The organism is Nioella aestuarii (assembly GCF_050896395.1).
Taxonomy (GTDB): domain Bacteria; phylum Pseudomonadota; class Alphaproteobacteria; order Rhodobacterales; family Rhodobacteraceae; genus Nioella; species Nioella aestuarii.
The window spans coordinates 1-41657 of sequence record NZ_JBPBBA010000037.1; the positions used below are offsets into that span (position 1 = coordinate 1).

Annotated in this window: 28 protein-coding genes, 2 tRNA genes and 4 pseudogenes; 12 read left to right on the forward strand and 22 right to left on the reverse strand. The window is 59.6% G+C overall.

The window, feature by feature from the left end; genetic code table 11:
* Window positions 1-205: 205 nt before the first annotated feature.
* Window positions 206-1303, forward strand: coding sequence for a tetratricopeptide repeat protein (locus ACROHD_RS17020; protein WP_432679572.1), 1098 nt, complete (start codon window positions 206-208; stop codon window positions 1301-1303).
* Between the two features lie 132 nt (window positions 1304-1435).
* The gene (locus ACROHD_RS17025; RefSeq protein ID WP_432679573.1) at window positions 1436-1783 is read left to right on the forward strand and encodes a hypothetical protein; all 348 of its coding nucleotides are present in this window, start codon (window positions 1436-1438) and stop codon (window positions 1781-1783) included.
* Here the strand turns inward: ACROHD_RS17025 and ACROHD_RS17030 are convergent.
* Window positions 1776-2909: pseudogene (locus ACROHD_RS17030) on the reverse strand (acetoin utilization protein AcuC). The gene ACROHD_RS17025 and the pseudogene ACROHD_RS17030 overlap by 8 nt on opposite strands.
* A gap of 204 nt (window positions 2910-3113) precedes the next feature.
* Between ACROHD_RS17030 and ACROHD_RS17035 the strand changes: the two are divergent.
* Genes ACROHD_RS17035 through ACROHD_RS17045 form a run of 3 tightly spaced genes read left to right on the forward strand, consistent with a single transcriptional unit; the run spans window position 3114 to window position 4678 of the window.
* Window positions 3114-3524, forward strand: a complete 411-nt coding sequence (locus ACROHD_RS17035) for an NUDIX hydrolase (protein ID WP_432679574.1) — start codon at window positions 3114-3116, stop codon at window positions 3522-3524.
* Window positions 3525-3583: 59 nt separating this feature from the next.
* Window positions 3584-4018, forward strand: a complete 435-nt coding sequence (locus ACROHD_RS17040) for a DUF1178 family protein (protein ID WP_432679575.1) — start codon at window positions 3584-3586, stop codon at window positions 4016-4018.
* A gap of 3 nt (window positions 4019-4021) precedes the next feature.
* The gene (locus ACROHD_RS17045; RefSeq protein WP_432679576.1) at window positions 4022-4678 is read left to right on the forward strand and encodes an SDR family oxidoreductase; all 657 of its coding nucleotides are present in this window, start codon (window positions 4022-4024) and stop codon (window positions 4676-4678) included.
* On the opposite strand, the gene ACROHD_RS17050 is transcribed toward ACROHD_RS17045, so the two are convergent.
* Window positions 4672-7086: a glycosyltransferase family 2 protein gene (locus tag ACROHD_RS17050; protein WP_432679577.1), complete on the reverse strand. Its 2415-nt coding sequence runs from the start codon at window positions 7084-7086 to the stop codon at window positions 4672-4674. The genes ACROHD_RS17045 and ACROHD_RS17050 overlap by 7 nt on opposite strands.
* A 354-nt stretch (window positions 7087-7440) precedes the next feature.
* Here ACROHD_RS17050 and ACROHD_RS17055 point away from each other — a divergent pair, with 354 nt between their 5' ends.
* The gene (locus tag ACROHD_RS17055) at window positions 7441-7812 is read left to right on the forward strand and encodes a hypothetical protein (protein WP_432679579.1); all 372 of its coding nucleotides are present in this window, start codon (window positions 7441-7443) and stop codon (window positions 7810-7812) included.
* 166 nt (window positions 7813-7978) lie between these two features.
* On the opposite strand, the gene ACROHD_RS17060 is transcribed toward ACROHD_RS17055, so the two are convergent.
* From ACROHD_RS17060 to ACROHD_RS17105, 10 genes are all read right to left on the reverse strand, one after another.
* Window positions 7979-8962, reverse strand: a complete 984-nt coding sequence (locus ACROHD_RS17060) for a DUF2927 domain-containing protein (protein ID WP_432679581.1) — start codon at window positions 8960-8962, stop codon at window positions 7979-7981.
* Window positions 8963-9151: 189 nt separating this feature from the next.
* Complete coding sequence (locus tag ACROHD_RS17065; protein WP_432679583.1) at window positions 9152-10897, reverse strand: ABC transporter ATP-binding protein; 1746 nt, start codon at window positions 10895-10897, stop codon at window positions 9152-9154.
* Window positions 10890-11624, reverse strand: a complete 735-nt coding sequence (locus tag ACROHD_RS17070) for a fused DSP-PTPase phosphatase/NAD kinase-like protein (RefSeq protein WP_432679584.1) — start codon at window positions 11622-11624, stop codon at window positions 10890-10892. Before ACROHD_RS17070 ends, ACROHD_RS17065 begins: the two co-directional genes overlap by 8 nt.
* A gap of 68 nt (window positions 11625-11692) precedes the next feature.
* The gene (locus tag ACROHD_RS17075) at window positions 11693-12625 is read right to left on the reverse strand and encodes an AEC family transporter (protein WP_432679586.1); all 933 of its coding nucleotides are present in this window, start codon (window positions 12623-12625) and stop codon (window positions 11693-11695) included.
* A complete protein-coding gene (locus ACROHD_RS17080) occupies window positions 12626-13423 on the reverse strand; it encodes an MBL fold metallo-hydrolase (protein WP_432679608.1) in 798 nt (265 codons plus the stop codon).
* Complete coding sequence (locus tag ACROHD_RS17085) at window positions 13423-14229, reverse strand: TatD family hydrolase (RefSeq protein WP_432679588.1); 807 nt, start codon at window positions 14227-14229, stop codon at window positions 13423-13425. The genes ACROHD_RS17080 and ACROHD_RS17085 overlap by 1 nt, the downstream gene beginning before the upstream one ends.
* A 33-nt stretch (window positions 14230-14262) precedes the next feature.
* Complete coding sequence (locus ACROHD_RS17090; protein WP_432679590.1) at window positions 14263-15399, reverse strand: DNA polymerase III subunit delta'; 1137 nt, start codon at window positions 15397-15399, stop codon at window positions 14263-14265.
* A complete protein-coding gene (gene tmk, locus ACROHD_RS17095; RefSeq protein ID WP_432679591.1) occupies window positions 15396-16007 on the reverse strand; it encodes a dTMP kinase in 612 nt (203 codons plus the stop codon). The genes ACROHD_RS17090 and tmk overlap by 4 nt, the downstream gene beginning before the upstream one ends.
* Window positions 16007-17173, reverse strand: coding sequence for a D-alanyl-D-alanine carboxypeptidase family protein (locus ACROHD_RS17100; protein ID WP_432679593.1), 1167 nt, complete (start codon window positions 17171-17173; stop codon window positions 16007-16009). Before ACROHD_RS17100 ends, tmk begins: the two co-directional genes overlap by 1 nt.
* A gap of 18 nt (window positions 17174-17191) precedes the next feature.
* The gene (locus ACROHD_RS17105) at window positions 17192-18037 is read right to left on the reverse strand and encodes an SPOR domain-containing protein (protein ID WP_432679609.1); all 846 of its coding nucleotides are present in this window, start codon (window positions 18035-18037) and stop codon (window positions 17192-17194) included.
* Window positions 18038-18264: 227 nt separating this feature from the next.
* Here ACROHD_RS17105 and ACROHD_RS17110 point away from each other — a divergent pair.
* Window positions 18265-18354: transfer RNA gene (locus ACROHD_RS17110), tRNA-Ser, on the forward strand.
* A 378-nt stretch (window positions 18355-18732) separates the two neighbouring features.
* On the opposite strand, the gene ACROHD_RS17115 is transcribed toward ACROHD_RS17110, so the two are convergent.
* From ACROHD_RS17115 to ACROHD_RS17125, 3 genes are read right to left on the reverse strand one after another with little or no spacing between them, the layout of a single operon-like run.
* The gene (locus tag ACROHD_RS17115) at window positions 18733-20403 is read right to left on the reverse strand and encodes a recombinase family protein (protein ID WP_432679594.1); all 1671 of its coding nucleotides are present in this window, start codon (window positions 20401-20403) and stop codon (window positions 18733-18735) included.
* Window positions 20400-20816: a DUF2924 domain-containing protein gene (locus tag ACROHD_RS17120; protein ID WP_432679595.1), complete on the reverse strand. Its 417-nt coding sequence runs from the start codon at window positions 20814-20816 to the stop codon at window positions 20400-20402. The genes ACROHD_RS17115 and ACROHD_RS17120 overlap by 4 nt, the downstream gene beginning before the upstream one ends.
* Window positions 20813-21055 (reverse strand): DUF3489 domain-containing protein, encoded by a 243-nt coding sequence (locus tag ACROHD_RS17125; RefSeq protein ID WP_432679597.1) that lies wholly within the window; start codon window positions 21053-21055, stop codon window positions 20813-20815. The genes ACROHD_RS17120 and ACROHD_RS17125 overlap by 4 nt, the downstream gene beginning before the upstream one ends.
* A gap of 362 nt (window positions 21056-21417) precedes the next feature.
* Between ACROHD_RS17125 and ACROHD_RS17130 the strand changes: the two genes are divergently transcribed.
* From ACROHD_RS17130 to ACROHD_RS17150, 5 genes and pseudogenes are all read left to right on the forward strand, one after another.
* On the forward strand, window positions 21418-22920 hold the full coding sequence (locus ACROHD_RS17130) for a DNA methyltransferase (RefSeq protein ID WP_432679599.1): 1503 nt from the start codon (window positions 21418-21420) through the stop codon (window positions 22918-22920).
* The gene (locus tag ACROHD_RS17135; RefSeq protein ID WP_432679600.1) at window positions 22920-23372 is read left to right on the forward strand and encodes a DUF5681 domain-containing protein; all 453 of its coding nucleotides are present in this window, start codon (window positions 22920-22922) and stop codon (window positions 23370-23372) included. The genes ACROHD_RS17130 and ACROHD_RS17135 overlap by 1 nt, the downstream gene beginning before the upstream one ends.
* Entirely contained in the window at window positions 23365-24837 is a 1473-nt protein-coding gene (gene terL, locus ACROHD_RS17140) for a phage terminase large subunit (protein WP_432679601.1), read from the forward strand. Before ACROHD_RS17135 ends, terL begins: the two co-directional genes overlap by 8 nt.
* A tRNA-Met gene (locus ACROHD_RS17145) sits at window positions 24824-24925 on the forward strand. Before terL ends, ACROHD_RS17145 begins: the two co-directional genes overlap by 14 nt.
* Window positions 24926-25318: 393 nt before the next feature.
* Window positions 25319-26449, forward strand: a pseudogene (locus ACROHD_RS17150) (IS256 family transposase); the annotation flags it as partial.
* Here ACROHD_RS17150 and ACROHD_RS17155 read toward each other — a convergent pair.
* From ACROHD_RS17155 to ACROHD_RS17185, 7 genes and pseudogenes are all read right to left on the reverse strand, one after another.
* Window positions 26444-26728 (reverse strand): annotated as a pseudogene (locus tag ACROHD_RS17155) (transposase); the annotation flags it as partial. The pseudogenes ACROHD_RS17150 and ACROHD_RS17155 sit on opposite strands and share 6 nt — an antisense overlap.
* 51 nt (window positions 26729-26779) lie before the next feature.
* Window positions 26780-27100, reverse strand: a complete 321-nt coding sequence (locus ACROHD_RS17160) for a hypothetical protein (protein ID WP_432679602.1) — start codon at window positions 27098-27100, stop codon at window positions 26780-26782.
* Between the two features lie 462 nt (window positions 27101-27562).
* Window positions 27563-29167, reverse strand: a complete 1605-nt coding sequence (locus ACROHD_RS17165) for a hypothetical protein (protein ID WP_432679604.1) — start codon at window positions 29165-29167, stop codon at window positions 27563-27565.
* 289 nt (window positions 29168-29456) lie between these two features.
* On the reverse strand, window positions 29457-35513 hold the full coding sequence (locus tag ACROHD_RS17170; protein WP_432679605.1) for a DEAD/DEAH box helicase: 6057 nt from the start codon (window positions 35511-35513) through the stop codon (window positions 29457-29459).
* A complete protein-coding gene (locus ACROHD_RS17175; protein ID WP_432679606.1) occupies window positions 35510-38716 on the reverse strand; it encodes an STY4851/ECs_5259 family protein in 3207 nt (1068 codons plus the stop codon). Before ACROHD_RS17175 ends, ACROHD_RS17170 begins: the two co-directional genes overlap by 4 nt.
* Entirely contained in the window at window positions 38703-40289 is a 1587-nt protein-coding gene (locus ACROHD_RS17180) for a DEAD/DEAH box helicase (RefSeq protein WP_432679611.1), read from the reverse strand. Before ACROHD_RS17180 ends, ACROHD_RS17175 begins: the two co-directional genes overlap by 14 nt.
* A 420-nt stretch (window positions 40290-40709) precedes the next feature.
* Window positions 40710-41564: pseudogene (locus ACROHD_RS17185) on the reverse strand (TM0106 family RecB-like putative nuclease); the annotation flags it as partial.
* Window positions 41565-41657: the final 93 nt, after the last annotated feature.

The following is a 41657-nucleotide window of genomic DNA, read 5'->3' on the forward strand; positions in this document are numbered from 1 at the left end:
GAGAACCCGCTGTTCTACAAAGAGAACACCCGCATGTTCTACGGCGACGCAAAGGCCAGCATCGACAGCCTGCTGCCAAAAGTGGGCTGAGGCCCCCCAAAGAACGAGAATGGACGAAGCCCCGGATTTCCGGGGCTTTTTCTTGAACCGATGGCGTGGCGATCATAGCATGTCTGGACCATTCACGAACCAGGGGACCAGCGTCATGACCCGCTTGCTCGCTTTGATCGTTCTTGTTGCAGCTTTTTCAGCCCAATCTGCCTCGGCCCAATGGAATGACCCAAGATGGGCTGCGGAACGCCAGTATTACATGGGCCTCAGCGCGCGCGCCTGCGAGGGGGATGCGACTGCGCGCCAGATCCTTGAGAACGATGCGTGGGACAGCGGTCATCCGATTGCCATGAATTCCTGGGCGTCTGTGCTTAACCCAAACCGAGGCTGCGTGGGGGTTGCAACGGGCGGAGGAGCGATGACGCTGCACTTCTGGGAATTGGCTGCGAACGGCGGTTACCCGCCCGCAATGTACAACTGGGGGTTCGCCCGCCTTGATGGTGACTTTGGGTTGGATGTGGATATTGGCGAAGGGCTGCACTGGATGGAAAACGCCGTTGGTGTTGGCTATCCGCTTGCCGCTGCGACGCTGGCTGAGGTGTATTCCCAGGGCCTCTACGGTCAGCGCCGGGATCAGCAGGCGGCACAGGCCTATTTTCAGCGGGCGCAGCAACTTGGACTTCCGCAGGACAGGCTTGCTGAGCTTGCCGGCCTGATCGGGGTCTCCGCGGGTGCAGGCGACAGCTCGCGGCTGGTTCAGCCTGATGTCCAGCCACAACCCCAGCCCGGACCAGGTGGTGGTGCCGGGTATTTTCAGGTGACTATCGGCGGCGCGTCCAGCTATGGCGGTGTTCCGCGTCTTGGCGATCGGCAGAACATGGGGAACTGGGTCGACCAGATTGTGTATGTCGGGCAGCTATTTGGGCGAGAGGGCGGTTGCTGGACCACCGACGGCCTTTACATCGTGGGTCGTACCCGTGTGGATATGACGGAATATGCGACCGCAACTCTGGAGCAACTGATCGAAAATTCGGACCGGGAACGGCAAGCCGGACGCGGAGCGCGGTATGTTCAGGACTTCCGCGACTTGAATGCAGGCATCGCTTTTATCGAGCAAAATCAGGACCGCGTGGACAATACCGGGCAACCCTTCATGATGACACTGGCCGAGGCCCAGGCCTATGGACCCCGATGCCAGAGCAACTCGGGCGATATCCAGTATCCGACACCAGTGCGGACCGCTGGATTCTAGGAAGGCAAGGTCGCAATCGGATGGGTGTTGCGATGGATTTCGCAGGCGTTTGGGGGATTGACCCCATGCCGATCGTGGTCGTTTGAATGTAGGCTTGGGTTAGTTTCGAATTATGTTCAAGGAAAGCCAGCCATGACACGCCTTTTTGCCACCGCTCTTACCGCTCTGACACTGTCCACTGTTGCAGCCCATGCCGAATGCCGGGTGATTGAATTCGCCCCCGGCACGAATTCTGCGCAGGTTCATGCTACGTCCTACCATGCGTTGACCGAGTGTTTCTTCCTGCGGGTGCGGCCCGGACAGGCTGCGCATGTGCGCATCATTGGCGGCACGGACACGACCTTTGACACGCCCGAGACGGGCCCCGATCAGATCGACACGTCCTTCCTGCTGAATTCCAATTGGCTGGAGGTCTACATTCAAAAGGGATCTGCGAACCCGGATCGGGAAAACGTGATCGTCGAGTTCACCATTAACTGAGCCGCGCCGCGAGACGCCCCACATCTTGGCGGATCTGGTCCCGGATCGGCCCATGCCTGGGGATGTCACGAAGCGTTGTAAACCAGTGGTCCGGCGGGGATTTGCCCCGGCGGGCCTTGTCCCATCTCAGCGCCCTCAGCACGGCTTCGGCTTCAGGTGGCAAACGCGCGGGGATGTCATGGCCGTTCAGCGTGGCCCAGACCCCGGTCCACAACCTGCCGACCGACCACGGGTTGTAACCGCCGCCCCCCAAAACCAGCAAGCGTGGGGCGTTCAGGTCCATCAGCGCGCGGACAACAGCCCAATGCGCATTGTTGGACAGGGTCAGGCGAGAGAGCGGATCTTCCTCCACCGCATCCGCCCCGCATTGCAACACAATGGCATCTGGTCGAAAGGCGTGCAGGGCAGGCAGGATCAGGTCGTCGCGGATGAGGTCCATCTCGCTGTCATTCAGCCCGCGCGGCACCGGCAGGTTGAAGCAGTTGCCGCCACCGTCATCGGACAGCGCCCCGGTGAAGGGCCAGCGGCGGTCTTCATGCACAGACAAGAGCAGCGCATCAGGGTCGCCCGCGAGGCCGTATTCCACGCCATCGCAATGATGGGCGTCGATATCGACATAGGCAATGCGTTGCGCACCGGCACGGCGCAACGACAGCATCGCCAATACCGGATCGTTGAGATAGCAAAAGCCCCCCGCGCGGTCGGGGAAGGCGTGATGGGTGCCGCCGCCGGGGTGGTAGATGACGCCGCCATGGGCCAGCATCTCGCCCGCCTAGAGCGAGGCACCAGCCGCGGTGGCCGGGCGACGGAACATCTCGGCGTAGACCGGGTTCGACACGGTGCCGATCCCGTGCCGATCGCGGATCTCTGGGCTAACCTGTTGCCGGGTTTCGGCGTCTTGCAGGGCGGCCAGATAATCGGGGGTGTGCCATATCGTCAGTGCGGCGGGTTTGGCGCGGGGGCTGTTGCGGTATTGCGCAGGCGGCAGCCAGCCCATGGCGCGCGACAGGTCCATGACGGTCGACACACGGGGCACGCGCAGCGGGTGGTGCGGCCCATAGGAAGAATGGCGATAGATCTCGGAGCCGAAGAAAAGCGGGCCTTCCAGGCCCAGTTGGTCGGTCATGCGTGATTTCCCTGCCATTGTCTGAAGAGAGTTCGCGCCAAAGGTGCAATTTTCAACCCCGTCTCTTTGCGGTCGCGGATTTTCCGACTAGATTGGTCGGGAGCAGCACGGTCACAAAGAAGAGGCACCCAAGCGCAGATGGGAAGCTTTCGAACATATCAGTCTCCCATACGCCTTGAAGGCGCTGGCAAGCGCGAGCCGCGGATGCAATTCGCAGCGCTTCCTTTCCGGCGCAAGAAGTCAGAGGTTGAAATCCTCTTGATGACCAGCCGCGACACCGGGCGGTGGATCATCCCAAAGGGCTGGCCCATGGATGGCAAGACACCCGCCGAAGCCGCCGCACAGGAAGCCTGGGAAGAGGGCGGCGTGCGCGGGGTTGTCAGCGAAACCTGCGCGGGCTTTTATTCCTACACTAAGTCGCTGCCGGACGAGGATGGCCGCACGCCTTGCATCGTAGCCGTGTTCCCGCTTGAGGTGCGTAAGCTGGACAGCGAATTCCCAGAGGAGGGAATGCGCAAGCTGAAATGGTTCACGCAACGCAAGGCGGCGGTGCGCGTGGATGAGCCAGAGCTGAAAAAGATCATTCGCAACTTTTCTCCCGGCAAGTATATGTGACGTCCCCGCGACATACCGGGGCTTGATTCTGCACCCGCGAAGACTACTGTTTTGCAATCATGATCCGCTACACGCTCAAATGTGCCGATGGCCACAGCTTTGACAGCTGGTTCAAGTCCGCCGAAGCCTTCGAGGCACTCGAAGGACGTGGACTGCTGTCCTGCTCGGTCTGTGGAAGCAGCGATGTGCAAAAGGCGATGATGGCGCCAAGAGTGGCGAAGTCTGCCTCGAAACCTGAGGAAAACGCGCCTGTCAGCTTGTCAAAACCGGCCAACCCGATGGAAGAAGCCTTGAGCGCCCTGCGCAAACATGTAGAGGAAAACTCCACTTATGTGGGCGGCAATTTCGCCCGGGAGGCGCGCAAGATTCATCTGGGCGAGGCACCCGACCGGCTGATCCACGGAGAAGCGAACCCCGAGGAGGCAAAGGCGCTGATCGAGGATGGAATTCCCGTTGCACCCTTGCCCATCATACCCAAAAACCGGAGCACCTGAGATATGCACGCTGTTGTGACCGGAGCCTCCCGCGGGATTGGACTGGAACTGGTCAGACAGCTTTGTGCACGTGGCGATGCGGTTCTTGGAACCTGCCGTGATGGGGAAACCCGCGATGTGGGTGCGTGGCAGGCGCTGGACGTGACCGACCCCGCCTCGGTCGCGGCTCTTTCGGCGGCGCATTCTGGACCCGTGGACCTGCTGGTCTGTAACGCGGGCGTGTATCTCGATAAGCTGCACCAGATCGATGATGGTTTCCCGCCCGAGATGTGGGCGCACACTTTCGCGGTCAATGTGACGGGTGTTTTCCTGACCGTCCAGGCACTGTTGCCGCAGCTTCGCGCGGCTGGGGGCGCAAAAATCGCAATCATAGGCTCTCAGATGGGCAGTGATACGAAGGCACCGGGGGGGTCTTTCATCTACCGGGCGTCCAAGGCGGCCGCGCTGAATCTGGGGCGCAACCTGGCGGCGGAACTACTGCCAGAGGGGATTGCCGTGGGTGTCTATCATCCCGGCTGGGTCCAGACCGACATGGGGGGCACGGCGGCCGATATCACGGTGCGGGACTCTGCCGAGGGGCTGTTGGCGCGGTTTGACGCGTTATCGCTGGCCTCTACGGGCTGTTTCCTGACATGGGACGGGCGTGAGCACCCTTACTGAGCAGCAACCTCTGACGGGCCGTCATCCTCGACAAACGCGCGTAATTCAGGGTCTTCGAGCTGCATTTCGATGGTGCGCAGTGCACTGTCCAGCGCAGCGCGTTGAAGCGCTGCAAGATCGCCATCGCGTAACATCTCGTCCATACGGCCCTGCAGGTCGCCCGAGCGGATCGACGCATCTTCGCAGGAATTGAGATCAAACTTGTCCCAGTAGTCCATGTCGATGCGACTTTTGTCCTTGGAATTGGCCGTGCCGCGCAAGCGCTTGAGCAGAAATTCCTCACGGCTTTTGATCGCGTAGTGGTTCATCTGTGCGAAGTCATAGGCGACGATATCCTTGTTCGACCGCCAGCCACTGCGCAGATATTTCTCACCCATGGGTTCGCCGCGCGCGTTCACCCAGTTCACCTGGTCCGGGTGGATGTCGACCTTCTTTTCGAAGCGGGGCCGATGAACGCCGAAATAGTCGAAGCTGGCGGGGCGGAAGAGTGTCTTGAAGCCCCAGACCAGCCCGTTTTCCGGGTTTTCGATGCGGCAGGCGCGGGTAAAGCGCTGTGTCACCGGTTCGGGCATCATGTGGCGCTGTCCGCCGGATCCGAAGAGGCGCCAGTTTGCCGAGATGGCTTCGGTTGTGTCGGGGCAGGCCCCGATCAGCGCGTCAACGGTGCCGTCGCCCACATGGATGTTGAGGAACTCATCCGCATCCGCAATCAGCACCCAGGACGCCTCACGCACCACCGACATCTGGTTGGCCCTGCTATAGGCGCGGCGTTGCGGATCCATGCGGTGGCCGATCGGGTTGTCGAAGTGATGGACGACCCCCATGGAGTCCAGCCGGTTTAGCAGCAGGTTCGTACCGTCAGTGCAGTCGTTGGAGAAGAGAACGAAATCATCGAATCCCAGATTGCGGTAATGGGCGATCCATTCCAGCAGATAGGGCCCCTCGTTCTTCATGGTGGACAGCACCACCTTGCGCCCATTGCCGGGGTAGGGCAGCGAAAGCTTTGGCCGCAAGGCGGGGGCGGCAGGTTTATCTTCAGGCATTGCAGCAGACTCCGGTTCGGGAACGGCAGCCCCGGTTTCGTCGATCACCTCGCCTGTCTTGCGGGCCTTCTGAATCAGCGCGATCAGCCGGGAGCGGGTTTCTGGTGCCAGATTTGGGGCGGGCTGTTCGGGTTCCGGCTTCTTGTCGGTTCTTTCGCCGGTTTCGAGATCAACCCCGGTTATCTTCGCCAGTTCCTCTGCGTCCATTGCATCCTGCCGCTTCTCGGCATTTCGGATGCCGGTGGACCGCGCAATCATCTTGGCGATGGTCTTGTTGGGCACTCCTTCGGCCTGCATCTTGCGCACCAGTTCCTGGGTGTCCTTGGGCAGATGCTGAGTGAACAGCACCTCATCGAGCTGGTCGATGCGTACCGCGCCGGCCTCTCGCAGGCTGGCGACCCATTCGTCGTATTCGCCGGTATGGCGCAGCTGTTCGACGCGGGCGGCGTGGTAGGCGAGCGCGTCGTCCTGCAACTTGGCGAGCGTCTTGTCCTTCAGCATCTCCTCCATCAGCGCCTTGACCTTGGGTGCATGGCGCGCGGCGCTGACATTGGGTTCCTGCTCGTTCCGGTCGAAGATCGAGAAATAGGAGGCGTTATATTTGTCCTCCTTGTTGTTCACGTTGCCGCGCAGCCGGCGCAGCAGGTAGGCTTCGTAGCTTTTGACGGCGTAGTGGTTCATCTCAACGAAGTCGTAAGACAGCGTTGGTCCGGTCGAGCGCCAGCCGCTTTTCTTGAAGCTTTCGGTCATCGGCTTGCCGCCGCCGTTGACCCATTTCAGCGCCAGCAGTTTTTCAACCTGCCCTTCCTTCGACGCCTTGTGCTTGATCGACGGGCGATGGATGCCGAATTTCATGTCGGGGAAGGGCCGCACCATGGACTTGACGCCCCAGCCCTTGCGGAACCGATCGGGCGCGCCGTGGGTGTAGCTTTCAGTCACCAGACCGGGCCGCCAGTCGAGCACATTGTTGGATCCGTAGAAACGCCAGGTGATCATGACGCCCTCGGTCTCGTCCGGCATGGCATCGACCAGTTCCTGAACGGTGCCCTCGCCAAGCTTGATGTTGACGAATTCATCGGCGTCCATGGTCAAGACCCATTCGGACTCGCAAATCTCGGGGTTTTTACCTGCCAGCCACAGCGCATGGGGCTGCGGTTTCTTGCCCTTTGGCACTTCGTTGCGGAAATGCTGGCAATAGCCCATCTCCTGCAACCGGATCAGCATGTCATCCGTGCCGTCCTGACAGTTGTTGGTATAGACACAGATGTTATCGAAACCGATCAGGTGATGATAGGCGACCCACTCCAGCAGGCAGTGGCCCTCATCCTTCATCATCGACAGGATTGTGTACCTGTGCTTCGGCATGAACTGCCCCCTGGGCGCGCGCCCGTTGCTCGTATCCTCGTGCCAATCCGTCCGATGGGACCGGTCATTCGTATTGAGACGGATTAAAGCGCATATCCCTCTCAATTGCGAGGGGCCGCGTGGGGATGGATTCAATTGGAGGCATTTTTTTGAGTTCAAGAGTGTCTTTGATCACTCTCTCGTGATGCGCAACAAATTTCCGTCGCGAAAAGTTGTGTGCATTTACGCGCAGAAACATCTGCTGAGTTTGCCGTTTTGATCGGCAATTTCCGGGCCTATCTGCTTCCTCACAAGGCGGGTCGCACCGCCACCACAACACCGCAAACACATATTCGACTCTCGAAAGGAAAGACCATGAAAACCCTCGCAATCACCGCTTCGCTTGTTGCTGCCCTGTCCGCTCCGGCCTTCGCAAATGACACCCTTGCCGCCTCCGTTGGCGTGGAAGCAGGTCAATATACTCTTGCTGAACTGATCCAGCTGCGCGACGCCCTGGAAGGCAACGACCAGGCAACGGCCGCCTTCATCCTGAACGGCAACGAAAACCCCGTTGACGGCTCGGTCGCCTTTGAGGCCCGTCTGCGTCAGGCCGAAGAAGACGGTGACTATGCCATCGCATCTTACCTGCGCAACAGCGGTTCGGAAGTGATTTCGACCCAGAGCTTCGGCGTGAACGAAACCGCCGCCCGTATCTTTGCGGAACTGGCAGAAGCTGACGACAGCTAAGATCAGGGCGGGCCAGCTCGGCTCGCTCTAACCGCGCCATCCCAGATTGTCCCCCCTGTTCCTGATCCGACCCCTCCCCAAGCGGATCACTCCTGGATGCGGTGCGGTGAACCGGTCCTGATGCGAAAGTGTCGGGGCCGGTTAACGTTTGGGGGTTGAGGCGCGGTTATCCGGTAGACAGAACCGCGCGGGCCAGCGTCTCGACATAATCGTCAACGGTGCCTGCGGACATGCCGCAGCGCAGGCTGTCATGATAGAGCATCCGAAGCAGCAGTTCGTCATGATGGGTCAGGACGCCGAATTCTTCGTCATCATTGAAGATCGACGGCCACGCCTCGGGGCTGTCATTGGTCAGGCCCATTCCCTGCGCCAGCTCTTCCTCGATGCAGGATCGGCGCATAAGCGGCGGGTGTTCAGCGCGGACGATTGCAATGGCCTGCTGATAGCCGTCGGCGGGATTTACGCCAGGTACGGCAACGACCATACAAAAAGTGTTGGGGCGCATCCGTAAAATAGCGCCCTGGGCCGCCCGGCTGAGACCTGGTGCAATCTGTTGCAGGATAGATCGCGCATTGGCGCGTTCATCGTCGTTCAGGATCAGAACGTGAAAGTTGGGCGCAGAATTGACCACGCTGATCGGATGACCGCTTGCCCGTTGCAGCCGCTGCGCCACGCTTTGAACGGTGGACAGATCCCGACGCTGTTGTGGTCCGCTGACCGAAGCGCCGAAATGCACGCCAAGCCGAATGGGCTGTTCCCACCTGCGCAGAGGGGACGCACCGCCGCCCTGGGCTGCCCCACCTCCACGCAAGGAATATTCGGACCGCATGGCAATGGCCATGAAGTTGCGCGCCAGTGTCGTGGCGTCGAGACTGGTACTGCGCCGTTCCTGCCGCAGGCGGCCTTCAGATACCAGCTGCTGTTCCATCTGCTGATAGTAGCTGGCCAGTTGAACAACAGGTTCGTGCTGTGCAACGGCCCGCGTCGCGCCAAGCGCACAGGCCGCGCAGGCGACAAGCGAAAGGATCAGTCGGGCAATCGCGCCTTTGGTGGGCGTGTTGCGGGTAAAGATCATGTCTAGCTCCGGCACTGGTGTCGGGAGTGGCCCGGCGAGTGATCCGGGCACGTCGCGATCAGTGTTCGAGGGCATCGGGAGACTGTCAACCGCTGCGAGGAAATTGTGAACGGAGATAGCTGTGATGGGGGCATTGCGCTTTCGGCTAAGCGCCTGCCACGTATTGCGAATTCACCTGGAAATACGGCTTTCCGCTTTTGATCACTTTTTCAGGGTGTGTTGAGGTGCGCCGCTCCTGCCGCGGCGGGAATCGCCCTGCTTGGGTCAAAGTGAGGTTGTCACACCGGCGCTTTGCAACTGGTGCAGGCGGGCATAGGCCCCGTCCGCCTGCATCAGATCGGAATGCGTGCCTTGTTCAACGACTTGGCCTTTGTCCATCACCACGATCAGATCAGCGTTGCGGATGGTGGACAGGCGATGCGCGATGACCAGTGTCGTGCGCCCTTCGGACAGGCGTGCCAGCGCCTCTCCCACCAGTTTTTCGGATTGCGCATCTAGGGCGGAGGTGGGTTCATCCAGCAGCAGGATCGGTGCATCGCGCAGCATGGCGCGAGCGATTGTGACCCGCTGACGCTGGCCGCCTGACAGGCCCGAGCCGCGCGGACCGACCGGAGTTTCGAGTCCGAGGGGAAGCGCGTTGGCGAATTCCAGGACCGAGGCAGCCTCGGCCGCGGCGCGAACCTCTTCGTCGGTGGCGTCGAGGCGACCGAGACGGATATTCTGGGCAATCGTTTCGTCAAAGAGCGCCTCGGCCTGACCGACAAGCGCAATGGAATCGCGCAGGCGTTCGATATCGGCGTCCGTTGTCGAGGTGCCACCAAGTGTAATGCGACCAGCGGAGGGATCGACCAACCGCGACAGAAGCGAAAACACCGTGCTTTTGCCTGCGCCGGACGGGCCCACAAGGGCTGTGGTCTTGCCCTGTGCGGCGGTGAAGCTGAGACCTTTCAGCACTGGCATATCGCCATAGGCGAAATCGACCCCGTCAAAAACCAGATCGCCGGGGGTCAGCGGTTTGGGCTGGGCCGGAGGCATGATTGTCGGGCGCGCCTCGAGCACTTCATAGAGCCGTTCGAGCGAGGCCATGGCTGCCTGAACATTTCCAACCAGCGCCGACAGCCGTCGCATCGGATCAAAGACCAGCGCCAATGCGGTGAAAAAGGACATGAACTGCCCCACGGTTTTTTCACCCGCCATAATCTGATGCCCGCCATAGATCAGCACCGCCAGAAATCCGACCGCCGCGATAATGTCGATCATCGCCGGATTTGCCGCCTTGCCCCGTTCAGAGCGCAGCTGTGCCGCGAGGAAACCGTTCACCTCTCGGTTAAAGCGGTCGGTTTCGTGTTTTTCCAACCGGTTGACCTTGATGGAAACGATGCCGTGAAAGATTTCATCCAGCTGAGTAGACAGGCGAGAGGCCGCTTCGCGCGCAACACCGGTGGTTTTGCGGATCAACCTTTGCAGCAAAGCCAGTGGGAGGATCAGCAGCGGCACACCAGCCAGCGCCAGAAGCGCCCATTGCCAGTCAGACCAGATCATCACAGTCAGCAGCGATATGACCGCAATCGCGTCTCGTCCAAGGGTCATCAGTGTGGCGCTGGCCATGCTTTGCAACGCCAGCGTGTCGCCGCGCACCCGTTCAATTAGCGCGCCCGGGGCGTTGTCCTGAAAATACCGTGAATCAAGGCCCAGCAAATGCGCCAGCAGCCGGGATTGCAGATTCGTCGTGACGCGCAGACCAATCGTGACAATCAGCACCCTTTGACCGAAGCCCGACATGGCTCGAAGGATGAAGACGCCCGAGATGGCCATCGCAACCCACATCACCGAATCCGAGTCGCCTGCAACGAAGAACTCGTCGAAAAGCGGTTGGATAAGATAAGAGATGGCCCCAAGCGAGCTGCCTTCCAACACCATCAGCACGGAGGCCACGATCAACAGCGGCCAGAACTGCACCACATGGTCTTGCCACAAGCGGATCAGCAGGTGTTTATGAGGTTCACTCACGACGCAGTATCCAGTCCAACATTCGGTTTCCGCCGCGAGCTTCGGTAAACCGGGCTGTCAGCGCTTCGGGATCATAGACCGTATCGACCCAGTCCAGAAAGCTGATACCGGTCTTTTGGCGATCTTCCGCGTAAGCATCGACAAAGGCGTCAAGAATGCCCGTGCGTGATACCCGCAGATGCGCGTATTTCCAGGACAGTTGCCGTGCCGCGATCTCTGGTTCGGTACCCCGTGCCAAAAGGTACAGAACCGAGGCCAGGCCGGCCCGGTCCGCGCCGGATTTGCAGTGCATCAGCATCGGTTTCTCAGCGGCGTCCATCAGCATCAGAGCCGTGTGAATATCCTGCTTTGTCGGGGCAGCGCTGGAATACAGCCGCCCATTGACCAGCGTGATCCCAGAAGCGGCGCAAGCTTCGGTTTCCAGCAGGTAGCTGCCCCAATGGCTGACGCCGCGAAAGTTCAGGATGGTGCGGATGCCCATCTGCGCCAGATCGGCGATTTGCTCGGGCGAAGGCTGGTTGGATCGCCAAACGCCCGGGGCAATTTCGAAGCGGTTGGTCCAGAGCTTTCGAATGATGCCATGATCGAGAATGTTCATGTCATAGCGCGCTGCCTTTCGCGCACCGGGTGCGTCCAGATCCGCCGACCAGCCTGCGCGCCATTCGGCCAATGCCGCATGGCGGCGGTCACGGCGGTTGCGCAGGGCTGTCTTCAGGGCGGTGATCACGGGGCGGCGGGCCTTGGTCTGTTTCGGGTATGGCTGATTACGCTGGACAGGTTCGTTTCACAAGCCGATCAGGGCAGCAGCAGGAGCCATCCAGAGGCGGTCAAAACCGTGGCTGCAGTGCCGATTAACACGGCAGAGGCCGCAACCCGCTTTGCCGCGCCATACATATTGGCGAAGAGATAGGCGTTGACGCCAGGGGCCATGGCCGCCGTCAGCACAGCGCCGCGCAATTGATCGGTTGTCAGATCGGTCACAACGCGGCCCATGCCATAGGCAATCGCCGGGTGGACCAGCAGCGACAGCACACAGACATAAGCGATGACCTTGGCGTCTCCTTCGGGCCGGTAGCGATAGAGAACTCCACCAAGGCCGAACAGGGCGGCGGGCAGAGCGGCGCGGATCATCAACGACAAGGCTTCGTCCACGATGCCTGGCAGGGGCAGGGCTGTCAGGTTGACGATGAACCCCAGAATGATGCCGATCATCAAAGCGTTGGAAAAAATCGCCCTGCCCACGGTTTTCAGCAGCCGAATGGGCGCGCGGGTTTGGGTGATGGCAATCTCCATCGTGGTGATGCCAAGCAGGTAGCAAAACGGCGCGTGGATCGAGATGATGGCATAGTTTGGCACCAGCGCCTCAGCGCCATACGCGCGTTCCATGATCGGCAGGCCAAGCAGCACGGAATTGGCAAAGAGCGCCACGAAGCCGATGGCGATGCTGTCAGGCAGGCTGCGCCCGAAGACATAATACGCGCCGAGGATGCCAAGAACGAAACAGGCAGTTGAGCCGGTGAAGTAGGACAGCAGTAAGCGCCAGTCGAAGCTTTGTCCCAGATCGAGCGAGGATATGGCTGCAAACAGCAGGCAAGGCACCGCGAATTTCTGAGTGAAGACCATCAGCCCATCGACACCGCTGTCGGAAAACAGCCCGCGCCAAACGGCTAGGTACCCGGCCCCAAGCACCAGGAAGACGGGCAATACAACGTCAAGCAGGGCGGTCATTCAGACCTCGTACCGGATCACCAGCCCGTCATAAGCGGGCGTGATGTGGTCGGGTGTTTCATCTGTGACGGTCTGGTAATCCAGATCAATGTGCATGTTGGTCAGCACCGCGCGGCGGGGTGCTGCGCGCTCGATCCAGCCAAGGGTCTTGTCCAGATGCGCGTGGGACGGGTGTGGCATACGGCGCAGGGCGTCCACGATCCAACAATCGAGATCAGCCAATGCGGGCCAAGTGGTCTCCGGGATGTCGGACGCGTCAGGCAGATAGGCCAGATCGCCGATGCGAAAGCCCAGACTGTCGATATTGCCGTGCTCGACCTCGAAAGGGGTCAGTCGGATCACGCCGCCGGGTCCGTCAATCTCGATATCGCCATCAATGGAGCAGAGATTCAGGATCGGCGGATAGGCAGACCCTTCGGGTTGCACGAAGGCATAGCCGAACCGGTTGAGCAGGTCGTTCTGCGTCGCGCCATCGGCGTAAACCCGGATCCGCTCGCGCATGTTGAAGACGATCATGCGCAGGTCGTCGATGCCATGTACGTGGTCCGCGTGACCGTGGGAATAGACCACGCCATGCAGCTCGCCCACCCCAGCATCCAGCAGTTGCGACCGCAGGTCGGGCGAGGTGTCTATCAGTACGCGGGTAGTGCCCCCCGTATCTTCGCGTTCGATCAGCATCGAACAGCGGCGGCGGCGGTTCTTGGGATTGGTCGGGTCGCAATCGCCCCAATGTCCCCCGAGCCGGGGCACCCCCCCAGACGATCCGCAGCCCAGAATGGTGAAACGCAGCTCGGCCATCAGGCGGCGTGCCTCCATTCCTTGGCCTTCCAGAACAGGCGGTCGAAATTGGCGGTGGTCTGGGCGAAAAACGCGGCTTCGGACATGCCGAACGTCTCGGCTGCACGTTTGGCCGTGTGGAAGGTATATGCCGGTTCATTGCGTTTGCCGCGATAGGGGGGCGGCGCAAGATAAGGCGCGTCGGTTTCCACAAGGATGCGGTCCACGGGCGCGGCGGCGAAGATGTCGCGCAGATCGGATGAGCGCGGGAAGGCCGTGATCCCTGACATCGACAAGTAAAACCCAAGGCCAAGTGCGCATTCCGCCAGCGCGGGCGACGAGGTGAAGCAATGCATCACACAAGTGAACGCGCCACGGCCATGCTCTTCCGTCAGGATGCGGGCCATATCGTCATCGGCATCGCGCGAATGAATGATCAGCGGCAGGCCGGTCCGGCGCGCGGCCTCGATATGCAGGCGCAGGCTGTCCTGCTGCATATCGGCGCTGTCGGCGGTGTAGTGATAGTCGAGGCCGGTTTCCCCAATGCCCACGAATTTCGGATGTTTCGCCAGCGCCACCAGTTCCTCGACCGTGGCCATGGGTTCGTCTGCGGCACTCATTGGATGGGTGCCTGCGGCCCAGAAAACCGGGGCATGGGCGTCGGCGATGGCCTGAACCTGCGGCACATTGCGAAGCTTGGTGCAGATCGTCACCATGCGTGTCACGCCTTGATCAACGGCGCGGCTGATCACCTGCGGCAGTTCCTCAGCAAAATCGGGGAAGTCGAGGTGGCAATGGCTGTCGACAATATCCGGCAGGTCACTCATCAAGCGTCGTCCTTTGCGCCTTCCGTGAATGGGTCAGAGGGGCAGGCGCTGGGCAGTGCTGCCAATCCTGAGACACATATCAAGGAGAAGCGCGGCAGGGTCAAGGTTGACCGCCTTGCCCCGCCGGGCGCGCGACGTCAGATCCGCAGACAGATCGGCCCAAGCGCGGCCTGCATACATATTGGGCGCAAGGCGGGTCAGCAGATCGGCCTCGCCCGGCAGGATTTCCTGCGGCGGCTGGCCGATGGCCCCAGTGCGCGCCAGTCGCGACATCATCCGGTCCATCAGGTCGAGCGTCAGCTCGAACCGCGCTTCGGCCCCACGCGCGCCGCCGTTGTCGGCCAGTTTTGTCGCGCGCGTGCGGTCCATGCGGGGCAGGGTGGCGAACAGCTCCATGATCTCGGCGTAGAGGGTCAGGCCCTCATGCTGGATCAGCGCCACAGCCTCGCCTGCCGATCCCGCGGCAAGCTCCGCCAGCGCGGTGCTGTCTGCGGCCTCGATCCCGGCTTGCTGCAGGGCGCGCCCCATATCCTCGGGACCAAGCGTTCCGAGTGTCAGCGTGCGGCAGCGAGACCGGATGGTGGGCAACAGGCGTGAGGGTTGATGCGAGACGAGCAGCAGCGTGGCGTTCTTTGGCGGCTCCTCCAGCATCTTCAAAAGCGCGTTGGCGGCGTTCTGGTTCATCTCTTCGGCAGCGTCCACGATCACCACGCGACGGCCATTTCCCCCTGCGGAGAGCCCGAAGAAATCCTTCATCTTGCGGACTTCATCAACCGTGATCATGGTCTTCAGTCGCTTCTTTTCACGGTCCCATGGTCGGCGGATCAGACATAGACCCGGTTCAGACAGCGCATGAATGCGATGCGCGACAGGGTTCTCTGGCGAAATGTCCAGCCGGTCAGGTGGCGGAGGAGCGCCGAAAAGCGCGTCGCCTTCGTCCATCGGTGTGGCCAGCAGAAACCGCGCGATGCGCCAGGCGAGCGTCGCCTTGCCGATGCCCTTGGGGCCGGTGATCAGCCAGGCATGGTGCATTCGGCCCGAATTGTAGGCGTCGAGAAAGGCGGCCTCTGCGGTGTCATGGCCAAATAGGTCATGGGCCTCACGCGGATGCGGCGCCCCTTCGGCGCGGTCGGCCTCTGGCAGCTCTTCGGCTTCGCCAAGGGTCTTCATGACAGCTCCGCCTGAACGATGGCCAGAACATCCGCAGCCACAACGTCCTGGGGCCGGTCGCCGTCGATCACTCGGAATCGCGCGGCGAATTCCTGCGCAAGACCGAGAAACCCCGCGCGCATCTGTTCCTGAAGCTCCAACCCGAAATCCTCAAACCGTTCCTCGGTGCCATTGCGGCCCTTGGCGCGGGCCAGCCCCTTGGCCGGGTCCATGTCGATCAGTAGCGTTAGGTCAGGTTCACGCCCGATCATCAGGGAATGCAACGCATCGACCTGAGCGCGCAGGTCGCCGCGTGACAGACCCTGGTACATGCGGGTGCTGTCGGCGAAGCGATCGCAGAGCACTATCTTTCCGGCGTCCAGAGCGGGCAGGATCGTGCGTTCCAGATGATCCCGGCGTGCGGCAGTAAAAAGCAGGATCTCGGTTTCTGCCGACCAGCGGTCGGGGTCGCCTTCCAGCACCAATGCACGGATTTCCTCGGCCCCGGGCGAGCCGCCCGGTTCGCGGGTCAGAACAACCTCGTGGCCCACGGCGCGCAAGGTTTCTGCCAGCACGCGCGCCTGGGTGCTTTTACCCGAGCCATCAATGCCTTCAAACGAGATGAACATCAGCCGGCCAGCGGGTCGCTGCCGCCGAACACCATCTGCATAACCTGTTCAAAAGCGGTGCGCAGGCGCAGGCCGATCCCGGCGGTGCCGACGTCCTGCGTGGCCAAGAGTGGGACGCGGCGTTCTTCCATATCGGGCACGCGGATCACCAGTTCGCCCAGTTCCTGACCGGCGACAATGGGGGCCTGAATTGGGCCGGAATAGATCACCTCGGCTTCCATCTCGCTGTCCAACAGGGCGGGCAGCAACATCGTGACACTTTCCGCAGCGGCCATCCCGACGCTTGCCGCGTCACCCAGGAAAACCTCGGCCTGCGCCACTTCCGTGCCCTCTGTCACGACCTCGCGTTCGGCGAACTGCCTGAAGGCCCAGTTGACAATGCGTTCGCTTTCGCGCGCCCGCGCCTCGGCACTATCCAGTCCCGTGATCACGAAGGTCACCCGGCGGTTTCCCTGTGTGGCAGAGCCGACCAGGCCATAGCCTGCTTCCTGCGTATGGCCGGTTTTCAGGCCATCCGCACCGATCCCCAGCCCAAGCAAGGGATTGCGGTTGAAGCGGTTGTCGGGTGCGCGACCGTCAAATTCGAACTCGCGGATATTGAAGTAGTGATAGTATTGCGGAAATTCCGTGATCAACCGCTCTGCCAGGATGCCCAGATCACGCATCGACATAACATGCCCCGGCACTGGCCAGCCATTGGAGTTGCGGAAGGTAGAATTCATCATCCCCAGCTGCCGCGCCCGTTGTGTCATGAGGTCTGCAAAGCCCTCCTCGGTTCCGTCGGGCGACAGAGCTTCGGCCAGAACGGCGGTCGCATCATTGCCGGACAGAACGATAACGCCGAGGATCAGGTCCTCAACGCTGACCCGATCACGGGTGTTGAGGAACATGGTCGAGCCGCCGTAATCCATCGCATGTTGACTGACCGGCAAAAGCGTATCCAGCGACAACCGCCCATCTTCCAGTGCCTCGAAAACCATATTCAGTGTCATGAGCTTGGACATCGAGGCCGGGGGCAGCGGCACATCGGCGTTGATGTCGAGCAGCACCTGCCCGGTGTTGTGGTCGATCACGTAAGCGGCACTCGCCTCGGTCTCAAACGCGGCAGCGGGCAGGGCCAATAGCCCGAGGATAAAAGCTAGAACGAAGTGAAGCCGGGCTAACATGGGTCCTCTATTTGTAGATCAGTTGGTGACGAAATAGGCGTCGGCAAAGCCGAGCCCGCGCACGGTTTCCCGCATACGATTGCGTTCGGCGGTGGTTTGGGCCGGCCCGATGACCACGCGCCAGAAGTCGCGGCCGCTGCTGGTCTGTTCATGGACTATGGGCGTCAAGCCCGCGTCACGCATAGTTTGGGCGGTGCGTTCGGCATTGGCCTCTACGCTGAAAATCCCGATCTGGATATAGGGCCGATCAAGGCTGCTGGTCTGTGGCGCCGGGGCGGATGTCTCGGCCTCGGCTTCTGCCGCGTCGATGGCAGCTGCCGCGGCACTGATCGGGTCAATTGTGGTGGTCTCGATTTCACCGGTCGGTGCGGCGGATGCAGCGGCGGGGGTCGGTTCCGGATCTGTAACCTCTTCGCGACGCAGGGCGGTGACGTTCAACTCGGTCGGTGCACCGGCCACCATGTTCAGGGCGGCGGCAGCATCGGACGAGACTTGCAGTACCGGGCCGGGATTGTCCCGCTCGCGCCGGAACAACGCGCCGATCACGAAACGGCCATTGGCTTCGTTGCGTATGATAACCCGCTCGGGATCGGTAGCATCAGGATGTGCAACCCAGACCCCGCCAAGCGAAGGCCGCCCGTCCCAAAGCCCCTGATCGGTGACCTGGAAGACCTCGGGCGCTTCGACATCGCGCTCTACCAGCCGGGTTGAACCCGCCCGCTCCGACGCGGATGCGCCACCGCCGCCAGCGCCTTGGCCGAAGGGCAGCTGAAAGCCGTCGTCACAACCCGCAAGCACGATAACCAGGGCCAGCGCCCCGGCAATCCGCATCGGATGTCTGTCGCCCGTCAGGAAGTTCATCATCTTTCCCCTGCTCTGCCGCCTTTCAGCGCTTTTTAGCTGCGCTTTTTCCAAGGCGTCACCGTCCATGCCGCCGGGTCCGGCCCGGCCATTCGCGCAGAGGATACAGCTTCACCCGCGCGCTGCAAACCCATCCTTATCGCAATCGGCAACATCCTGCGGTTACAGTGCCGTCATCGACCACTTTCAGAATCGCAAAGAGGGCGATATGGGAAGCTTCCGACCCAGCCGGAGGAGTGGCAGAGTGGTCGAATGCACCGGTCTTGAAAACCGGCGTGCGTGAAAGCGTACCGTGGGTTCGAATCCCACCTCCTCCGCCACCCACATAACCCTTTGATATTAATGTAAAATACCCGCGATTTCCCTTCGGAATTCCCGCGGGTTAGGCCTGTTTGGTGCTGGTAGAGACGCGTCTCCGGGGCGGGATGCGGTTCATTTCGCCTGCGAGTCTCTGATGCAAGCAACCCGCGGGTCAGTTTTCGGGTGTGATTTCCCTGCTCGCAGGGAATTTGCAGGGAATTTTTTCGGATTTGGGAGGTTGTCGGAGGCTTTGGCCGCATTTACTCCAGCAGTTCCAATGCCTTGGAAGAGATTTCCCTGCTGGGCCAGGCAGGGAACTTGCAGGGAAATCGCACGAGCAGCACTGAACGTTGTACAGCGGTCCTGACGCGCGTGCTCATCATCCTTCAATGAACCGATCAGGCGAAGCCGTAGCGGCGCTCCTGCTCGTCCCAATTCAGTGGAACCTGGTCGCGGATGATGCGCTCGAGACACAGCTCAGGTGGCTGGGTTCCATCGCGAAGGGCGCGCTGGATCCTGGGAGAGAGGAAAGCCAGCTTCAGGCGATTCCGGATGAAGACTATCTGCTGCTGTTCTGCCGCGGCGATCGTTCCGAGTGAGGTCCCGGACCGGATGGCCTCTGCCCAGGTCAGGGCCCTGGAGAGCGTGTGCAGCAGTCTGGCATCCGGAGCGGGTGTGGGCGTGCCCACGATCAGCTTGGCCTCCTGCCCTCGGCGCCGGCGGTCGAACCGGGTCGAGAGCGTGGCCAGATCGGGATGCAGCGCGTCGGCACTGAGATCGAGCTCCTGCGCTAGGGTCGCAGGGTCCAGGGCAAGCTCCATCGATCCGCTGGGTGTGAGTCTTCCGGACACAAGGAGGGATCTGATGAGGTCCCTGTCCTTGGAAGCGATCTTCCGGACCAGGGCATTGGCGGCGTCGAGCCTCTCTTGATCGCGCCGCAAATCCGGGCGATGGGTCAGGGCGCGGGCCTTTGCTGCCTGCGTCAGATGCTGAGCCAGGGCTGTTGTAACGGCCGTTTCCAGCCTGGGACCAGGGAGGCGCCAGGCCGTTGGATCCGGGCCTCCGCTCAGCAGCCGGTTCGAGATGTAGTAGCGATGCTGTCGTCCCTTCCGGGTGGTATAGGTTGGTGTGAGCCGATCGCCTGTCTCATCCCGCAGCTTGCCGGTGAGGAGTGATGCCTCGGCATGCACTGCCGTTCCTCTCCGGCCTCTCGGCTTGTGCGCCCCCTTTTGCAGCTTGTCCTGGACCCTGGTCCAGAGGTCCTCAGGGATGATCGCAGGATGTCGCCCCGGCCAGGTCTTGTCCCCGTGTCGGATCAGGCCGCGATAGATCGGGTTGGTCAGGATGTGGTGGATCTGCCCGCGCGAGAAGAGCTTGTCCCCTGTCACCCGCCCATCCGCATAAGCGCGCCGTTTGGACCGCAATCCGAGCGCATGGGCTCTGCGGGTGACACCAGCCAGGCATCCGATCTCGTCATAGAGCTCGAAGAGCCCTGTGACGGTCTCCGCCTCTGACCTGTTGATCACCAGTTCGCGCTTGTCCCGGTCGGGATGAGGATCGTAGCCGATCGGGGCCAGGCCACCCATCCAGAGCCCCTGGCGCTTGGAGGCCGCGATCTTGTCGCGAATGCGCTCCGCCGTCACCTCCCGCTCGAACTGGGCAAAGGAGAGCAGGACATTCAGGGTCAGGCGTCCCATGGAGGAGGCGGTATTGAAGGATTGCGTGACCGAGACGAAGGAGCAGCCCGCGGCCTCAAGGCGCTCGACGAGCTTTGCGAAGTCGGTGAGCGACCGGGTGAGGCGGTCGATCTTGTAGACCACGACCATGGCGATGCGGCCGGCATCGATCTCGGTGAGGAGCCTTTGCAGGGCCGGTCGGTCCAGGGTGCCACCCGATTGTCCGCCATCGTCGAACCGATCCCGGGCCAGGATCCAGCCTTCCTGCTTCTGGCTTGCGATATAGGCAGCACAGGCCTCATGCTGGGCATCGAGCGAGTTGAAGCTCTGCTCGAGACCTTCTTCGGAAGACTTCCGGGTATAGATCGCGCAGCGCAGCTTTGTGCCGGTCATGGCCTTTGCTCCTTCCGTCCGAAGAAGCGGGGCCCCGACCATCGGGCCCCGGTGATGGCGCGGGCGATCGCAGAGAGGGATCTGTATGACTGTCCGCGCCATTCGTAGCCAGCCTCGGTCACGATGACCTCATGGGTCACGCCGTTCCATTCTCGCAGCAGTTTGCCGCCAGCGGGCAGCGTCGCGCGAGCCCCCCTCTGTCCTGGCGCAGACTGCACCTCCCGTGAAAGATCCTTGGCAAAGCCTTTGGGCAGACCGCCCATGCGCCGGGCCTGGATCTCGAAAGCCAGGAAGGACCGCATCAGGGGCTGGCTCAGGTTCTTTGGCACGGGCCCATCGAGGAGGGTGGACCAGGCGGCGAGGAGCGTCGTCCGGTCCATGTCCTCCAGATCCGACAGAGTAAGTCGCCTCATGCTTGAGCCGTGTCTCTGACCAGGCGGTAGACCGGGGGCCCACCCTCCTTGGGCGATGGATGCTTCTCGATCTGGCAGCCTGCCTTGCGCAGTCCGCTCAAGGCGGCCCGTACCGAATGCGCCTGCCATCCCGTCGCTTTTTGCAGGGCGCCAATATCAGCGCCTGATTTGCGCCCGAGCAGTCTCTGCACAGTGGCGATCTTGGTCTCGCGCGGCTTGGTCTGGCTCGATGTCGTCATGACAGTCTCCTGTGTCCTGCGAGGCGGCGGAAGGCAGCCCCGTCACCGAGCGGAGCCCGGGGGGAGACCGGGCGTGTGCACATGGACGCTCTGTTCGCCAACCAAGTCCAGTCGAATGTCATGGGATACGAGGAATTAAAGCCCCCGCCTTCGCGTTTGTCAACCAAATCAATACTTTACATGAATTTTGTGTTGACGGGATTCGACCCGAATCATAGTATGGAGACATCGGAGCAGGAGGCTTCCGAACCCACTAGAGGATACAATCGCGACCCATTTGGGACGCGTTGCTGGGTTGGCGTCTCCGGGTCTGAAGACAGCGTCGCCACAGCGCCCCGGAACACGAGAAACCAGGAGGTGGCATGGCGAAACACGCGCATCCCCCCAAACCACAGACATCCAATGCCAAGGGCCTGTCCAAGGTCCCGCGACAGGAGAGCGCCGATGGGTCATCTCTTTCGAGGAAAGCGCCATCGGGCTCTGTCACGACCCGGCGCAACGATCCCTTTCCGGATTGTACGCTGCTCTCGATTGCCGTTGATCAGATCGATGAGGCCCCCCGCCGCGCCCGGCGTGCTCTGAAGGGGCAGCGCCAGAAGGTCAGGCGGGCCGTTGAGCGCTTCGGCTTCCGCGTTCCCATCCTCGTGAAGCCTGCAACAGAGCCGGGACGATATGAGGTTGTAGATGGCCATGTGCGGCTGGCTGTCGCGCGGGATCTCGGTGCGGATGCCGTGCCTGCGCTTAGTGTCGGCGATTTGCCAGATGCAGAAATCCGACGCTTGGCCTTGTCCCTGAACAAGCTGCAAGAGTCCGGGGAGTGGGACCGGGAGGTCCTCAAGCTCGAGCTCGAAGAGCTCTTCTCGATCGACGGGGATCTTGAGATCCCGGGGTTCGAGATGCCCGAACTTGAGGCGCTGGTGTTCGAAGAGAGTGATATCACGGAGCCGGATGCTGCGGATGCGGATGACCTGGCAGAGTTGGCGGCGCAACCGGCGGTCACGCAGCCTGGGGATCGATGGATTCTCGGAGATCACAGGATCTTCTGTGGCTCTGCTCTGGACGGGGACGAGCTTGATCGCTTGCTGGAAGGTCGCATGCTCGACGCGGTCTTCACCGATCCGCCCTACAATGTGAAGGTCAATGGTCACGTGCGAGAGGCCAAGGGTGGCTTCCGGGAGTTTGCGCAGGCTTCCGGAGAGATGAGCCGGGAAGAGTTCGTGGCCTTCCTGACCCAATCCCTTGGCAATGCCGCCGCCGGCCTGAAGCCGGGTGGGGTGATGTTCATTTGCATGGATTGGCGTCACGTGGGCGAGCTGCAATCTGCCTTGGAGGCCCTGGGCCTGAGATGTCTCAATATCTGTGTCTGGGTAAAGGACGCCCCCGGTATGGGAAGCCTTTATCGCAGCCAGCATGAGCTGGTCTTCGTGACCCGGAAAGACGGGGCCTCGCACCAAAACAATATCCAGCTTGGCACCTATGGCCGGAACCGCAGCAATGTCTGGCACTACGCCGGGGCGACGGGCGGACGCCGGGATGAAGATGATGACTTCAACCTGCATCCCACTGTGAAACCCCTCCGGATGGTCCGGGATGCGCTCCTTGACGTGACAGGGCAGGGGGATCTGGTGCTGGATCCTTTCCTGGGGTCCGGGACGACGCTTCTTGCTGCGGAGCGGTGTCGGCGGCGCTGTATCGGGATCGAGCTGGATCCCGGCTATGTCGATGTGGCGATCCGCCGTTGGCAATCTCTGACCGGTGAGACGGCCGTTCATGCCGAGACCGGGCGCAGGTTTGCGGCCATGGAGGGCGAAGCAGTGGGCACCCCGCCGCCCCCACCATCTCACAAGATCGAGGAGGACTTCTGATGGGCACTCAAGAGACCCCTGGGGACGACTACGAGGTGGGCTATGGCAAGCCGCCGAAGCACACCCAGTTCAAGAAAGGGCAGTCTGGCAACCCGAGTGGCAAGGCCAAGAAGGAGGCCTCGCTGCAGGCGACGCTCGAAAAAATCCTCAACACAAAACTGTCTGTTACGAAGAACGGGCAACAGGTGCAGATGACCAAGCTCGAAGCTGCCTTGGAGATGCTGGTCCAGAAGGCAACGAAGGGTAGTCACCAACATCTGAAGCTTCTCATTCAGCTTGCCGATGAGGGTGAGGCCCCGCTTGGCCCCGAGGCGGACTTGGTTTTGGCGGACGCGGATCTCGCGGTTCTGAAGACTCATGCTGATTGGGTCGGGCTTGTAGAGGCGGTGGAGGAGGAGCTGAACGCCCAGAAGGAGGACGGGCAGGAACAGGGAGGCGAGCACGATGACTGATCCATCTGCGGCCATAGTCGTGCGGTCCTTGTATCGGCAACTGCTGTTCCCCTTCGTGCAGCGGGCATTCCTGGAACTGCGGCCTGGCACCCCGTTCCATGAAGGCCCCCACGTCCGGGCAATTTGCCATGCCCTGGAACGCGTCGAGCGCGGCGACGTCAGGCGTCTTCTGATCCTGATGCCACCCCGCCACCTGAAATCCTTCTGTGCCAGTGTCGTCTTTCCTGCCTGGGCCTTGGGGCGGAACCCAGCCCGGCGGATCATTTGCATGAGTTACGGCCTCGATCTTGCCGAGGGATTCAGCCGCGACAGCCGTCGGCTGATCGATTCAACCCCCTACCGAGGTGCCTTCCCCGGCCTCCAGCTGGACCCGAAGCGAAGCTCGGTTGAAGAACTCAGAACCCTGCGAAACGGCTTTCGCATGGCGACATCCTCCGGTGGCGCGTTGACAGGGAAGGGCGGCGATATCCTGATCCTCGATGATCCCTCGAAAGCGGCAGACGTGGCCTCTGAAACCCAGAGAGACAAGGTCCATCAATGGTTCACCGACACGGTCATGACGCGTCTGGACAATCCCAAGTCTGGCGCTGTCATCGTGGTTGCGCAAAGGTTGCACCATGATGACCTGCCGGGCCGCCTCATCGCCACCGGGGGCTGGGAGGTTCTGGAGCTTCCGGCAATCGCGCCGTGCGACTGTGATGTGCCCATGACCGACAATGTGGACTGGAACCGTGAAAAGGGCACTGCGCTCTTACCCGAGCACATGGATATTCCTCAGTTCGAGGAAAAGCGTCGGGAGGTGGGGGCCCGGGCCTTCGAAGCCCAGTACCAGCAGGCTCCGCAACCGGCCGGGGGCAGTATCATCAAGCCAGAGTGGTTTGGGGAAATCCCCCCACACCTGAGGCGTGGCGATTACGAGGCAATCATCCAGAGTTGGGATACGGCCGCAGTGCCGGGGGAAACCAACGATTACTCGGTCTGTACGACCTGGGGTCTGCTTGGCAATCATGTTGATCTGCTCGACGCCTATCGCGGCCAGCAGTTGCAGCCAGATTTGCTGCGCATCGCCACGAAGCTGCGGGAGAGATGGAAGCCGAACCTCATCATGGTTGAATCAGTCGGAGTGGGGACAGGCTTTGCTCAGCAGCTTGAGCGGCAGGATCGCAAAGGTGTCCGATGGTACACCCCAAAAGGCTCGAAGGTCGATCGCATGGTCATCCAATCGCCCAAGCTGGAAGGCGGCCAGGTTCGCTTGCCGAGGGCGGCCCCCTGGAAAGAACGGTTCCTGGCCGAGGCAGCCGCCTTCCCCAACGGCAAATACGATGACCAGGTCGACTCCATGTCCCAGGCGCTTTTTGCCCTCGACTGCAACCTTTTCGAAATCAGGCACTGCTCAAGGTTCAAGGGGCCGGGCTACCCCAGGGCGCGGGTATTGTACCCCAGGGACCAGAGGGGGCACGGTTAAGTCGATTAGACCGAGGTGGATCGCACCTATATTCGAAAACTGTCAGGCTCATAACCTGAAGGTCGTAGGTTCAAATCCTACCCCCGCAACAAAAATAATCACTATAGATCAACACGTTGATAGCCGCCCAAGGGCGGCCTTTTGCGTTCGCACTAAAGCCGTGGAAGCACTGTGGAAGCACGCGAAGGCTGTTCGGCGATGTAGCAGGCGCGCAACAGTGGGCGTGAGCGATGTTGGAAGCTTCCGGCCCAGATGTATGTACCGGCTGCTGTCCGCAAATGATTTCTAGCATGTTCTCGGAAGTCGCTCATATGTATCCGGCCTGTTGATCGACACGCGGGTCGTGGCCTTGTTGGGGTTACGCACGCGCCGTGATCTCATTACCGGACAGGTCATTGTCGACCATTTGGGCCGTCAGAGAGAGTGTCCGACCTTTTGTGTATGAGTGATCCGGTTCATGCTTCACCGAAAGGAAGCAAGAATGACCATCTCGAAAGAAATCCTGGATGAACTGCTGAAGGGCGTGGAGCGCCCTGAAGACCTGCTCGGCGATGCCGGGCTGATGAAAGAGCTGAAGATCAAGCTCATGGAGCGGATGCTGGGGGCCGAACTGACCGCGCATCTTGGCTATGAAGAGGGCGAGAGCGCGCCGCCGAGCCAATCCAATCGGCGTAATGGCACATCGACGAAAGTGCTGAAAGGCCAGGACGGGGAGATGCCGGTGGCGATCCCGCGAGACCGGGACAGCAGCTTCGAGCCGGAACTGGTGAAGAAAGGCCAGACGCGGATCGACGGGATGGATGACAAGATCATCGGCCTCTATGCCGCCGGTCTGACGGTGCGGGACATCCAGGCCCACCTGCTCGACCTCTATGGCCTGAAGGTCTCGCCCGACCTGATCAGCCGCGTCACCGATGCGGTGCTGGACGAGGTCCGGGAATGGCAGAGCCGGGCGCTGGACCGGATGTATCCCATCGTGCTTTTCGACGCCCTGCGGGTGAAGATCCGCGACGCGGACAGCCGGACGGTGAAGAACAAGGCCGTCTACGTGGCCCTCGGCGTTACCCGCGATGGGAGCCGCGAGGTTCTGGGCCTGTGGATCGCCGAGAACGAAGGTGCCAAATTCTGGCTCTCGGTGATGAACGAGCTGAAGAACCGGGGCGTCCAGGACATCCTGATCGCCGTCGTGGACGGGCTCAAGGGCTTCCCTGACGCGATCACCGCCGCCTTTCCGGACGCCATGGTACAGACCTGCATCGTGCATCTGGTGCGCCATTCCCTGAACTTCTGCTCGTGGAAGGATCGCAAGGCTGTGGCCGCCGATCTGCGCCGGATTTACAGCGCCCCGACCGCCGGGGCGGCCGAGGCCGAGCTGGATGCCTTCGAGGAAAAATGGGCCGGGAAATACGCCTCCATAGCCCCGGCCTGGCGGCGGGCGTGGCAGGAGGTGATCCCGTTCTTCGGCTTCGATCCGGCGATCCGGAAAATCATCTACACGACGAATGCCATAGAAAGCCTGAACCGCGTGATCCGGAAATCCATCAAGACGCGGGGCTCATTCCCAACCGACGAGGCCGCAACCAAGTTGATCTACCTCGCCATCCGCAGATTCCGAACGCAGTTCCTTGACCTCAGGCGATGTCGCCTGTCGGGCGGTATCCCCGGCCAAGCGTTGCTTGCCCGCTTCAAGGAATTCCTTCGACCACGTGTAATACAGGCTCTCACTGATGCCCTCACGACGGCAGAGCGCGGCAATACTCTCTTCGCCGCGCAGGCCCGCCAGCACGATCCTGATCTTCTCTTCGGCGGAATATTGTTTGCGCGTCTTGCGGCGGATGCCTTTGACCAGCTTGTCAGCCGCGTCCTTCGATGTTCCGGATTTCTTGTTCATCTTCGCTCCATATTGGCTGCGATGAACCAGAAAACCTCCGTTACGAAAACCTCAAATCTGTCCCATAGGCGCTGACGTCAGACAGCCAGATTGTCCGCTTTCTAGATCACTAGTAGTTTTTAGGCTTCGACCATCGACCCGATGATGGCACTTTTCATAGAAGTGCGCTGTTCCTCGTTCTTTTTCACTGCCGTCGTATTGAATATAGGCATTCTGAAAAGCCTCCTCAGAGGCATTGCGATATTCTTCCTCTGTAACTGAAAATGTAGCGCCAAGAACATCTTTGAAGCAGTCCGGTGCCTTAATGCAGTGCTTCTGATGATGCCTCTTCAGGTTCGGAACACTCCATTCTGGAGTATCTGCGGTGATCATCGTCCTTGCTCCAACTCGGGTTTCCATTCCTCAACTGTAGCGGATACGGTTTCGTTTGCGCACTCAAGATACCTACAGAAAGCGTTCGCCAACTGCATCTGCCGCGGAGTCCGACATTCCGCCTCGAAGACTCTTGGCGACGCGACCAAGACCGCAACACACTTCGCCCGCGAGATTGCAACGTTGAAGCGGTTTGCACTGTATAGGAACTCCATGCCCCGCGGTGCATCAGCATGGCTCGATGTTGCCATCGAGTAGATCGCTAGTCACCACCCTGCCCCGCCGCAAGCTGAGTTTGTCTGACAATGCCGGGCCAGTCGCTCTCAAGCGAAGTTCCTTTGACACTGCCGGCGGCGCGGTTCAGGCCGCCTGGGACAGGGCGCGACGCCCGAAGACCTGCAAGCTGGCGCATTGTCACACAATAGGAGAGCAACTCCAGCGCAAGTGGTTAACCAAACAAATCTACGTGGCCGCTGTTTTGATGTGTCCCGGAAGATGATCGATCACCGTCAAGCAAGCCTCCGGTTCCCAGAAATAGTAGATACGCAGACACTTCTTGGGGTCACGCGTGTTTCCACCGTTCTTCACATGCCAATCGACATCATAAGGCCGCCCTCGCCAACTTGTCTTGTACGTATCGCCACCACACGGCGAATTTCGGACACCATTCTCAACTTGAACATCCCTCAGGCTTCCACCGCCGTCGATACGCCGCTCATGGTGTTCGGTCGCTAGCCAAGTTACTGCACGCGCAACTGCCTCAACATCTTCGAATGCAGGCGATTTCACCATGCGACGCGCCGAAGGGGTCAGTACAACCCGATCCGGATACGTCCCATCTATCCAGTCGGCGAACTCGCTCCATGCTTGAGGTAGAGGCGGTTCCTCAGTTGGTGTCGTCCCACCCTTTTTGATAACTTCTTCAAGGTGTCTGACACGATATAGAAGCGACCTGTGCTCCTGTTCTGAAGCCGAAGCCCGCGCTTCAGCAGCTTCGGCGACCTCGATGTAGCCGTCGACCTCTTTGTCTTTCTCCTTGATCTGTTCTTCGAGGCTCTCGATCAGTTCATTCGCAGTAGCGATCAGATCTTCATCGGGCGCTTCGACGTCCTTCATCGCGGCGGTTTTGAGGCGCCGGCTGGCCGTCTTCACAGAAGCGAAATCAAGAACATCCCGACCAAGTCTTGTCCCGGATACGCTCAGTTGTGCTATTGCCCTACGCAACCAGATGGCACTTGCCACGCCTTCGCCGTTTCTGAGGCGGTCTGCAAGAAACAGGCGGTGGCGAAATGGGTCATCGGTCACGGAGAACCCAGGCATGTAGGCCCGCACAGCGCCACCAAACACGGAGCGGTACTTCCCAAACCTGTTGGTCAGCACCCATGTTAACTCTGCTGGAACGCGAACAACGCGCGCCATTCCCGTAACTGCACGCGCTAATACTACGTCATCGACCAGGCTGGTTCCGATTTCCGAGGTCGTAACGACTATTACGGGCAAACGCCGTTCCTGGTCTTCCAGATGGTCGCAGAGGTCTTCTGCTGCGTTCTCGGTCTCTATTGTTTGCGGCTCGGAAATTAGCTTACGCCCCGCCCTGACCAGCCCCGGTGCCTCTGCTATTTGCAGAATCAGTCCGGGCACGTGCGGCTCGACCTGAAGCTCTTGCTCAGTGGTGCTGGCGATCAGCCGAGCACTCAGGAAGGGCCGTTCGCCTAGTCGTCCGCCTATCACCAGTTCGGTGGACCAAATCCTACCCGCGACATTCTTGTCAGGGTCCTCGGCGCGGAGCGCCCAGATGTCCAATTCATCGGACTTGATGTGGACCGCTGCACTATTCCTGCCACCAGTCACCATTTCAAAGTCTTCAAAATCCCAAGCCTGCCGCGGCAGACGGGCACCTGCTCGCTTCGCGGCCCATTTCAACGCCGCTTCTCGAGCGCTTTGGGTCGCTACGGCGAAGTCTTCGCCATCCAACTGGCTTGATACCCGCAATACCTCCAGATCGTGGACGGCGCGAGGCATGCTGGCCGCAAGGGGCGAAAGCGCTTCGGAAAATGCATTGGTCATTGCGCAAAATTAGGTAAGCGAAGCCTGTAATTCAATTCAGAAACCCCCATAGCATGATTCACTGGTACTCCGTCCCGTTCAGTTGGCCTTGGTTGCTGACCGCTGTTGAGGAGGAGCAACGCGAGGCCACGCTCTTCTGAATTCGTCTTGCGATCTTGTTTGGGCATGCTCTGCACTCATTTGATTTTAGTCTGTTTCGCGCGCTCAACGTCGACTGGCGATTGCTTCCAGTCACTTCAATTTCAGACGCAGGATTCATGAATGTGAAGGCCGCGTCATACAGCTGCCACTACACAACACCTTCTACACTCCTGATAATCACAGTTCCATTTTGACCTTCTCGGATTGTCACACTTGCCGACAAATTCAACAAAGAGGCAGCTTGCTCCGAAGGTCGGCCATCGAACCTGTGTCGCGGTTTGCTTACAACCTGCCAAGCGCCAAAACCATGATCAAAATTAATGATCAACTGTCGCTCGTCCTCAAGAGTAAGCACCATTTGCCTTTCATGGGGCAGGTCTCTCTTTGGCTTTATTTTGACCGTTGCGCCCGGGAAAACCTCGGAAATAACATCTGACCTCACACCGTCGTCAGGGAAGGCATCGAAAACAGAGTAAGCATTTCTCGTACTTGGCCCCACATGAGAAGACTCTATGAGAAGTTTGACCGGATTTCCTCTTGCCCCAGGTACGGCACGAACGACTTCCGCGAATAGCCTCAAAGCAAGTGGCGTCAGCAAATAGCGATCTCGGTAGGTAATGGATTTAACTCCCGAGCTCTGTATCTTCCCGACAGTGAGAACATCACTTCGCCTCAAGAGCTGCCAAAAGCCCGATCCAAACTCGGCCATGGGGCCATCTAGCTTAGATTTGATCTCGACGACTTTAGCGTTGCCGCTCATTTGTTGAAGCAGCGATGAAGTGGAAAGGGGTTGCGGGTCAGAAATTTGAGGCGGAGGGCCCTTCAAACAGGGCGATGTCTCCCCCAATCCCCAATTCTCTCCTGGGATCGACGCCAGACTATCCGTCGCGGCGATCGCTATCTCTTCGTTCGAGCATGAAATACAGGCTATGATAGGCGTGCCGCCCATCGTTGGCAGAGTTTGCAAGTGCATAATGTCTGAGAAGGTCGAAAAGCGATGGAGGCAAAGCGCCTGGTTGAGATCGACCCCCCCGCCCAACAACGCTTTCGACTGTAGAACAATGCGCGGCCTAATCCCGTCTTGAGATGCACGGACAAGCACCTGTTGAAGGGGCCAAACATCCAGATCCCAGGCTTCGTTTTTGACATCACTGTGCATAAATACCGTAAGACCGGAGAGTTTCCTCGCCCGTCTTTGTCTTTCAATCCAGTCTGCAACTGGAAGCCCCACAACCGAAGTCTGAGGTCCGAATACCCGCAACTCATCGGGTAACCTGAGTTTCTTCATAAGGCTCCGCATGACCTCGAGGCCCGCTCGCCTGTCGAGCTTGTCACCAATGAAATTGATATCGGGTCGCAAGACACAGGCAGGACAGCCATTGTCGCAGTCTGATGAGCAATCGAGAATTATCGCCGCCTGTAGAAGGACATCGGAAAGCCAGTCAGCCTCCGCTAGTCTCGACGAGAGACCAGCTCCGCCGGCCGCGTGGTCGAAAATAACCGCTGTTGCACGGGGATCATCTGACGGGCCGCGCGTGCGCGAACAGGCGACGCCGATCTCTCTAGATTCGGTGCCTAGTTTTCGGGCCAGCGCCTCTCGAAGTGCCGCGGCAACAGCGAGCGCCTCCCCCGACTTCGCACCTCGCGGAAGTTGCAGTTCGAACACATCGGTCGCTGCATCATGAATAAACCTAACATTGCGCTGGACCCGCCCTGCCGCAGGATCGCCGCCTGGGCATCTTCCTCCCTGCAGGTCGGCATCTTGGACAGGCGCCAGAAGTTTGTGACCCCTTATTGCAGTGGGCCAGGGATTACCCTCTTCTTCACCGGTTTCAGATTCTGCGCGTCCGCATGCAAGGCAGACAGCGTATCCAAACCCGTCCAGCCCTGCTCCGAGAGTCAAAAGCCTGCCCGACGAATTGACGCGAATCCGTCCAGCATCAGGATCGGGTAGCGAAACCCACGGTTCGCCCGAGGCCGAGACTTTCGGCATCTCAGACGGCACGAACCCGAGACTTTCATAACCAGTATGCGGGCGTTGACGGCCGATGAATCCCGATGGGCGAAGACTGCGAAACCAGTTCAGATTGGACGCTCCACATTCCGGGCAGGCTTCAGGATAGCCGGTCTTGGACAAGCCGAAGTCATTGCAGGTCGCACAGTGCCAATGAATGCCCAAATCTTCGATGCCAGACGCGTCGGTGGAGCTTTGCCAAGCCGGCAAGATGCCCTCGGACTTATGCACCAAACCATTGATGACGACTTCTGCGCCCGGGGCGTATTCGCGGATCGCAATATCGAGCGTTCGACTTGCACCTCCAAGTCGATCCGAGATTTCAGAGGTTGCCGTTTCGGCGGGGCCGGTCTCGCCGGTGATATGGTCAAATGTGACGACATCAACCGGGAAACCATAAGCTGGGGTGAAGCCGCGTTGCGATAGAACACTCAGCAGAAACTGACCTGCCATTTTCTTGGCTTTCAGGTTCAGCGACTTTGACGCTTCCCGATCATTTGAGAGGCTTGCCCTCGTCAGAATTTCTGCATGCTCTGCGCGCCACTGATTGAGCAGATCTTCGAAGGCATTCGCGGCCTGCGCGGCAAGCTCTTCTACGGAGACCTGATCAAACGCAGTTCCGCGTGTTAAGTTGCCCAAGGCTTCGTTGGCCACATCTTCTGAGCTCCAAGCGCCGCGCAACGCGTCGAGGAAGACGTCGGCCGGCGCATCGGGTTCCACCGGATTGTCCGGATCCTCAGTCGCTCCAAAGAAATCGCCGACCGTAGATCTCACATTGATGCCCGCCATACGATCCCTAAGGAAACCGGCGAGCAAGGCCGCGTTTACGTGTCTTCCCACAACGATTGGGCTGTCCAAGCGAACCGCCGGCGCCGCGATTGGCGCCTCAAGTAGACGCTTGGGATTTTCGAACGTAATGCGATCTAGTGGCAGATCTCTGCAGAACGTCGCAGCGAATGCCCATGGCTCTCCGCGCCGACCCGCTCGACCAACGCGCTGCCGGTAATTGGAAATTGAGGGCGGTACGTTTGAGTTCACGACCAGCTGAACGTTGGGAATATCGACCCCCATTTCCATCGTTGTCGAGCAGTTGAGCAGATTGATCTTCCCCTCTTTGAACTCCTCCTCGAACTCCGACAGCAATTGCCGTGGGATTTGAGCCGAGTGCTCCTGAGCGCGATAGAAGGGCGCGTAATATGATACTCGGTCATGCAGGTCGGTCCAAAGCGCACGTTCGCGCAGTGACCGCACAGTCTCGTCGCCAACTGTCCACTCTCGAAGTTGCGCGCGCACCTCAGGGGTAACGCCTCCTGCGTTGGCCTCTGGGATCCTTGGCATGACAACCGGCGTCATTTCACGCGCTGGATCGTATGGGGAAACCTGCTTGCCCGGCGCGTAACCGAACAGTCGCCGCGTCACAGGGCACAGCCACGCTGTCTCAACGCGCATTAAGGCCGCGCGCTCAAAATCGAGCCGCCAGGCTCCTGCGCCCGTATCTCGCGCAGCCGTTGACTTGATGAGCGACCAGAGCGCATCCAGGACCTCTCGTGCACGGTCAGTATCCGCAGCATTTGTCCAATCACCGCCGATTATGCCGTAAACCAGTCTTTGGAAGCGGGACCCTTTCGCAGAACGCGGTTCGGGATCTGGCCAGAAATAAGGGCTTTTCTCTGCAACTCCTAGTTCACGAGCCTCAGGACTAAAGACTGATCGCCGGCCAGGCTGCCGCGGGTTAATCCATCGGGCGAACTCGTCGCTCTCTACGTTTACGGCAAAGTTGTCCCGGAACACGAAGTCGATTGCAGCGAGGGCCAAACCAGTCCACCCTTCCGCTGTTACCCCCACCTCTTGCAACGCTGCGGGTATATTGGAGCGGCAACGGTCTTCCAGTTCGGGGAAAGCCAATCGAGCTAGCCCCATCGTCTCGATGCTGTTTTGGACGCGCGGCCTGCGGAACAGCTCCCGAAACAGGAACATTTCCGCAAGTTTGGATGGTTCATCCGCCATTTGTGATCCACCGAAGCGTCTGGGACGCCAAACTTCCGCAGCAAAGTTCCTTAATTCAGACTGATCGGAGAAACGCTTGATGAGGTTGCGCCAGGCAACTGGTTTCTCCTGATCAGAAAGCTGGCTTTTGAGATCTGCAATTTCGTCGGCAAAGTCGTCTGGCTCGGGTAGCGCCAGATATTTTGCGAGCTTCTTTTCCAGTTGTAATTTTACCTCTGGATCGAGGCCGCTGCCCTCTTGCACCGCGTGGTAGAGAAAGGCGCGGGTCAGGTTCCGCTCGGATTCCTGCTGCAGTTTTGCCGCCAGCTGGGCAACTCCTTTCCTGCTATCCGAGAAGGTAATTGCCCTGCGTCCACCCATCGGAACTCCCGATGTTTGAAGGGGCGGTGCGAGTGACTCCGCCAGCTCAGGCAGCGAATTCGCCATGAGGAACGGCGGTCCAAAGCGGAAGGGCATCATCCTGGCGTTTTGGCTGTTCGCGCAGCAGCTGCGGTCCGTTGGACTATCGAACAGACGAAGTTGCACGCTCTGTTTGTTTTCCGGAGCGGCGTTGTCAAACACCTCTCCTTCCGGCACCGACACAAAGCTGGCGCCAAGGTCTAGCGAGGCGGCCAGCCAAACGCGATCCGTCAGGGTTTCCTCAGCCTCATCCTGTTCAGGCTCAACGTCCACGGCGTAGTCATCGATTTCCGTCTGACGAGACGGAATCAGCCGTAGGTCAGCACCGCTCTGTTCAATGCCTGCAACCAAATGAGGGGTTCCGCAGTCTGAACAGGCGAGCACCTCAAAAACCGGCGCACCGCAGGTACAGTGATCCTTTTGAAAGAGGTGGATGGCCCCAAAGTCCCAGTTGGCCTCTTGCTCAGTGAGTTCCGCATCCTTGTCCGGGCAATTCGGGTCAATGCAGGCCCATATTCCACCTTGTGCACGGTGAAACAGATGCGATCGCCAAGGGAGCAGCTTCTCACCTTCAGGGTTTTCCGCTTTGGCAGCCGAGAATAAGACGGACTGTGCTGCTTCTGTTTGATCAAGGCCCAGTGTCCCTTTAATTTCGCTGAAGGTCAGGCCTCCCAAGAGCATCTTTTTCTTCAGCTCGTGAATTCTCGGATGCGGCGCCAGCATGTTCCACAGTTCAGACGGCGGAGATGCTTGAAGGGCGGCAGAATCAAATGGCCCATCATCACCAGGACTGGGCAGCTCCGGGTCAATCGCCTCTCCCTCAATGACGCGCGTGCGATCTTCAGGAACGCCGGCAAGATCGGAGACAAAGCTGGAGAGTTTTTCCTTGGTGCCCTCGCCCTCGCTGATGGTGGCAGAGGTGGCCATCAACCTCACATCCTCTGGCTTCACACCGAATGCTGCGCGCACCCGCCGAAGAAGCAGCGCCATTTCGGCAGCCTGAGCGCCAACGTAGCTGTGCGCTTCATCGAGGACGATCCAACGCAAGAGGCCCTGGGACTGTTTCAGGATCGGCTGATCCGCAAAGCGCATCAGCATGTATTCGAGCATCGTGACATTGGTCACGAGAATGGAGGGGGGCGTTGACCGGATATCTTTGCGGTTTCCGATCTCCGCCGGGGCAAGCTTGGCCTGGTCGACTTTTCTTGCCGTCTCCGGCGTAAGCCCATTGTAGAGGGCGAAGGATACTCGATCTTTCAGTGGCGCCGTCCACGCAGCCAGTCGCTCTCGCTGGCTCTCGATGAGTGCGTTCAGCGGATAGACAACAATCGCTCGGATGCCCTTTAACTTAACGGGGGCATCCTCGCGCAAAAGATCGTCGATCATCGGCACCATGAAGCACTCGGTCTTGCCCGAGCCCGTTCCGGAACTGACAAGGCAAGACAGACCTTCTTTCGCTGCGTTCCAAGCTTGCAGCTGGTGCTGATAGGGGCTCCACTCCCGCTTCATTCGTTCCGCTGAGGCGCTATCCAAAGCGTCAACAAGGCGCGCATCGAGCAGATTGCCAGACAATTCATCGAAGGTTTGATCCGCCGGTTTCCAGGCACGAGAAATCTCAAAGATTGGATCGGCAATTAGCGCATCTGCTTGTCCCGGCTTCTCAGAAAGGCGCCGGAGGAGAGTTGCGTTTAATCCTTTTGACGCGATCCTCCGCATCGCAACCATTGCCGTAGCTTCGCGGTTAGAGAGTGACTCGAGTATTTTGTTTAGGTGGGGATCTGTCATGAGTCAGCGGTTTCCTTGAAGTACGCGATCGCCAGTGGCAGCGCTGTGTCGAAATAAACAGGATCGATAAGTCGCAAGTTGATCAACGACAGAATTTCTCGAGTTTTGAGAGGCTGTCTCAAACCAAGAGATGCCTCAGCAACCACAATCGGAGCATCAATCAATTTCTGCGCATGTTGATTGAACCTTAACCCTTCGATTTGGGCTAAGGTGCGAATATTTACTAGACCCGAAGGAAGCCAATCGAGGCGCCGCACCGCCTCGTGCGCAACTTCAACGAGCCGTACCCGCGCGTTGCGTCTGATCGACGGACCAAGTCTCGCAGCAAGTTCCATATCTGCAATCAGGCGAATTCGATCTGTTTGAATCAATGCCATCGCTAGGTGGCCCGAAAGCTCCGGATGAAGCCATGCAATCTCTTTCACCCGGCGAGTAAGGGCACGGTCGACCTCCTCTTCGAGCTCAGCTTCCTCGAAGACAGTTCTCAGCTGAGTTCGCCTAAACTCACAGAAATGATTCATCGCAGTTTGAAAATATTCCAGAAGTGTCGCTGGCCAGTAAATTGGAGCTGCCGTTTCAAGGCCAAGGACAAGGGGCAGGTCTGAGGAGCCGACCCTGAAGGCGAGCGACAAGGCGGCTTCCGGAACTTTGGGCAGCGCCTGCACTTGATCGAGAACGCCCGCGTCTCCTGCGTCCGCGGCATATTGTATGAGTTGCCAGTTGCGCCGCCAATTTGGGTTCTCGGGTTGATCCACCAAGGCCCGCCACTCGTCGACGTAGGCAGCAATGCGGTCCTCTCGGCGCCCTAGGTTTCGCTCTTCGGGAACCCAAACTGCGGCACGTTGAATTCTGCCATCGAGACGGGAAAAGAGAAGCCAGGGGCCGAGGTCGATTTCTAGGGAATCAGAAAGATCAATATCCGAAACTGTAAACCTCGCGGAGACCGGCGCAGTATCTGATGTGAGGCTGATGGCTATGATTTCGGCGCGATCTTCTTCGCTCTCAATTACGATTTGCGGTAGATCACCCGGCCGCTGTGGATCACGCTCTTGCCCGAGCCTCAGGATAGAACCCCTGACGGCGGCGTGATTTTCATAGCGCCGAACTTCCAGTCGTTTACCCTCGTTGCCTCCAACAATCAGACGTATATCAACCTGAGCGTCAGGCCCGCCGTGAGCGAGCATGAGCCACACCAGTTGAGACATTGCTCCCAGCGACGCTTCCCCCCGAATTCTGAACGCGCTCGGCGGTTCATTGTTGAGTTTCAGCTGAATATCGCCGGCCGATCCGGAAGGAACAACCGCGCGCCATCCTCGCAGGGCGTCGGGGACGATTGGCCTATTGTCTTGAAGCCGGTTTCCGCTCGGATCCAGAAGCATTCCCTCGCGTGAGGGCCAGGCAGCAAGAAGTTCCAAGTGTCGACCTAATACAGGATCTGAGAGCCTCAAGATGATCAGCCCGATTGGAGACCCTGGCGCGGTTAGGCTCAGTTTGCCTGGCGCAGAGCCAACTTCCTGGCGAACCACCTGGTCTCCCAAAGACAATGCAAGCGTCCAGTTATCAGGGAACCCATCCACGGACAGCTCCACCGTTCCCGCTGACATCTCTCTCAGAACGAGGCTTGTTGTTGAGGGAAGACTGACAATCCGCATTTGAGCGACGCCGAAAGCGTCGCCACTCCAAGAGATGACTTTCGTTCCCAGACTCCGACCTTCGCGTACAATTACTGAAGATTGATCTGGAGCGCGCAAGGGAGCGTCACCAATCCCAGTAAGAACTGTTGGCTCACCCAAAAAAATCGGGCCTCCGTCCTTCAAGCGCCACCCGGTCAAAGTGTCGCCGATCGGAATGATGCGGGCACGATCCTCAGCGTCTTCGACACCTGTACCTATGCGAAGTTGTAGGCCCTGCACGGTAACAATTCCGGTTCCAGACACGGGCCAAAGTTGTCCGTCTTCCGCATCTTGGGAGTCTCCGATTTGAAGCCCGTCACTCACGGCAGGTTGGCAGTCAGAACTTGTGAGGATCCAAAGCGCCTGTGATTGCGTGCGTCCTGAAGATGGAAGCAACGTATCGACCGCTAAGCCTTCAACTTGATCGGCAGCCCTCCAGATGCTCGGAGCCTCCAGAGAGTGCGGTAGCCCGGGGTCCATAACAACCGAGCCCAGAGTACGTCCGTCCGCATACGCCTCGAAAACGATCGTTTCTGAAATACTTAATTGAGAAGACGTCGTTTGCTGCGTCCCAAATCGACGTAGGCTCCATGCTTTTTCTTCGGGCGACGCAGTGTAGCTGACGGATGCGCCTTTTGGACCAGACGTGGCGACCAGCCTCAACCTCTGCCCCACCGCCTCCGGCAGCAAGTCTCCAGGGATGGTGCCGCTCGGAGCGTACTTAACATAGCCCCTCCAGATACCATCGCTGCCTCGGCACAATTGTCGTGCTATAGGGACGTCCGTCCTGACGAGACGAGTTCGTTCAGACTTGAGAGCTGGCCTGATTAGAGCCTCATACGCCTCAGGTGAGAGACGCAACGGCAAAGTTTTTTTCCAATCACGGACATTTTCGTCGAGCCAGTTCTCGATCAGCCCCGGCTCGATTCCTTCAGGAACTCGCTCGCGAAGCTCGACGAGCGACATACCGAACTCTGAGAGCGCTTTAACCCAATCTGTATTGTGAAAGGCTTGCGGAAGACTGACGATATATCTACCCGCAATCGTTGGCGCGATACCTCGTGCGTGAGTTCCGCCCTCCGCTTCAATCTCTCTCAAGAACCCTACGACAACTCTGTTGTACAGACCCTGCTGCCGCAGAAGTGCTTGGGGCAGCCCGCCTTCCGACATCAAAGAGTACAGATACTGGCGGATCCCAGTTTCAGTTGTGCGGACTTTTCTGAGCCACCACTTCAATCCCCGATCAACCAAAACCACAGCTAGGTCGCGATCCTCGGCAATCCCGAGTCCATCAAATACGAAGCTCCAAGTTAGCTGTCCTCCGAGAAAGTCCGCACGGATGTGTTCTGAAGCCCAAAGAACAAACGCGGCAGAAGTCTCGGGCAGTGTCTGTCCGATGGACAACCGAGCAGGCAGTATTGACCCCAAACGGGCATGAGCTTCGGCTGAGTAACTATAAGAAAATAGTGGCCTGCCGTCGGGCGCGGCTAAGCCTCCGCTTTCGTCTAGGACTTCATCAAGTATCTTCATTTGATAACTGTTCGACGCATTTTGTTTCGCAAGGGCGATCTGCCCTCTCTTGTAATTGAGATATTGTCTTTTTTGGGGAAACAGAAGAATCGATTTCGGTTGAGCATTCAAGATACCTGCAAAATGCATTTGCCAACTGCATCTGCCGCGGCGTCCTGCATTCCGCCTCGAACACCTTTGGTGACGCGACCAAGACTCCAACACACTTCGCGCGAGAGATCGCAACATTGAACCGGTTTGCACTGTACAGGAACTCCATGCCCCGCGGTGCGTCGGCATGGCTCGATGTCGCCATCGAGTAGATCGCTATGGGTGCCTCCTGGCCCTGGAACTTGTCGACAGTCCCGACGCGCGCACCCGGCAACCGCTGCTGAATTTCAAAGACCTGCGCGTTGTAGGGCGCGATGATCAGCATGTCCTCGAGCGTGAGAGGCTTCTCCTGTCCCTCCCGATCAATCCATGTCGGCTGACCGGACAAAACTTCCTCGACAAGTCCAGCAACGGCATCGGCCTCCTCAATCGAAGAACTTTGATTGCCTGAATGCTCAACTGGTAGAAACCTCAGGCCCGTTCCGGTAAGGGACCCGCCACCGCGGATTTCCTGCAGCTCGCATCCCTCTACAGAGTGCAGCTTGTCATCATAGAAAAGCTCGGAATTGAACTGGCAGATATCGGGGTGCAGGCGCCAGGTTTCCTCCAGGAAAAGGCCCTCGTCTTCGGCAATCGTATGCGCGTCGCCAAGAACATGCTCGAGCGCGGAGACGCCGGTGCCGTCCGGATGCGTGCCCTGCGTGGGCTGGTCCAGCTGCTGTGGATCTCCAAGCAAGATTAGGGTCTTCGCGCTCTGAGCAACTGCTAGGACATTGGCCAGAGACATCTGCGCGGCTTCGTCGATCACGAGCACATCGAGCACTTCATGCGCGTCAGCGCGTGACCAAAGGAAGTGCGTCGCACCTGCAACCTGCGCCGACCCTGAGCCCAGCGCGGCATAAACCCCGGCGTTGTCCGACACGAACTTCAACCGGTCCTGATCAGGTTCCATCTCGCCGGACTTCGGTTTCTGCACGCAGCAGAGATCGACCTTCATCTCCGGGACGGCTTCGACGACCTTGTCGAGCAGGTTGCGGATCACCTTGTGACTGTTGGCCGTGATCCCGACCTTCTGTCCACGCTTGACGAGTTCGCAGATCATGCGGGCGCCAGTGTACGACTTTCCCGTTCCCGGAGGGCCCTGAATCGGGAAAACGCCTTCACCAAGCTCGCAAACGACGCGAAGCGCAGCGTCCAGGGTCGTTTCGCCCGGCTGCCGGATCGGTCCATCGCCAAGTTGCGGTTTGAGACGCAGCAAGAGTGCCCGGGCGCTCTGATAAGGCCCGTCCCCTGCGATGCCATGGTCGGCAACGTATTCTCCAAGCCGCATCAGGCTGTCGGCCTGTTCCTTCGTATTGAACATCTGATGCGCGAAGACGCCCTCGGGGTGGATGTCAGCCGTCTTCCCCATCTTCTTGATGTCGACCGTCCGGTCATCCGCAGAAACCTCGATCACGCTGCCGATTTTGTCGCCGCCATTCATCCGCAATGCTTCGTCGCCACGAAGATCCGTGTCCTGCTGCGGGAATGCATAGCGGTGCACAGGCGTCCGAGCGCCCGGTGGCGACACGTCTCCAACAAACACGAGCTGTGACAACGCGGCGCGCTCGTCGATGAGTTCTTCTGGCGTGAGCGCGGAAAGCCGGAAGTATTCCCACCAGGCGGCCTTGTCCTCACGACGATGCCAGTCGAGGATATTCGCGAGGATCCAACGGGCGTGCTGTTCGTCGCTCCGCTCTTCGATATCCGCGGGCACGTCGGCCGTGAGGCGCTCGATCAGGGCCTGCACTGCTTCCTGACGTTCTGTCAGCGCCTCGCTTGGCTCCTGATCGGACGGCAAGGGACGCGGAACATCCGTGCCGGCATGGACAAGCTCCTGCCGGCGACGTTCAAGCCAGTCGCGGAGGGCAATGGTCGAGGTGCAGTCCTCGTAATTGTAAGACTGCACGGTCGCGCGTACCTCGCCGTCAATGGCATCGATATCGCCTAGTTCGAGCCCGGCCTGCAGGCGCGCAAGAGCCACGTTCGCATCTGGCAGACTGGTATCCCGCACAAAGCCGTAGATCGGCTCTAACTTCTTGATCGAGTAGCTCTCGACCCCAGCGCGCAGTCCATTGCGCACAACGCTGTAGAGGTCGACCAGCAGATTGCTGCGCAGGAAATCGTCGATCTCACCTTCGCGGGTCGCGTACCGGCCCATCAGCCGTTTCAGCGCCCCGGGCTCGTAAGGTGCGTAGTGGTAGATGTGCAGATCCGGATACCGTTCTCTGCGCGCATTCACGAAGTCTACGAAGCGCTCGAAGATGGCTTTCTCGCCTTCCCGGTCGAACGCCCAATCTGCCGTATAGGCCCAGGCGCCATTTTCATCGCGATAGATATAGCCGAAGAGATACTCGAGGCCGTGTTCCCCAACGAACGCATCGCTTTCGATGTCGAAGAAGATGTCTCCGTCAGACGGTTCAGGCAGCAGACACAGGCCGATATCTTCGACAATCGGCAGGAGCTCGTACCGGACCTCTCCGGCCTCGCGAGACTCCATTTGAATGCGGGCTTGCTCACGCGCCTTTTCGTAGGAGAGCGGTGGCCCCTTTTTTGGCTTCCAGGGCATGGGCGTCGGCATTTCCGCGAGAGCTGCCGCCGTCGTAATCCCATTCTCCTGAAGTTCAGACGTCTGGTTCTTGCTGATCCCGGCGACCAGACAGAGATGGTCATCTGCGCGGCGCCGTGCGTCGCATTTGGTCCGCCATCTGCAAATGTCGCAGTGCTCCTTCGGCTCTGTCCGTCGTCAGATAATTTGGGACATCAGAGCGGGTTTTGTTTTGGAGGCTCTGGCTCATCCTTGATTGAGTTT

What these genes read in the sequence shown, in the direction of transcription:
- ACROHD_RS17130 (WP_432679599.1), top strand. Translation starts at nt 21,418, where the DNA reads ATGGCGAAACACGCGCATCCCCCCAAACCACAGACATCCAATGCCAAG.
- ACROHD_RS17090 (WP_432679590.1), bottom strand. Translation starts at nt 15,399, where the DNA reads ATGAAGACCCTTGGCGAAGCCGAAGAGCTGCCAGAGGCCGACCGCGCC.
- ACROHD_RS17120 (WP_432679595.1), bottom strand. Translation starts at nt 20,816, where the DNA reads ATGAGGCGACTTACTCTGTCGGATCTGGAGGACATGGACCGGACGACG.
- ACROHD_RS17135 (WP_432679600.1), top strand. Translation starts at nt 22,920, where the DNA reads ATGGGCACTCAAGAGACCCCTGGGGACGACTACGAGGTGGGCTATGGC.
- ACROHD_RS17020 (WP_432679572.1), top strand. Translation starts at nt 206, where the DNA reads ATGACCCGCTTGCTCGCTTTGATCGTTCTTGTTGCAGCTTTTTCAGCC.
- ACROHD_RS17085 (WP_432679588.1), bottom strand. Translation starts at nt 14,229, where the DNA reads ATGAGTGACCTGCCGGATATTGTCGACAGCCATTGCCACCTCGACTTC.
- ACROHD_RS17045 (WP_432679576.1), top strand. Translation starts at nt 4,022, where the DNA reads ATGCACGCTGTTGTGACCGGAGCCTCCCGCGGGATTGGACTGGAACTG.
- ACROHD_RS17080 (WP_432679608.1), bottom strand. Translation starts at nt 13,423, where the DNA reads ATGGCCGAGCTGCGTTTCACCATTCTGGGCTGCGGATCGTCTGGGGGG.
- ACROHD_RS17165 (WP_432679604.1), bottom strand. Translation starts at nt 29,167, where the DNA reads ATGACCAATGCATTTTCCGAAGCGCTTTCGCCCCTTGCGGCCAGCATG.
- ACROHD_RS17050 (WP_432679577.1), bottom strand. Translation starts at nt 7,086, where the DNA reads ATGCCGAAGCACAGGTACACAATCCTGTCGATGATGAAGGATGAGGGC.
- ACROHD_RS17180 (WP_432679611.1), bottom strand. Translation starts at nt 40,289, where the DNA reads ATGAATGGCGGCGACAAAATCGGCAGCGTGATCGAGGTTTCTGCGGAT.
- ACROHD_RS17055 (WP_432679579.1), top strand. Translation starts at nt 7,441, where the DNA reads ATGAAAACCCTCGCAATCACCGCTTCGCTTGTTGCTGCCCTGTCCGCT.
- ACROHD_RS17075 (WP_432679586.1), bottom strand. Translation starts at nt 12,625, where the DNA reads ATGACCGCCCTGCTTGACGTTGTATTGCCCGTCTTCCTGGTGCTTGGG.
- ACROHD_RS17100 (WP_432679593.1), bottom strand. Translation starts at nt 17,173, where the DNA reads ATGTTAGCCCGGCTTCACTTCGTTCTAGCTTTTATCCTCGGGCTATTG.
- ACROHD_RS17040 (WP_432679575.1), top strand. Translation starts at nt 3,584, where the DNA reads ATGATCCGCTACACGCTCAAATGTGCCGATGGCCACAGCTTTGACAGC.
- ACROHD_RS17125 (WP_432679597.1), bottom strand. Translation starts at nt 21,055, where the DNA reads ATGACGACATCGAGCCAGACCAAGCCGCGCGAGACCAAGATCGCCACT.
- ACROHD_RS17170 (WP_432679605.1), bottom strand. Translation starts at nt 35,513, where the DNA reads ATGACAGATCCCCACCTAAACAAAATACTCGAGTCACTCTCTAACCGC.
- tmk (WP_432679591.1), bottom strand. Translation starts at nt 16,007, where the DNA reads ATGTTCATCTCGTTTGAAGGCATTGATGGCTCGGGTAAAAGCACCCAG.
- ACROHD_RS17115 (WP_432679594.1), bottom strand. Translation starts at nt 20,403, where the DNA reads ATGACCGGCACAAAGCTGCGCTGCGCGATCTATACCCGGAAGTCTTCC.
- ACROHD_RS17175 (WP_432679606.1), bottom strand. Translation starts at nt 38,716, where the DNA reads ATGAAGATACTTGATGAAGTCCTAGACGAAAGCGGAGGCTTAGCCGCG.
- ACROHD_RS17160 (WP_432679602.1), bottom strand. Translation starts at nt 27,100, where the DNA reads ATGATCACCGCAGATACTCCAGAATGGAGTGTTCCGAACCTGAAGAGG.
- ACROHD_RS17105 (WP_432679609.1), bottom strand. Translation starts at nt 18,037, where the DNA reads ATGATGAACTTCCTGACGGGCGACAGACATCCGATGCGGATTGCCGGG.
- ACROHD_RS17035 (WP_432679574.1), top strand. Translation starts at nt 3,114, where the DNA reads ATGCAATTCGCAGCGCTTCCTTTCCGGCGCAAGAAGTCAGAGGTTGAA.
- ACROHD_RS17025 (WP_432679573.1), top strand. Translation starts at nt 1,436, where the DNA reads ATGACACGCCTTTTTGCCACCGCTCTTACCGCTCTGACACTGTCCACT.
- terL (WP_432679601.1), top strand. Translation starts at nt 23,365, where the DNA reads ATGACTGATCCATCTGCGGCCATAGTCGTGCGGTCCTTGTATCGGCAA.
- ACROHD_RS17060 (WP_432679581.1), bottom strand. Translation starts at nt 8,962, where the DNA reads ATGCCCTCGAACACTGATCGCGACGTGCCCGGATCACTCGCCGGGCCA.